Below are 57,054 nucleotides of genomic sequence, written 5' to 3'. Positions count from 1 at the left end.
TCGGTTTTATTGTGTGCGGCGCTCGTTGTATATTTTTAACCAGTCGGCAACGCATCGCCGATTATTATTTTGAATCTCTAACTTTATCCCCGAGTCGAACAGGGTGTTCGACTCTGATGACATGACAGGAAGTATTTATGAGTACTCGTTTCTTTTCGCAAGACAAAATTGAGCAACTAAAGAATACCCGGACAGACTTCGCGGTGTATGTGCTGTTGATCGAGCGCCTTCAGAAGTTTGGAGTCAATCCGCATGTAACCTTCCTGAATTCGATTGACGTGGGCGCCGATCTGGTGACCGACGCGATTTCGCTCTACGATGAGACCCTCGGTTGGGTTGAAAAGGAAGCATTGCCTGAGTATGCGGAAAACGCGGCAGTGATATCCCGTCAGCGTTATTCCAGGGAGCCCAAGGACCTGATTGAGGGTCTGACGGTCGTCGACTTCAAGAGCATCCTTGTTGATATCGTCAAGGCGTTGACCGCAGAACCTTCGATCAATCTGTTAAAACGCACTATCAAATCGGTTACGGTCGAAGACGTTCGCGTTGCGCTGCGCGATGCAACCGACGTTAATATTGATGAAGTGTTTTTGACGACGGCGGGGATGTCCGCTGGTGAACTGATCGTTGTTGATTCGAAAAATATCGTTGACGATATTCACAGCAGTTTCCAGCATAACGAGATCCCTTACTATTACGGCGAGGGCGGTGTTTACACCGTGCGCGGTACGCTTGAGGAACAATATCGCCATCCTCAACTAACCAAAAGTGACATCAGTCAAATGGTGATCGCGATCCTTCCTCTATTCCTGGTCTGATCTCGATGGGATCCTGATATCCCATCCGCCAACTAACGGCCCGCGTCGCCGCGAGTAATCGCTGCGCCGCCGGGCCGTTTTCGTCGGCATGGAACAATGAGGTCGGTCCCACGATGGTCATGACCGCCGCCACGTTCCCGACGGCATTGAACACCGGGGCCGATAACGCATCCACGCCCGGCATCAGCAGGCCATGGACATGGTGCAGACCACGGTGGCGGATCTGCTCGCACAACAACGCGTACGTCTGATCGTCCGCCAGCGCATGCGTCTTCACGCTGTGCAGCTCTTGCTCGCGCAGATCGATGGTTTCGCGTTTGGGCAGGAAGGCGCCGAACACCAGCCCGGTTGATGAGCTGAGCAACGGCAGCACCGAGCCCAATTGGGTCACCACGGTCACCGCACGCACTGCCGGCTCGATGTGCACCACCGTCGCGCCCTGATTACCCCACACCGCCAGGAAACAGGTTTCGTTCAGTTCATCGCGCAATTCGGCCAGGGGCAGGGCCCCCACTTTCAACACGTCCATACTGTTGAGTGCGGCCAGGCCAATCCTCAACGCTTCACGACCCAGGCCATAGTGGTTGGTGGCGGGGTCCTGCTCGGCGAAGCCGCTGGCGATCAATGCCTGCAGATAACGATGAACCTTGCTTGCCGGCATCTGCACATGCTCGGCCAGGCGCGACAGCGAAGTCGAAGGCGACAGCTCGGCCAGTGCCTTGAGGATGTCGGTGCCGACCTCGGCCGAGCGGACTTTCTGCTTATCGTTGTTGCGCGGCGTTTCCATGGTGGCGATCTGATCCGTAACGAGTGGGCGTCTTTATAGCTTGACGGTCAATCTCGATCAAATTACGTTAAGCGTAATTGAATTACGATAAAAATAACCCAGGCGTGCCGTGACCTCCGAAGCAGAGCGCACGGCCACTGCCTATTCCCCGTTCAGGAGGCTCCATGGACCTCGATTCAACGGCCTCCGGGCTGACCTATCAGTCGGGCTTTGGCAATGAGTTCAGCAGCGAAGCCTTGCCCGGCGCGCTGCCTGTCGGCCAGAACTCCCCGCAAAAGGCGCCCTACGGCTTGTACACCGAGCTGCTCTCAGGCACTGCATTCACCATGCCCCGCAGTGAAGCACGACGGACCTGGATGTACCGCATCCAGCCTTCCGCGAATCACCCGGCATTCGTCAAACTGGAGCGACAACTGCAAGGCGGTTCGTTGGCTGAAGTGACGCCCAATCGTCTGCGCTGGAATGCTTTGGACATACCCACCGAGCCGACGGATTTCATCGATGGTCTCATCAGCATGGCGGCGAACGCCTGCGGCGATAAACCGGACGGGATCAGCATCCATCAATACTGCGCCAATCGATCGATGCAACGGGTGTTCTTCAACGCCGATGGCGAAATGTTGCTGGTGCCGCAACTGGGTCGACTGCGCATCGTCACCGAACTGGGCGTGCTGGAAGTCGAGCCCCTGGAAATCGTCGTGTTGCCCCGTGGCATGAAATTTCGCGTCGAACTGCTCGACCCGCAGGCGCGTGGCTACGTCGCCGAAAACCACGGCGCGCCGCTGCGTCTGCCGGACCTTGGGCCCATCGGCAGCAACGGCCTGGCCAATGCGCGAGACTTTTTGGCCCCGGTCGCGCATTACGAACACCTCACACAACCGACAGCGCTGGTACAGAAATTCCTCGGTCAGTTGTGGGGTTGCGAGCTTGATCACTCACCACTCAACGTGGTCGCCTGGCACGGCAATAATGTGCCGTATAAATACGATCTGCGCCGCTTCAACACCATTGGCACGGTCAGCTTCGATCACCCGGATCCGTCGATTTTTACCGTGCTCACGTCGCCAACCAGCGTTCATGGTCTGGCCAACCTGGATTTCGTGATCTTCCCGCCACGCTGGATGGTCGCCGAGAAAACCTTCCGACCGCCCTGGTTTCACCGCAACCTGATGAACGAATTCATGGGCCTGATCAAGGGCGAGTACGACGCCAAAGCCGAGGGTTTCGTGCCCGGTGGCGCGTCGCTGCACAGCTGCATGAGCGCCCATGGCCCCGACGGCGAGACCTGCACTCGAGCGATCAACGCCGAGCTGGCCCCGGCGAAAATCGACAACACCATGGCCTTCATGTTCGAGACCAGCCAGGTGCTGCGTCCGAGCCGTTTCGCCCTCGATTGCCCGCAATTGCAAACCCGCTACGACGCTTGCTGGGCCACGCTGCCCGCCACTTTCGACCCGACTCGGAGATAACCCATGACTCAGACTTCCATCCCGCGCAGCTGGGTTGATTCCGCCAACGGCCATACGGATTTCCCACTGCAAAACCTGCCGTTGGGTGTGTTCAGTGTGCAAGGTTGTGCGCCCCGCAGTGGCGTGGCCATTGGCGAGCATATTTTCGATCTTGAAGGGGCGCTTGAAGCCGGTCTGTTCGAGGGGCCGGCAAAAGCCGCCGTCGAAGCCACCCGGGGTGGGCAGCTCAATGCCTTCTTCGAACTGGGGCGCGCGGCCCGTGTTGCATTGCGTGAACGGTTGATCGAGTTGCTCCAGGAAGGCAGCACCCTGCGTGGCAAGATCGAAGCTCAGGGCGCGAAACTCCTGCCACTGGCGGCCGACTGTGCGATGCACCTGCCAGCGAAAATCGGCGACTACACCGACTTCTACGTGGGCATCGAACACGCGCTGAACGTTGGCAAGCTGTTCCGTCCCGACAACCCTTTGTTGCCGAACTACAAACACGTGCCGATTGGTTACCACGGCCGTGCCTCGACCGTTCGTGCATCCGGCACCGATGTGCGTCGACCAAAGGGCCAGACCCTGCCCGCCGGTCAGACCGAGCCCACCTTCGGCCCTTGCGCGCGCCTGGATTACGAGCTCGAGCTGGGCATCTGGATCGGCCAGGGCAATGAAATGGGAGAGTCGATCGCCATCGCCGACGCGGGCGAGCACATCGCCGGATTCTGCCTGCTCAATGACTGGTCGGCGCGGGACATCCAGGCCTGGGAATACCAGCCACTGGGCCCGTTCCTGTCCAAAAGCTTCATCACCAGCGTCTCTCCGTGGGTGGTGACCGCCGAAGCGCTGGAGCCGTTTCGGCGTGCTCAGCCGGCTCGACCGGAAGGAGACCCACAGCCGCTGCCGTACTTGCTGGACAGTCGCGACCAGGCTGCTGGCGCACTGGACATCGAATTGGAAGTGCTGCTGCTCACTGAAAACATGCGTAAACAGAAATTGCCGGCTCATCGCCTGACGTTGAGCAACAGCCAGTACATGTACTGGACCGTGGCGCAAATGGTTGCGCACCACAGCGTCAACGGTTGCCAGTTGCAGGCCGGTGACCTGTTCGGTTCGGGCACGTTGTCGGGTCCTGAATGTGGTCAGTTCGGCAGCCTGCTGGAAATGACCGAGGGGGGTAAGAAACCGATCGAACTCGCCTCTGGCGAAATGCGTAAATTCCTTGAGGACGGCGATGAAATCATCCTGCGCGCTCGTTGCCGCCGGGACGGTTTTGCCTCCATCGGCTTTGGTGAATGCCGCGGCAAAGTGCTGCCGGCGAACTAAGAGGAGCGGGGCATGGAACTCTACACCTACTACCGTTCGACCTCGTCCTACCGGGTGCGGATTGCGCTGGCGCTGAAGGGGCTGGATTACCAGGCATTGCCGATCAACCTCATTGCACCGCCCGGCGGCGAACATCGTCAGTCGGCGTACCTGGGCATCAACCCGCAAGGGCGGGTGCCCGCCCTGCGTACCGATGACGGTGAGCTGCTGATTCAGTCACCGGCCATCATCGAGTACCTGGAGGAGCGTTATCCACAGCCGTCGCTGCTGTCGCAATCCCTCGTCGCCCGTGCCCATGCGCGTGGCGTGGCGGCGGTGATCGGTTGCGACGTGCATCCGTTGCACAACGTCAGCGTGCTCAATCGCCTGCGCCAGTCGGGGCACGATGAAACCCAGGTGACCGAGTGGGTCGGACACTGGATCGAACAGGGCCTGGCGACGGTTGAGCAGTTGATCGGCGATCAAGGGTTCTGCTTTGGCGATGAGCCTGGCCTGGCGGACGTCTACCTGATACCCCAGTTGTACGCGGCGCAACGCTTCAATGTGTCATTGGAGGACTACCCGCGGATTCAACGGGTGGCGGGGTTGGCGGAACATCATCCAGCGTTCATCAAGGCGCATCCGGCGAATCAGCCAGACACCCCCTGACGGACTCTGTTGATTCCCCCTGTGGGAATGGGGGATGCATGCCCAGGGGGATGTGCTCAATGCACGACGGTATTGGGCGGCAAATGCCCCAGCCGTTCCGTCAGGCGAATTCGCTGGATGGGGTCATCGGTCAGCAACAGCGCACGCTCCAGGTCGAAGCGCTCTGCGTTGGGACAGTCCAGCCGCTGGTAAAGACTGGCGCGGGCGAGGTAGTCGGCAGTCGTGCCATTGCCCAGTTCCAGCACACGTTCGGCATCTATCAGCGCAGCGATGTAGTCATCGTGGGACAGGTGCAACTGGCGCAGGTTGCGTGACAATCGCTGCAGCATCTGCACCGGTTCGGCGGTGACCAGGTGCTCGGCGCTGAGTTTCATGTTCGGCCCATACTGGCGTTGCAGCAACTCGCGGCAATCGTTGGGATACAATCGCCGACCACCGCAAGGGTCGATCAAATGGTCGGCCCCGGGAACCCGCAGCAGAAAATGCCCGGGGAAGTTGACCCCGACCAATGGGATTTCCAACCCCCTGGCCAACTCCAGTGCGATCAGCCCCAAGGCCAGCGGCTGACCGCGCCGGCGTTCAAGTACCTTGTCGAGCAATGCCGCCTGTGGGCGCAAGGGCGAAAAATCGTCCTGGGCGAAACCCAGATCGTTCATCCGTCGCAACAGCGGTTGCGCCAACTCACTGACCGGCAGCATCGGTAACCCGTAACTGACGCGCTGTTGCAGGTCACGGAAATTATTCATCACCGTCGTCGGATTCACCTCCCTGTCGTGTTCGACAGCGATCCACAGCGCCGCTTCGAACAGCGCGGGCGGTGATCGTTGCAGACAGTCGAAGAAGTGTTGGCGAGGCGTCATCGAAATCTCCGGGTAATGCCTCGTTTTAGCCTCGTCTGCGGCATACGTCCAGTGGCACGCCGAGTTATGACTGAAACCCTGAACATCGGTCCTGCTTATTCCGGTGCACTCCAGCAATTTTTGCGCGCGAGCCTATACTGGCGACTACAAGAAGTGATTCGGGAGCCGTTACGATGTTCGCTCTCATGCAAAGCACTCGCCTTGAATCGCTGCATCTGAGCGTCGACCCGGCCACCGGGTTGAAGGCGGTCATTGCCATCCATAACAGCCGTCTCGGGCCTGCCCTTGGGGGTTGTCGTTACCTTGCCTATCCCAATGACGAGTCTGCGGTCGAGGATGCCATTCGCCTTGCCCAAGGCATGAGTTACAAGGCCGCGTTGGCCGGGCTGGACCAGGGTGGCGGCGTGGCGGTGATTGTCCGTCCGGCGCATGTGGAAAACCGCGCTGCGCTGTTCGAAGCGTTCGGGCGCTGCATCAACCAGCTCGACGGTCGCTACATCACGGCCATCGACAGCGGAACCTCCGTGGCGGACATGGACTGCATCGCCCAACAAACCCAGCACGTCACCAGCACAACTTCTGCGGGCGACCCTGCGCCTCACGCCGCGATGGGCGTGTTCACCGGCATTCGTGCCACTGCGATGGCGCGTCTGGGCAGCGACAATCTTGAAGGCCTGCGCGTGGCCATCCAGGGCCTGGGCAACGTCGGCTATGCCCTTGCCGAACAACTGCATGCTGCGGGCGCCGAACTGTTGGTCAGCGACATTGACCACGGCAAGGTGCAACTGGCGATGGAGCAGCTCAATGCCCATCCCATTGCCAACGATGCGTTGCTCAGTACCCCGTGCGACATACTTGCGCCGTGCGGCCTGGGCGGCGTGCTCAACAGTCACAGCGTCTCGCAATTGCGTTGTTCGGCGGTGGCCGGCTCGGCGAACAATCAACTGACTCACCTGGAGGTCGCCGATCAACTGGAGCGGCGTGGCATCCTCTACGCGCCGGATTATGTGATCAACTCGGGCGGGTTGATCTACGTGTCGCTCAAGCACCGAGGTGAGCAACTGGCGACCATCACTGCGCATCTGTCGAAGATCAGCTCCAGGCTGACCGAAGTCTTCGCCCACGCCCAGGCGGAAAAACGCTCCCCGGCGCGGGTGGCTGACGAACTGGCGGAAAAAGTCCTTTACCGCCCAGCATGAAAAAGGCCCTGAGCCGGTGGACTCAGGGCCTGTTCAATTCACGTGTTGCTTACTTCGGTGCTTTTGCGGCTTTGGCTGGCTTGGCTGGCGCGGGGGCTTCAGCTTCTTCCACGACGGCTGCCGGTTCTTCGGTGGCTTCGACCGGCGCATGGATCAGCTCGGACAACGCATCCGGTTGGCTCTTGAACGCCTTGGCAAACACCTCGCGGTTCTTCGCCATGTAGATCCCGACTTCATCCACTTGCTGCTCGTTCAGGGATGGAACGGCTTTTTGCAACACTTCAGCCAGCAATTCGGCCAGTTCGAGCATTTTGTCATGACGGTCAGCTTCGGCTTTATCCATGAACAAGCGCTCCAGATCTCGGCTGCTGCGGTATACCACTTCGACGGCCATTCACCACCTCACATGCCTTCACGATAGTTGTCTGTTTCGACCACTGTATTTATATACAGCTAAAAGGATATGCGAATCCCTGCGCTTTGGATAGTGGCTTTTTAACGTAGTGGCCTTTTAATGTAGACCCAAAACACGATTTGTCAGTAGCAGGGCGGGGTGCGACCAAACGCCACGGCGCGCGTTTGAGGGGCGCTCGCCATCATGTGCCGGGCTCTCCTGGCCTTTTTTCTGCATGCAGAACAACCGTCACGTCCAACCCGCATCATCCGCTCCCATCGAGCTAAGGAAAGAAACATCGTGAAAATCAACTGGGCCGAAAACCTGCGGCAGAACGTGCATGGACTGGCCGAGTCCCTGGGCAACCTGTTCGTCGAGAGCTTCCACTATCTGGCGCTGTTTGCCATTGGGGCGGTGACCGCGTGGGCTGCGGTGATGGAGTTTCTGGGGATGCTCGAGAACGGGCACATCAAGATCGACGACATCCTGCTGCTGTTCATCTACCTGGAACTGGGGGCCATGGTCGGGATTTACTTCAAGACCAACCACATGCCCGTGCGATTCCTGATCTACGTGGCGATCACCGCACTGACGCGACTGCTGATCTCCAACGTCTCGCACCACAACCCGCCCGACCTGGGCATCATTTACCTGTGTGGTGGCATTCTGTTGCTCGCCTTCGCGATCCTGGTGGTGCGTTATGCGTCGTCACAATTTCCTTCAATGAAGATCGAGCACCCGCAACGCAAGGTTGGTGCGGGTTCTGCTGAGCACCCGGAAGTGGAAAAAGGCGAACTCTAAAGGCGCATGGCCGGCCGTTGCTGCCCTTGCGTGGGCGGTGGCGGCAGGTTGCGACTGTCACTGTCGGTCATGGCTTCAAGGATGGTCAGGGCGCTGTGGCCCTGTTCGATGGCAATGCCAAACTGAATGCTTTGCACCAGGCGCTTGAGGCGCTTGGGGTCATTGCGCTGTTCGCTGCTGATCATTCGCTTGGCCACGATCCGCCCGTTGTTGGACAGCGTCAGCATGATGCTGCCATCCAATCCCTGGATGCTCAGGTTGATCTGGTAGTCCGGCGCGAATGCATCGGTAATCAATTGAAATGGGTTGTCCATGATGCGTCACCGCCTGATTGAACGTGCAGTTGTTGACCGACCATGCGCGAGTTGGTTCGCACCTACGGACCACCGGACATTCTGCAAGCCCCATGCCTGACACAATCCCTGTAGGAGCGAGCTTGCTCGCGATGGACGCCCTAACCCCGCCGGCTCAAGGGAGAAACGCAAGTATCGACCACTCATCGCCACCCCTTTTCATAGGCATTCATGCGCGCAATGAGCGCCCGATTCAGGGCAGGAAGTGAATTCGGTGAGCGCTTGCGGGGCGGCAGATGTGAGCAATTATGACAGGTGAGTGACTCGACCCAACTCCCGACCTTACCAGCGCTTTTGCCCGTTGTCCGGCTTTTTTTGCGAATGAAAATTTATCTTTTTTTAGGGCTTGAAATGTTTTGCGCGCAGACCGATTGTGTAAGCAAGAGGTCACGGTGACGACGCCCAAGGGCCAGCCGAGGGGCCTCTCGCGAGCTAGCTGAAATAAGGGATGAACTATGCAAATCCAAGTCAACAGCGATAACCATATTCAAAGCAGCATCCGACTGGAGGAGTGGGTACGTACTACCATTGAGAGCACGCTCGAACGTTATGAAGAAGACCTGACACGCGTCGAGGTCCACCTGCGGGACGAGAATGGCGACAAGCCAGGTCCCCACGATATGCGCTGCCAACTGGAAGCGCGGCCAAAAGGCCATCAGCCGGTTTCCGTCACTCACAAAGCCGACACCCTGGAGCAAGCGATCGATGGTGCGGCGGAGAAACTCGAACACGCGCTGGAACACTTGTTCGGCAAGTTGCGCGGTAAGCCACGCGCCGCCGTCGCCCCCCTCGACAACAGGGCCGATGCGCTGCTTGAAGACGAATTTCTCGAGAACGAACAGGCCGCGCTAAACGGCTGATTCAAAGCTCCTTACCTTATCGCCACTCTAAAAAGGGCCTGCATCTGCAGGCCCTTTTTCATGCGCCCACGAATCTCCATTTTGCGTATGAGAATATTTATCATTAATATTGCGCAACACACCCTTTGCAGGAGCGGGCTAGCCCGCTCCTGCAATGAATTCAGCTTTTGAGCACACCACATGAAAGGCAAGGCCCGTTCGCTCCCCATGTCCTATCGCTTGGCCGTCACCTCGCGGGTGCTGGCCGCCGTGCTGGGGGGGTATATCGTCGCCGCGCTCGCCAGCGTCAGCCTCAGTTCATGGGTGCCCATGGCCCGTGCCGACGCGGTGGTCACTGGCATGTTGACCTCGTTCCTGGCCTACCTTGGGGCGGTGATCTGGTGTTTTGCCTGCCGCACGGCGCTGCGAGCCTGGCTCGGGCTGGCGTTGCCATGCGTGATTCTGGCGGTGGTGTCGGGGCTGGCGTATTGGATGGATCGCACATGAAAGAGGGCTTTCGTCAGGCGATGGCCTGGTTGCACACCTGGGCCGGCCTCATCTTCGGCTGGTTGCTGTTCGCGATTTTCCTGACCGGTACGCTGGCTTATTTCAAGGATGAAACCAGCCACTGGATGAAGCCGGAAATTCCCGCACGTTCGGTGAGTTCCGACGTCAGCCTGAACGTGGCGCAGAACTATCTGGAGCAACACGCTGGCGGTGCCTCGCGCTGGCTGATCGAGTTGCCCACTGCCCGCGAGCCCGGCCTTTCGGTGCGCTGGCAGCAGACGCCGACCCAACGCGGCGAGCGCGGCCAGTTCACCGAAAAACACCTTGACCCGCAAACCGGCGCCGAAGTGCAGGGCCGGGAAAGCACCGGCGGCGAGTTTTTCTACCGCTTCCACTTCCAGTTGCAAATGCCTTACCCGTGGGGGCGCTGGCTGTCGACCTTCGCGGCGATGGTGATGTTCGTTGCACTGATCAGTGGAATCATCACCCACAAGAAAATCTTCAAGGATTTCTTCACTTTTCGTCCACGCAAGGGCCAACGAACCTGGCTCGACGGGCACAACGCGGTGGGCGTGCTGGTGCTGCCGTTTCATTTGATGATCACCTACAGCAGCCTGGTGATTTTCATGGTCATGGTCATGCCGGCGAGCATCCTGGTCTCGTACAAAGGTGATGTGCGCGGGTTCTATGACGAATTGTTCCCGGCCTCCACGACCCCCCAGCTGTCTGGTCAGCCTGCTGCACTGACGCCGTTGGCACCGCTGCTGGAAAAGGCTCGCGAGCAGTGGGGCGACGGCCGGGTGGCTCGCCTCACGGTGAACAACCCGGGGGACGCGAGTGCCTCGGTTGTTCTCGTCCGAGACGGTTCGGATCGGGTGGTTCATGACTTTGGCAGCGCGGTGACTTTCCAGGGCGTGAGCGGGCAATTGCTTGGCGCGACGCCGCAAGCCTCGTTGCCCAGAGCGATTGCGGGCAGTTTCTTTGGTTTGCACATGGGCCACTTCGCCGGTCCGCTGATGCGCTGGCTGTACTTCATTTTCGGTCTGTCGGGCACGGCCATGATTGGCACCGGGTTGGTGATCTGGCTCGGCAAACGCCAGCTCAAGCATGCGAAAGCAGCGGCGTTGCCGTTCGAATTGCGCCTGGTACAAATACTGAACATCGCCAGCATGGCCGGCCTGATGCTCGCGGTGGCCGCGTTCTTCTGGGCCAATCGTCTGCTGCCGCTGGGCCTGACTGGACGCGCGGATTGGGAAGTGAATGCGTTTTTCATCGTCTGGGGTTTGAGCGTGCTGCATGCGGTGGTTCGTCCCGGCAGGCAAGCGTGGTTCGAACAATTGGCGCTGGCGGCGGTGCTGTTTGGCGGCGTGCCGTTACTTAATGCGCTGACCACGTCCTATCACCTGGCCGCCACCCTGGCGCAGGGCGATTGGGCCATGGCCGGGTTTGATCTGACCTGTCTGGCCACAGGGGTATTTTTCGCCTGGGCTGCCTGGAAAATGCGACGTGCCGGGCAAGTGGAAGGCGTGAGCCGGCCCCGTGCACAACCGATGGCCCTTGAGCAGGAGGCACACTGATGCTGCTGGCCCTGTTGCTCTGTTATGCCGGTTTCACGGCGCTGTGCCTGGCGATGGATCGGCATCACGTCGAACTGCTGGGGCGCAAGGCATCGTTGCGTCGCCGGCAGGGCCTGCGGCTCGCCGGCTGGCTGTTGCTGGCGCTTTCGTTATGGGCGGCGGTGGCGACCGCTGGATGGGAGTCGGGGCTGGTCGAATGGTGTGCGGTGTTGATGCTCAGCGCGGTGCTGCTGGTGATGTTGATGCCCTATCGTCCGCGTCTGGTGTTGTCATTGGCCGGCCTGAGTCTACTGGCCTGTCCCGTTGCGCTGTTGGCGCAGTGATGAATCGATGATCAGCATTCCTCCAGACTCCCGCGACGACGAACCCGTGGCTGCCCGTGCGCATTTCCTCAAGGTGTTTTTGTCCCAACGCTCGCAGATGGAAGCGTTGGTGAACCGTCGTGTGGGTTGTCGCGCGACGTCGGCGGACCTGGTGCAGGACTTGTTCCTGCGGTTCTGGCGTCGCCCGCTGGTGCAGGTCGAAGAGCTGAGCACCTACCTGTTGCGCTGCGCCGGCAACATCGCCATCGATCATCTGCGCAGCGAAGGCACGCGGGTGCGTGTCAATGAGGGCTGGCAACCGGACGAGCCGCACAGTCATGGCAGTGAACCGCAGGCTGCGCTGGAGGCCGGCAATGATTTACGCCACGTCGAAGCGGCGCTGCGCGCATTGCCCGAGCGTACGCGGCAGATCTTTTTGCTCAATCGCATCCATGGGCGCAAGTACGCTGAAATCGCCAAGGCCATGGGGTTGTCCCAAAGTGCCGTGGAAAAACATATGATGCGCGCCCTCGACGCCTGCAAGGCCAGCCTGCGGGACGATGAACCGCGCATGCCAAGGAAAGCACCGTGAACCAGCTCGACCGCGCCACCCCGACGCCCGCCCAGGAGCAGGCCGCTCTGGCTTGGCTGAGCCTGTTGCACGACCAGCCCACCCGCGGCGATCAGTCGACGTTCAGTCACTGGCTGCAAGCCGATCCAGCCCATGCCGAGGCTTATGCCCAGGCGCAGGTGGTGTGGGAGTTGAGCGAGGAACCGGCGAGGACCTTGGCCGATGAAGAGGCGTTGGCGTTGCAGGGTTACCTCAATGCGATGAATCAGCCGCGCCGCCGCAGCGCTCGACGCTGGTCCGGGGCGCTGGCGATGGCCGCCTGCCTGATGCTGATGATCAGCCTCGGTGCCGGCTGGCAGCCACTGCGTTGGGTCGATGACCTGGGCGCCGATTATGTGTCGGCGCCAGGTGAAGTCCGCACCGTGATCCTGGCGGATCAATCGCAGGTCACGTTGGACGCGGACAGCGCCATCGCCGTGAATTTCAGTGGCGGCGAGCGTCATGTGCAAGTCCGTCGTGGCGCCGGGTTTTTCAGCGTGACCCACACGGGCGAGCCGTTTGTGGTCGATGCTGAAAAAGGCCAGGCGCGGGTGTTGGGTACACAGTTCGAAGTCCGCCTGCATAAGCACGCAACCCAGGTAACGGTGTTGTCCGGACGCGTGGGCGTGACGGCGGCCCCGCACGCCGAACAGCAAATCCTCACGGCGGGCCAACAAGTGGCTTACGGCAAGGGTGTTGCGCAAAAGCTGCAGGCCGTGGACAGCGAAACCCAGTTGGCGTGGCGCCAGGGTTGGCTCAACTATTACAAGGCGACCCTGGCGGAGGTGGTGGGGGATCTGCAGCGCTATTACCCCGGCAGGATTGTGTTGCTCAACGATGAGCTGGCGGCGCGGCGTATCAGTGGCAGCTTCCCGAGCAAGGACCCGCAGGCGGTGTTGGCGTCGTTGCAGGGGGTGATGGGGTTTGGGCAGACGCGGGTGGGCAGCCTGATTATTGTGCGCTGACCCCTGTAGGAGCGAATTTATTCGCGATGGTCGCAAGCGCGCCGCGGGGCGTCAGGGACCCAGCGTCATCATGAACGACCATCGCGAATAAATTCGCACCTACAGGGATGGCGTCCTGACAGGCACCACTGCACTCAAAATATTTTCAAAAAGAGGTGAGGTAAACCCGAGCCCCATCCGTGTAGTGACTGAAACTGCGAGTCATTCGCATCCGTTGCGGTTCTACACAGGTCATTGAGCAATGAAGTCCAGGGCAAAATCGGGTTCGGTCAAACAATGGTTGGGTGCTTCGGCCCTGAGTATTTCGGCGTTGGCATCGCTGCCCCTGAGCGTGGCACTGGCCGCCCAAGCTGGCTCGGCGCAACAGCAGGCGCAATTCAGCTTCGCCATGGTCGCCAAACCGCTGCCCCAGGCCCTTAGCGACTTCAGTCGCGTCACCGGCATCAGCGTGGTCTACACCGATGAAGCGCCTTACGGGCTGAATGCCCCCGCCGTCAGCGGGCGAATGAGTGCCGAGCAGGCGCTGCAGCAATTGCTGGTCGGCTCGAATTTCACCTTCCGCCGCACGGATGCTCATACTTTGGCGCTGGAGCCGCTGCCCACTGCGGGCGCCTTGAATCTGGGCGCCACCACCATCACCTCGACAATGGATCAATCCACAAGCTACCAGCCGCCACCCACCAGCTCGGTGATGCGTTCGTCGGCTTCGCTTCAGGAAATTCCCCAGACCGTCAATGTGATCCCGGCCCAGGTCATTCGTGACCAGGTCCCGCGCAATCTCGACGATGCGCTGGCCAACGTCAGCGGCATCACTCAGGGCAACACGCTGGCCAGCACCCAGGACTCGGTGATGACCCGCGGGTTTGGCGACAACCGCAACGGTTCGATCATGCGCGACGGCATGCCGATCGTGCAGGGCCGTGGCCTCAACGCGACCGTCGACCGGGTCGAAGTGCTCAAGGGCCCGGCCTCCTTGCTCTATGGCATCCAGGACCCAGGCGGCGTGGTCAACATGGTCAGCAAGAAGCCCGAACTTGAGCAGTACAACGCCCTGACCCTGCGCGGCTCGACCTACGGCGACGGCAAAAACGGCAGCGGTGGCAGCCTCGACAGTACCGGTGCCCTGGGAGACACCGGGCTGGCGTATCGGATGGTGCTGGACCATGAAGACGAAGATTACTGGCGCAACTTCGGCACCCATCGTGAGACGCTGATAGCCCCTTCGCTCGCATGGTTCGGCGAAAGCACCAAGCTGCTGTTCGCCTACGAGCACCGCGAGTTCCTCACCCCGTTCGACCGTGGCACGGTGATTGATCCGCGTGACAACCATCCGCTGGACATCTCCCGCGATCGGCGTCTCGACGAGCCGTTCAACAACATGGAAGGGCGCTCGGACTTGTATCACTTCGAGGCCGACCACGAGCTCAACGATAACTGGAAAGCGCATTTCGGCTACAGCTGGAACCGTGAAACCTACGATGCCAGCCAGGTGCGTGTTTCCGCTATCAATGTCAACAATGGAACGCTGACCCGCAGCATGGACGGCACCCAGAACGCGATCAGCACCGACCGTTTCACCACCGCCAGTCTCGAAGGCAAGGTCAATGTGCTGGGCATGCAACATGATCTGGTGTTCGGCGTCGACGACGAATACCGCAAGATCTACCGTGAGGACCTGATCCGCCAGAAAAGCCTGACCACCTTCAGCTACCTCAATCCGGTCTACGGTCGCGAAGTGGCCGGCACCACCGTCAGCCCCGCCGACAGCGCGCAGACGGATGAACTGCGCAGCGATTCGGTGTTCCTGCAGGACTCGATCCACCTGACCGACCAATGGATCCTGGTGGCCGGCGGTCGTTTCCAGGAGTACGACCAGTACGCAGGCAAAGGCGTGCCGTTCAAGGCCAACACCGACAGCAACGGCCAGAAGTGGGTGCCGCGTGCCGGCCTGGTGTATCGCTACACCGACGAGTTGTCGTTCTACGGCAGCTACACCGAGTCGTTCAAGCCCAACTCGACCATCGCGCCCTTGAGCGGCAGCAGTACCGTGCTCGACGGCAGCGTTGCGCCGGAAGAAGCCAAGTCCTGGGAAATCGGTGCCAGACTCGACATGCCCGGGCGCGTGACAGGTAACGTCGCGCTGTTCGACATCAAGAAGCGCAACGTACTGGTGGCCAACTCCGAAGGCCCGGTGACGCTCTACAGCGCGGCGGGCGAAGTGCGTTCACGCGGTCTGGAAGTGGACCTGTCCGGCCAGCTCAGTGATCGCTGGAGCCTGATCGGCAGCTATGCCTACACCGATGCCGAAGTGACCGAAGACCCGACCTACAAAGGCAAGCAGTTGCAGAACGTGGCGAAGAATTCCGGTTCGCTGTCGGCGGTCTACGACTTTGGCACCATCATCGGCGGCGATCAGTTGCGGGTGGGCGCAGGCGCGCGGTATGTCGGCGAGCGCGCAGGTAACGCGGTGAATGATTTCGACCTGCCGAGCTACACCGTGGCTGACGCATTCGCCACCTACGACACGCGGGTAGAGGGGCAGAAGGTCAAGTTTCAGCTCAACGTGAAGAACCTGTTCGATCGCACCTACTACACCTCGGCAGCGAGCCGGTTCTTCGTGTCGATGGGCGATTCGCGGCAGGTGTCGTTGTCCAGTACCCTGGAGTTCTGATCCGGGACCGCACGGCTAACGCAAAAACGCCTGCCGATACTCCCCAGGCGTGCCGCCCAATACCTGGCGAAACCGGTTGGTGAAGTGACTGGCACTGGCAAACCCACACGCCAGGGCAATCTCCCCCAACGGCTGGGAAGTGCTGCGCAGCAACTCCTGCGCACGGCTCATTCGCCGCGCCAGCACATACTGGTGCGGCGGCAGGCCGAAGCTCTCGCGGAACATGCGTGCGAAGTGATACTCCGACAGCGCACACAACCCCGCCAATTGTCCCAGGCTGATGGGCTCGGCCAACCGACTGTCGATGAATTCCACCAGTTGCCGGCGCTGATGTGCCGCCAATCCGCCCTTGAGCCGCAGACCCTCGCGCAGGCCGACCTGGCCCAGCAGTGCGTGGCTGAGCATTTCGTGGGCCAGGCTGCTGGTGAGCAGGCGTTCGCCAGGTTCATCCCAGTTGAGCGTCAGCATCTGGCGAAAACGCAGGGCCTGCTGCGGGTCGTCGAGAAAAGTGCGTTCGCGCAATTGCACTTCCCGCGGCTCTCGATCCAGCATCGTGACGCAGCCGAGGGCGAACTGTTCCTTGCTGAAATAGAGATGAGCCAGGCGAATGTCGCCGTTGATCACCCAGCCGGACTGGTGGTCGGCGGGCAGGATGCACAGCTTGTCCGGGCCGCCCTTGGTGCCTGGCTGGTCACGGCGAAAGGTGCCGGTTCCACCCGCGATGTAGCAAGACAAGGTGTGGTGGGTCGGCGCTTCGTAGTCCTGGGCGTCGTGATGGTTGCTCCACAAGGCTGCAGCCATGCCGTCACCGAACTCGGCGCTGTGCTCCAGGCGAGCATTGGGCGAGCGGTTGAGGGCTTGAAAGACTTGCAGTGATTCCAGTGCGGGCATGATCTGTTCTCCAACGACTTGCATCCTACTCCGTACAGGACAGCCTGCCAGCCCGCCGACCGACAAAAGCGCAAGTTTATGCAAGTGCGAAAACCATGGGCGCAGGACACTGAGCACCTACCTGGGAGTGAGTGTCATGAACCTTTCGCTGTATCTGCTGACCGTGCTGATCTGGGGCACCACCTGGATCGCCCTGAAATGGCAACTGGGCGTGGTGGCTATTCCGGTGTCGATCGTCTATCGCTTCGGCCTGGCGGCGCTGGTGCTTTTCGTCCTGCTGTTGCTCAGTCGCAAGTTGCAAGTGATGAACCGTCGCGGACATCTGATCTGTCTCGCGCAGGGGCTGTGCCTGTTCTGTCTGAACTTCATGTGTTTCCTGACGGCGAGCCAGTGGATCCCCAGCGGACTGGTGGCGGTGGTGTTTTCCACGGCCACGTTGTGGAACGCGTTGAACGCGCGGGTGTTCTTCAAGCAGAACATCGCCCGCAACGTCCTGTTGGGCGGTGTCCTGGGTTTGCTCGGGCTGGGCCTGCTGTTCTGGCCTGAGCTGGTGGGCCACACCGCCAGCCCACAAACGTTGCTAGGCCTGGGGCTCGCGCTGCTTGGGACGCTTTGTTTCTCGGCGGGCAATATGTTGTCGAGCCTGCAACAGAAGGCCGGCCTGAAACCCTTGACCACCAACGCCTGGGGCATGGCCTACGGCGCGACGATGCTGGCGGTGTGGTGTCTGGTCAAGGGCATTCCCTTCGACATGGAATGGAATACGCGCTACATCGGCTCGTTGCTGTATCTGGTGATCCCGGGGTCGGTGATCGGCTTCACCGCCTACCTGACACTGGTCGGGCGCATGGGCCCTGAACGCGCCGCTTATTGCACGGTGCTGTTTCCGGTGGTGGCGCTCAACGTGTCGGCGGTGGTCGAGGGCTACCAATGGACCGCGCCGGCGCTGTCCGGGCTGGCGCTGGTGATGCTGGGCAACGTGCTGGTGTTCCGCAAGCCCCGGGCGCCGATGCCGCAGGGCAATGGCACATTGGCGTGAGCCGCTGCGGATCGAATCCTCGATCCGCAGGAGGACGCAGTATCAGCCTTTCCAGACTTGCGGGTTGACCAGGTCCTGCGGGCGTTCACCCAGCAGGGCGCTGCGCAGGTTGTCCAGCGCGCGATTGGCCATGGCTTCGCGCGTTTCGTGAGTGGCCGAGCCGATGTGCGGCAAGGTCACGGCGTTTTTCAACTGGAACAGTGGAGATTCGGCGAGCGGTTCCTTTTCGTACACATCCAGCCCTGCACCGCGAATCCGGTTGTTTTGCAGCGCTTCGATCAGCGCCGGCTCGTCCACTACAGGGCCTCGTGCGATGTTGATCAGGATGGCGCTGGATTTCATCAGCGCCAGTTCGCGATGGCTGATCAAATGTTTGGTCTTCTCGCTGAGTGGCACCACCAGGCAGACGAAATCGGCTTCGGCCAGCAATTCATCCAGGCTTCGGAACTGCGCGCCGAGTTCCTGCTCCAGCGCGGTCTTGCGACTGTTGCCGCTGTAGAGGATTGGCATGTTGAAGCCCAATCGACCACGACGAGCAACGGCTGCGCCAATGTTGCCCATGCCGACGATGCCCAGGGTCTTGCCGTGTACGTCGGTGCCGAACAGCGGCGCGCCGACCGACGCTTGCCATTGGCCCGCCTTCGTCCAGGCGTCCAGCTCGGCCACCCGACGCGCGCTGCTCATCAGCAGCGCGAAGGCCAGGTCGGCGGTGCTTTCGGTCAGCACGTCGGGGGTGTTGGTCAGCATGATTCCGCGTTCGTTGAAGTAGTCGACGTCATAGTTGTCGTAGCCCACCGACACGCTGGACACCACCTCCAGCTTGCCCGCGTTCTCCAGTTGCGCCCGGCCCAGCTTGCGGCCTACGCCAATCAGGCCATGAGCGTGGGGCAGGGCTTCGTTGAACTGGGCATTGATATCGCCCGTCTTGGGGTTGGGCACAATGACATCGAAATCCTGCTTGAGGTGTTCGATCATTTCAGGGGAGATGCGACTGAAGGCGAGGACGGTCTTTTTCATTGGAAGTGGAGCTCGTCAGACGGTGAGATTGCCAAGCAAGCTAACATTCTTCGACGGGTTTGTGCATGGCTGACATTCACAAACCTCTGTAGGAGCGAGCATGCTCGCGATGGACTCCACAAACACCGCTGGGTGTCAGGACGCCAGCGTTATCGTTGACGACCATCGCGAGCGTGCTCGCTCCTACAGGGGGCGGTGCTCAGTTGGCCAACCGCGCCCCGCTCAGGCTACCGCTCAATTCATACGCGGCCAGCTCGGCCTGGTGCGCGGCGAGGATTTCCGGCAACGAGCCGCGCAGGTATTCGACCCAGGTCTTGATCTTCGCATCCAGGTACTGGCGGGACGGGTAGATGGCGTACAGGTTCAGTTCCTGCGAGCGGTAATTGGGCATCATCCGTACCAGCGAGCCATTGCGCAGGCCTTCGATGGCCGCGTACACCGGCAACACGCCAACGCCCATGCCGCTGATGATCGCGGTTTTCATCGCATCGGCCGAGTTCACCAAAAACGGAGAGCTGTTGATGGTCACCATCTCCTGGCCTTCCGGCCCGTCGAAGGTCCATTTTTCCAGCGGAATCACCGGGCTGACCAGACGCAAACAGGCGTGATTGAGCAGGTCGCCGGGTTTTTGCGCGCAGCCGTTGGCTTTCACATAGGCGGGCGAGGCACAGACGATGCTGTAGGTGATGCCCAGGCGTTGGGAGACAAAACCCGAGTCTGGCAACTCACTGGCCAGGACGATGGACACGTCATAACCCTCGTCCAGCAGGTCCGGTACGCGGTTGGCCAGGGTCAGGTCGAAGGTCACGTCGGGGTGGGTCTTGCGGTAGCGGGCGATGGCATCGATCACGAAATGCTGACCGATACCGGTCATGGTGTGCACCTTGAGCTGGCCGGCCGGGCGCGAATGGGCATCGCTGGCCTCGGCTTCGGCCTCTTCGACATACGCCAGAATCTGTTCGCAGCGCAGCAGGTAGCGTTTGCCGGCCTCGGTCAGGGCGATGCGCCGTGTGGTGCGATTGAGCAGGCGGGTTTGCAGGTGGGCTTCCAGATTGGAAACCGCGCGCGAGACGTTGGCCGTCGTCGTGTCGAGTTGTACGGCAGCGGCGGTGAAACTGCCGGCTTCGGCCACGTAGCTGAAGGCGCGCATGTTTTGCAGGGTGTCCATGGAGTGCTCTCGGATGCGATGGCAAATTGTGACACGAAGTTTCAGGGTCTGAGACCCCCGACTTAGGGATTATCGCGCGAACGGTAACAAAGATTCACAAGAATCCCGGCTTATCGCCGTTCGGGCCCACCCATAGAATTGCCCCGGTCTTTGTGCCTCTCCCTATTTCAGGAATTTGCAGCAGTGCCGCGTCGCATCAAAGGAGCGTTTCAAGCGCTCAATGTTCTGGCTTTAACCCTGGCAATCAGCGGCTGCATCGGAACCGGAGGTATAGCCCCGCAGGGCAAGGCATTGGAGGCCAATACGCTGGCCACCGACGATGCCATCCAGAGCGCTGCGCAAGACGCCAACTGGCCCAAGGCGCAGTGGTGGCAAGTCTACGGCGACCCACAACTCAATCACTGGATCGAGCTGGCACTGCAAGGCAGCCCGACCATGGCCATGGCGGCGGCGAGGGTGCGTCAGGCCAAGGCCATGGCGGGCATCGCCGAGTCGGCCGAATCGTTGCAGGTCAACGGTGTATCCACCCTCAAGCGCCACAATTGGCCCACTGATCAGTTCTACGGGCCCGGCGAGCTGGCCAATTCCACGACCTGGGACAACAACGCCGCCTTGGGCTTCAGCTACGCGCTCGACCTCTGGGGGCGCGAAAGCAACAGCACCGAGCGTGCCGTCGACCTGGCACACATGAGCGCCGCCGAAGCCCGCCTGGCGCAGCTCGAATTGCAGAACAACATCGTGCGTGCCTACATCGAGCTGTCGCTGCACTACGCGCAAAGGGACATCGTCGACGCGACCCTCAAACAGCAGCAGCAGATTCTCGACCTGGCACAAAAACGCCTCGACGGCGGTATCGGTACGCATTTTGAAGTCAGCCAGGCCGAGACACCTTTGCCGGAAACCCATCGCCAACTCGATGCGCTGGACGAAGAAATCGCCCTGAGTCGCAACCAACTGGCGGCCCTGGCCGGCAAAGGCCCGGGCGAGGGCGCGCAACTGCAACGGCCGACACTGGTATTGGGGGCACCACTGAAACTGCCATCGACACTGCCTGCTCAGTTGCTTGGGCAGCGCCCCGATGTCGTCGCCAGTCGCTGGCAAGTGGCGGCGCAGGCCCGGGGCATCGATGTTGCACACGCCGGCTTCTACCCCAACGTCGATCTGGTGGGCAGCCTGGGCTACATGGCCACCGGCGGTGGGGCGCTGGAGTTTTTGACCGGCAAGAAACTCAACTACAGCGTGGGCCCGGCGATCTCGCTGCCGATCTTCGACGGTGGCCGCCTGCGTGCCGAGCTGGGTGAAGCCTCGGCCGGCTACGACATCGCTGTCGCCCGCTACAACCAGACCCTGATCAATGCGCTCAAGAACATCTCTGACCAACTGATTCGTCGCGAGTCGATGGACAAGCAGCAGACCTTCGCCGCCGAATCCGTGGCGACCGCGCAGAAGACTTACGACATCGCCATGATCGCCTACCAGCGCGGGCTTACCGACTACCTCAATGTGCTCAACGCCCAGACCCTGCTGTTCAAGCAGCAGCAAGTGCAGCAGCAGGTGCAGGCTGCTCGACTCGGTGCTCATGCCGAGTTGGTGACGGCGCTGGGGGGCGGGTTGGGGGCCGGTGAGGATGTGCCGGCGCCGGGCAGGACCGCAGCGCCGAAGACGCCGGTGCTGCTGCCCAATTGAACAAGAACCCCTGTGGAACTGGCCCTTTATGGGACTGCCCCCCTGTGGGAGCGGGCTTGCCCGCGATGAGGTCATAGCATTCAACACCCATGTCGACTGTTAAACCGTCATCGCGGGCAAGCCCGCTCCCACATGTGAAGCTCCACAGGTGCAGGTTTATTTAAATTTCCTTGAGCAAAATATCCATGACTCCCTTGCCCGCACCGCTGCGCTGGCTCTACTCCCTCGACTGGCGTCGCGGTTTCTTCGACTGGGCACGCAGCGATGGCGTGACCTGGGTCTACATCTTCAAGGTGCTGCTTGCCGCATTCCTGACCCTGTGGCTGGCGATGCGTCTGGAACTGCCGCAGCCGCGCACGGCGATGATCACCGTATTCATTGTCATGCAGCCGCAGAGCGGCCAGGTGTTCGCCAAAAGCTTCTACCGATTCCTCGGCACCCTGACCGGCTCGGCAGTGATGGTGGCGCTGATCGCGTTGTTCGCGCAGAACACCGAGCTGTTTTTGGGTTCGCTGGCGATCTGGGTGGGTATCTGTTCGGCGGGTGCCGCACGCTACCGTAACTTCCGCGCCTATGGTTTCGTGCTGGCCGGCTATACCGCCGCGATGGTCGGCTTGCCGGCGCTGGCCCATCCGGACGGTGCGTTCATGGCCGCCGTTTGGCGCGTGCTGGAAATTTCCCTGGGCATTCTTTGCGCCACCGTGGTGAGCGCCGCGATCCTGCCGCAGACCGCCAGCGCGGCGATGCGTAACGCCTTGTACCAGCGCTTTGGTGTGTTCGCCCTGTTCGTCACCGACGGGTTGCGCGGTCGTAGCCCGCGCGAGGCGTTCGAGGCAGGCAACGTGCGCTTCAGCGCCGAGGCGGTAGGCCTGGAAGGGCTGCGAAGCGTCACCGTGTTCGAAGACCCGCACATGCGCCGACGAAACGGTCGATTGAGCCGGCTGAACAGCGAATTCATGGGCCTGACCACGCGCTTCAACGCCTTGCACCAGTTGCTCGAACGCTTGCGCGCCAGCGCGGCGGATCATGTGGTGGCCGCGATCAAACCCGGCTTGCAGGACCTTGCCGAAGTGCTCGACGGCTTCAGTGGTCGCGCCCTGACCAGCCCGGATTCGGCGCGTCTGGTCCAGGCCATGGCCGCCTACAAGGAAGCGTTGCCAGCGCGGGTGCGCAGCCTGAGGGCCACATTCCAGGAGACCGGGCCAAGCGACGACGAGCAACTGGACTTCCACACCGCCTATGAACTGCTGTATCGCTTCGTCGATGACCTGCACGGTTACGCACAGACCCACGCGTCCCTGGCCGATCACCACCACGAACGCGAGCAGTGGGACGAACCCTTTACCCCGCAAACCAATTGGATGGCCTCGGCGGCGTCGGGCATTCGGGCGGCATTCATCCTGGTGGTGCTGGGCAGTTACTGGGTGGCGACGGCCTGGCCGAGTGGGGCGACCATGACGCTGATCGCGGCAGCCACAGTGGGTTTGTCCGCCGCCACACCCAATCCCAAGCGCATGGCGTTCCAGATGGCCTGCGGGACCTTCCTCGGGGCATTGATCGGCTTCGTCGAAATGTTTTTCATTTTTCCGTGGATCGATGGTTTTCCCTTGTTGTGCGTGATGCTGGCGCCGGTGATCGTGCTGGGTTCGTTCCTGACCTCTCGGCCGCAGTACGTCGGTGTCGGCCTGGGCCTGCTGATTTTCTTCAGCACCGGCTCGGTGCCGGACAACCTGACGATCTACAACCCGTACACCTTCATCAACGATTACATCGCCATGGTGCTTGGCATGCTGGTGTGTGCCGCCGCCGGGGCGATCATCATGCCGCCCAACAGCCGCTGGCTGTGGCGTCGCCTGGAGCAGGACCTGCGCGGGCAGGTGGTGTTTGCGATCAGCGGCAAGCTCAAGGGCCTGGCCTCGAGCTTCGAAAGTCGCACCCGCGACCTGCTGCACCAGGCCTACGGTTTCGCCGCCGGCCAACCCCAGGTGCAGCGCGAATTGCTGCGCTGGATGTTCGTGGTGCTGGAAGTCGGTCACGCGATCATCGAGTTGCGCAAGGAACAGGCGATCCTGCCGGTGCATCCGGCCTACGCCGAATCCCAGCCGTGGCGCCAGGCAATCCGCGTGATGGGGCGCTCGCTGGTGCGGCTGTTCCTGCAACCTAGCGCGAGCAACCTGGAGCGCGGCCTGATCGCTGTGGACCACGCCATCAGCCGTGTGCAGGCCACCGACGAGCCGTTCGCGCCGCACTTTGACACCTCGGCCCTGCGCCGGGTCAAAAGCTACCTGCACTTCATCCGCAGTTCCTTGCTCGACCCGCAATCACCGCTGGCCGCCTACGCCAAAACCTCGCCCGAAGGATCTGCCCATGCCTCGTGAAATCGCCTTCCACGGCGTGTACATGCCGACCATGACGCTGATGTTCCTGATTGCCGCCGTGCTGGCCTGGGCGCTGGACCGATTCCTGTCCGGGTTCGACCTGTACCGCTTCTTCTGGCACCCGGCGCTGCTGCGCCTGAGCCTGTTTACCTGTCTGTTCGGCGCGTTGGCGCTGACTGTTTACCGTTGACTCTCTACCTTGAGAAGGCCCCGATGAAAAAGCTTTTCAGCCTGCTTGCCACCCTGTTGGTCCTGGCGCTCGCGCTCTGGGTCGGCCGGACCCTGTGGGTGCACTACATGAACACGCCCTGGACCCGCGACGGTCGGGTGCGTGCCGACATCATCAACGTGGCCGCCGACGTCACCGGCGAAGTGGTGGATGTGCCGGTGCGCGACAACCAACTGGTGAAGAAGGGCGATCTGCTGATGCGCATCGACCCCGAACACTACCGCCTCGCGGTCAAACAGGCGCAATCGCTGGTGGCGTCACGCAAGGCCACCTGGGAGATGCGCAAGGTCAACGCCCATCGCCGCGCCGACCTGGACAACCTGGTGATCTCCCGGGAAAACCGCGACGACGCCAGCAACATCGCCGACTCGGCCCTGGCGGACTACCAGCATGCGCAGGCACAACTGGAAGCGGCGGAACTGAACCTCAAGCGCACCGAAGTGCGGGCGGCGGTGGACGGCTACGTCACCAACCTCAACGTCCATCGCGGCGACTATGCGCGCATCGGTGAAGCGAAAATGGCCGTGGTCGACATGAACTCGTTCTGGGTCTACGGCTTCTTCGAAGAAACCAAGCTGCCCCACGTACGCGTCGGCGACAAAGCCGACATGCAGTTGATGAGCGGCGAAGTGTTGAAAGGGCATGTAGAGAGCATTTCCCGTGGCATCTACGACCGCGACAACCCCGAGAGCCGCGAGCTGATCGCGGATGTGAACCCGACTTTCAACTGGGTGCGCCTGGCACAACGGGTGCCGGTGCGCATTCACATCGATGAAGTGCCGGAGGGTGTACTGCTGGCGGCGGGGATTACCTGCACGGTCATCGTTAACGAATAAGCCTCAGCAAAACGTCTCGTGCAGGTGCCGCCAGAGAATCCGGCCTTCCACTCGCTCGAACACCACCGTCGAGCGGCGATCGGAATGCAGGCCGGTGGCATCGGTCTGCTGCTCGCGGTAGCTGACGGTGGCGCCGCCGTCGTGCAGGGCAATGCCACGCAACTCGCTCAGCTCGATGCGAAAACCGAGCTTCTTGCCACCGGCCAGCAGGAACAACTCGTTGAGCGCGGCGAAGTCCAACTGCCGGCCCAGGGGCGAGATCATGGAAAACTGGGGTGAGAAACGGGTGAGCAAGCGGTCGAGTTCGGAGGCGTCGCGTTCTTCGGCCAGCCATTGCTCGATGAGCACGTGGGCCTGGATCACTTCTTCGAAGTACTCGGTGTAGTCGGTCATGTTTTTTTACCTGGAATTTATCGGGTGGCTGTTCGGGCCTCATCGCGGGCAAGCCCGCTCCTACAGGGATTTGTGAACACCGCTCCCCTGTAGGAGCGAGCTTGCTCGCGATGGGGTCAACTTGGTCTAGAGCTGCCCCCGCAACCCAAACCGCTTCATCAACGCCGACTCCAGCAACCCCTTGGGCAGCAACCCCGCCATCAGCGGCAACGCACGGCTGCCATTGCCCAGGCGTACCAGCCGCGGCGGCTTGCCCTGTTGCACCGCCTTGAGCACTCCGGCGGCGAACTCGCTGGCGGGGGTCGGTTTGTCCTGGGACGCCTTGGCCCGCGCGCGGATGCCTTCGCGCAAGGCGAACCACGGTGATTGCTCGCTGATCAACTGCTCGGCCTGCTCCCCGGCATTCTTGGCGAAGCTTGACGCGATCGCTCCCGGCTGCACTTCCATCACCCGCACGCCGAAGGGCGCCAGTTCCATGCGCAAGGCATCGCTCAAGGCATGCACTGCGGCCTTGGAGGCGCAATAGGCGCCGGCGAACGGTGTGACCAGCACGCCCGAGACGCTGCCGATGTTCACTACCAAGCCCTTGGCACGGCGTAACACCGGAAAAAACGCGCGAGTCACACCGACGATGGCAAACACATTGGTTTCGAACTGGCGCTGCATGGCCACCACGCCGCCGTCCAGCAGCGGCCCCATGGCGCCGTACCCCGCGTTGTTGATCAGTACGTCGAGGCCGCCATGCTGCTGGTTGATCTGCTCGGCCAGTTGCTCGAGCGCCGGGCCGTCGTTGACGTCCAATTGCACGGCGTTAAAACCCGCCGCTGCCAGCGCGGCAACATCTTCAGCCTTGCGTGCGGTGGCCCAGACCTTGAAGCCTGCGGCCTTGAACACATCGGCCAGGGCGCGGCCAATGCCGCTGGAACAACCGGTAATCAACGCAATAGGCATGGCGCGGTCCTTGTGCAAGAAGAAGGAAAAGTCAGTCGGAGAAACTACCCTGCAAATGCTCGGCGCGAAACTCCAGGGTTTGCGGGCGATAGCCGGGGCGCAGCGGTGGCATGGGCAGGCAGTCTTCCCAGTTCGCTCCGGCCTGCAACTCGCCGGGTCCCCGGTAACGGGGTGCGGTGTATTGGTTATCGGCCAGGTTGACCGTATCGCCCGGGGCGTAGGCGGCAACGCGCCAACGCAATTCGGTCAGGGGCACGTCGTTGCCATTGTTCATCGTCAGTTGCAGCGGACGATCCGCCGGGCACTGATCCGGCGCGTAGCTGATGCGCAACTCGAGCCGCGCCAGTTGCTTGACCTCGCGATTGTCCAGCCAGATGACCCAGGTCGCCACCAGGCCCAGGCCAATCACCGCTGCCACCGAAACGGGCAGAGCCTTGGCCGGGTAACGCACCAATAGAATCAACCAGGTGATGACCAGCAGGACGCCAATGAACATGTCGTGCAACCTCGGGAGCAGAGGGGAGCATCGTACCTAAGCGTGGGGGAGGTTGGCGATGGGGTTGGATTTTGCGGGGCCTGTGTTGGCCTCTTCGCGGGCAAGCCCGCTCCCACAGGGTTCGGTGTGCACGGTCAAAAAATGTGGGAGCGGGCTTGCCCGCGAAGAGGCCAGTACAGTCAACAAAGATCCAAAAGAAAAAAGCCCCCACCCAACCCACTGCGGATAGGGGACGCAGTGGGCTGGATAGGGGCTTCTCGTTCTGCTTGACGCTTACTGCGCGATGGTTTTCACCGAAACGCCGCGCTCGATCGGGGTCGACCGGCCGTAGATGTCTTCAAACCGCTCGATATCGTCTTCGCCCAGGTAGCTGCCCGATTGCACCTCGATGATTTCCAGCGGGATCTTGCCCGGGTTGCGCAGGCGGTGGACCGAGGCAATCGGGATGTAGGTGGACTGGTTTTCGGTGAGCAGGAACACGTTTTCATCGCACGTCACTTCGGCGGTGCCGCTGACGACGATCCAGTGTTCGGCGCGGTGGTGGTGCATCTGCAGCGACAGGCAGGCGCCTGGCTTGACCGAGATGTGCTTGACCTGGAAGCGGCCGCCCATGTCCACCGAGTCGTAGGAGCCCCACGGACGGTAGACTTCGCAGTGGTTCTGGGTTTCGCTGCGGCCCTGTTCGTTGAGGGTGTTGACCATCTGTTTCACGCCCTGGACCTTGTCCTTGTGCGCAATCATCATGGCGTCCTTGGTTTCAACGACCACGATGTTTTCCAGGCCGATCACCGACACCAGTTTGCCGTTGCCGTGGATCATGCAGTTCCTGCTGTCCTGGACCACCACGTCGCCCTTGGTAACGTTGCCGTCGGCGTCCTTCTCGTTCACTTCCCACAACGACGACCAGCAACCGACATCGCTCCAGCCGGCGGTCAGCGGCACGACGCAGGCGCGCTGGGTTTTTTCCATCACCGAGTAGTCGATGGAGTTGTCCGGGCAGCAGGCGAAGGTGGCTTCGTCGATCATCACGGTATCGACGTCCTGCTCGCTGCGCTCAAGGGTCAGCATGCAGTTGTCGTAGATGTCAGGATCATGCTTTTTCAGCTCTTCGAGGAAGCGGCTGGCGCGGAACAGGAACATGCCGCTGTTCCAGAAGTAGCCGCCGGACTGCACGTACTCGGTGGCACGTTTGACGTCCGGTTTTTCAACGAAGTGCGACACGCGGCTGACACCTTCGGGCAGCAACGAATCATTGGCCGACTTGATGTAGCCATAGCCGGTTTCCGGTTTGGTCGCCGGCACGCCGAACAGCACCATTTCGCCGTTCTCGGCGGCGACCGTGGCCAGGGCCAGGGCGCGTTGCAGCGCTTTTTGGTCTTCCAGCACGTGGTCGGCCGGCAGCACCAGCATCAGATCATCACGGCCTTCGTTGACCAGCATCATCGCGGTCAGGGCGACCGCTGGCGCGGTATTGCGCCCGAACGGTTCCATCAGGATGCGCTGGGTATCCAGTTTACGAGCAGCGAGTTGCTCGTTGACGATGAATCGGTGGTCCTTGTTGCAGACCACGATCGGGGTATCCATGCCTTCGAACACCAGGCGTTCCAGGGTTTGCTGGAACAGAGTGTGCTCGCCGGTCAGGGCCAGGAACTGTTTAGGGAACTGCTTACGGGAAAGCGGCCAAAGACGTGAGCCGCTACCACCTGACAAGATCACCGGAATCATGTTGTTACTCCTTAAAAATCAGTAGGGAGCCACGAGCTGCAAGCGGCAAGTTAAAGCGCTTTGCTTGCAGCTACAGGCTTGTAGCTATTAGCTCGCGCTTTAGCGCGTAGACACCGGGCGCTTGACCCAGACTGGCGACAGGCTGCTGCCATTGCCGGTGACGTACAGGACGGCGGCTTCACCGCGCTCCAGTGCCACTGGCTTCACATCGCCGACTTTCGTTGCGCCATCGTACAGCGCCAGGCTGACTTTGACCGGGTTGATTTCACGCTCGCCACGGCCCTTGGCAGCCACGGCCGGCACGACTTCGGTCTTGCCGTCGGCGGTTTTCAGGGTCAGGGCCTTGTCGCTGAGGTTTTGCACGCGAACCAGGGACTTCTGCTTGTTCTTGAACGGCGGTTCTTCGATCAGTTGTGGTGCGCCGCCGGCGTTGTTGACCAGGGTGTAATAGTGATCGCCCGCCAGTTTCACCGGCAGGGATTGGCTGCCGACCTTGGCGCTGTAGTCACCACCCGGCATGAAGCTGAAGTCGGTGCTGGCCAGCGGTGCGACATCGCTCAGGCTGGTGCTGCCGACGGTGGCGCTGACTTCGGTGTTGGCGGCGTTATAGACGCGTACGAAGGTCGAGCCTTTGGGTGCGGTCGGGCCGTAGAGCGCCGAATCGCCAGCGGCGAAGGCGTTCATTGACAGCACGCTGAAGGTCGCGGCCAAAGCGAAGGTCTTGGCGAGACGACGAGGAGTAGTAGTGAAAGTCATAGTGAACCTCTCTTTCAGTTTTGCGCCCGATCGGGCGTCTCGGATTTAGTGTTTACAGCTACGTTTTGTTGGCGAGCGCCGGCTTCTTTGAGCGCTGCTACCCACTGCGGGTCGGCGTCGCCGATTTCGTTGTTGACGGGCAGATAACGTTCCGGAAACTCCCAGATCAGCACTTGTGGCGGGCTGTTCTTGAAAGCATCGCTTTTGAGATAGCTGAGCATCGGCAGGATCGGGCCATGGCCGTCCTCGGCGTAATTGACCACGTCGCTGTTCAATGCCTGTTTCAGCGCGCCGACGAAGTTCCAGTTCGGGTTGGCGCTGTAGCTGGTACCGATCAGCGCCACCGGCACCTCGGTGTTGGCGAACAGGGCGTCATCGCCGCTGGCCTGGTCACCCACGGCCACGGTGTTGCGTTTTTGCAGGGGCTCGGTCGCCGGCATCATGTTTTCGAACAGCGGGTCCAGCGGCAGGAACAGGCGCAGGTCACCCTTGTGGGTCACGGTTTGCGCAGGCTCGGTTACGAAACGCTGCGGCTCGCCGCTGAGCGGGGTTTTTTCCGCGATGGTTTTGGCCAGGGTCTCGGCGGCGATCTGCGCGCCTTCAGGCGTCCAGTGGGTGTCGGTGCGCAGGAACACCTGCTGGCCGTTGAGCTTGCCCTTTTGCAGCGGGATCAGCAGGTCGGGGGCCAGGATCTTGTTGGCGGCGACACGGGCGTGGAAGTCTTCATACAGGTTGGCGTGAATGCTCGAAGGCTTCACTTCACCCAGATGTTCCGGATACAGGCGAGTCTTGGCCGGCACAATGGCCATCACCAGTTTCACGCCCTTTGCCTTGAGTTCCTGGCGCACGCCTTCGACCAGCGCGTAGTTGCTTTGCAGGTTCAATTCTTCATTGACGATCGGATTGAACTCCTCATCGCTGTACAACCACTGGTCTTGGCCGAGCACCACGCCCGGGCGACCTTCGTTGAACAGTTTGAAATCCAGTGCTGCCCAGAGGTTGGTCCCCAGGCGCTTGATCGGGAATTCGTCGTCATAGTGGGTTTCGACGGCCTTGGCCCAACGGCCATTGAGCACTGTCGCGTCGGCGTTGGTGCTGAAGCCGAAGAAGCTGCGCACCGACCACAGGCCCAGGACCAGCAGGGTCACCATGAACAGAGCGATGTAGAAGATACGTAATGAGCGGGTCATGGTCAGATCCCTCAGAACTGGAAGTAAAGGAACGGCGAGAAGCTTTGCGCCGAGAGTTTGAGAATCGAGGCGATGAACAGCAGCAGCACCAATGCACGCATCACGTAGCGCGACCAGTCAGCGGTCCAGTAGGCCGGTTGAACGGTGGCTTCAGTGCCAACGGTGTAGCCCGGTTCATGGATGCTGGCCGGGTTGTCACCCGGTACGGCCTTGATCATTCCCGGAGTTGCGGTAGCCGGGCCATTGGCCTCGACGTTGACGGCGGGTTTGGTCTTGGCGGGCGGCTGGTTGCTGTAGAGGTCGCGCAGGCCGAAGAACGCCAGGGTGATGTAGGCCACCACCAGGGTTGCCACTTGCAGGCCGGTGAGGTTGGCGCGGTTGAGTTCCGACAGCGACCATTCACCAAAGCTGAACATGGCGCCGTACATGCGACCGGCCACGTGCAGGTTTTCGGCGCGGAAGATGACCCAGCCCATTACCACCAGCAAGAAGGTCAGCGCCCAGCGGATCGGGTTGAGGCTGCGCGGCGACGTGTTCAGGCCCAGGGCCTTTTCAATCGCCAGCCACATGCCGTGCCAGGCACCCCAAACGATGTAGGTGATGTTCGCGCCGTGCCACAGACCACCGAGCAGCATGGTCAGGAACAGGTTGCGATAGGTCATCAGTGTGCCTTTGCGATTGCCGCCCAGCGTGATGTACAGGTAGTCGCGCAGCCAGGTGGACAGGCTGATGTGCCAGCGCCGCCAGAACTCGGTGATCGACTGGCTGATGTAGGGCTGCTTGAAGTTTTCCATGAAGCGGAAACCCATCATCAAGCCCAGGCCGATGGCCATGTCGCTGTAGCCGGAGAAGTCGAAATACAACTGCGCGGTATAGGCCAGTGCGCCGAGCCAGGCGTCGCCCGTGGTCGGGTTTTGCAAGGCAAAGCAATGGTCGGTAACCACCGCGAGGGTGTCGGCGATGAAGACTTTCTTGATGAAACCCTGCATGAACCGCGTGCAACCCTCAGAGAATTTGTCGAGGGTGTGCGTGCGGTTGTTGAACTGGTCGGCGAGGTCGCGAAAACGCAGGACCGGGCCGGCAATCAGGTGCGGGAAGATCGCCACGAACGCCGCGAAGTCGATCAGGTTGCGCGTGGCCGGGGTGTCGCCACGGTAAACGTCGATGATGTAGCTGATGGACTCGAAGATGTAGAACGAGATACCGATCGGCAGCAGCACATGGGTGAGGATGAACGGCGACAGCCCCACAGAGGTCATCAGCGCATTGATGCTGTCGACGCCGAAGTTGGCGTACTTGAAGTAACCCAGGATGCACAGGTCGACGGCCACGCCGAGCAGCAGCCAACGCTGGGCCGGTTTGGTGCGCACACCGGCGGCGCCGACTTTCAGGCCAATCCAGTAGTTCCACAGGGTGACGGCGGCGAACAACGCGAGGAAGTCTACGCGCCACCAGGCATAGAACACATAGCTGGCGATCAGCAGCAGCAGGTTGCGATAGCGTATTCCGCTCAAGTAGTACATGCCGAGAAAGATCGGCAGGAACAAAAACAGGAACACGTTGGATGAAAATACCATCCCGGTCTCTCCGTGTTTAACCAACAGTCAAGGGCCAACGGCCCCCCCAAACCCCCCATGGAAAACCGGGGGGTAACTCACAAAACCAAAACCCGACACTGACCCCCTGTAGGAGCCAGCTTGCTGGCGATCGCGGTGTATCAGTCGACACTCAGGGTGAATGTCAGATCGCAATCGCGAGCAAGCCCGCTCCTACAGGAGACGAATCAAGATCCCTTGCCCTTGTCATTCGCCGGGTCATAAACCTTGGTCAGGTCACCCCCCAGGCGGAAGGTCTTGAACGGTTGCATCTCGTGTTTCTTTTCCAGCACGTCCGGGGTGCAGGTGTAGAGGGAGCAGAACGGTTCGAGCCAGGCGAATTTCATGTCCTTCTTCAGGTCGGTCATGTCCTGTTCCTTGCCGTTTTTCTCTTCGAACTGCTCAGGATCCTTCACCCCGGCCAGTACGCGATCACCCAGGCGTTTGAGCGCGCCGTTGTTTTCCTGGCGCAGGTCCACACCGTTGACCTGGGCGAAACTGGCGATCATCGCCAGCGGCGGCAGGGCGTAGTTGTGGTAGGCGAGGGCGCGTTGATTGCGCTTGAGTTCGTTGGGCAAAAAGCCCTGGGCGTCCACCTGATTGACGCCGACCTTGTATTCCTTGACGGCCCAGTCGAACAGGTCTCGGCGGTTGGTGGCGACGGAGGTCGCCATCACCGACCAGGCGGCCCAGTACGAGTGGTTGTTGGTTTTTTCCAGCGGCAGGTTGTCCCAGTCGCTGACGACTTGGTCGGCCATCTTGTTGAACCAGGCTTCGATCAGCTGCGATTCCTGCTGGTGGTTGGCCAGCGGATGCGAATCGGAGAACTTCAGGCGCAGATACGCGGACGCCATACTGCCCAGCGCCCATTTGCGCATGGACTTGCCAGTGTGGTTGAAGTCCTTGGACATCAAGGCGTCGGCCTTGGCCCAGGCGGTCAACCAATTCAGCGTGCATTCCAGCTGTTCGGGACGACCGTCGCGCATGAACTGCATGACGCGCTTGCTGGTGCCGCGCTCGATCTTGGTAATGTCGGCGGTGCTGTCACGAAAGGCTTTTTCCGATGTGACGTTCAAGGTCGAACGGGCCTTGTCCGACCCCTCGTACTTGCTGCGAAATTGCAGCGAGCCGGTGTAAGGCGTCGGCATCGCGTCGCAGCCTTCGCTGCTGTCGCCGGTTTTGACTTTCTCGATCGGCGCGAAGTATCCCTGGGGCGGACGCAGTGGTGCGGCGGCCTGAGTGGCGCCGGCGAACATCGCCAGCGTCAGCAGGGATGGGGCGAGTAACTGTTTCAACGTTCGGTTGTGCATGGCAGACCTCATTGCCCGATTTGAGCGGTGCGTTGCTCGGCGCTCGGGAATACGTTGCGTTTGCAGATTTTCGCTTCGACCTTCTGGGGTGCGGCACCGGCTTCGGGGCCCTGGACTTCGACTGCCAGCAGATTCTGCGAGGCCCAGTCTTCGTCCGTGCGCAACTCGAAGGCGAAACGACCGTCGGTGTCGGACGTTTCCGGTTTTTCGATCTTGATGTCCTCGTGGCGCCCGTTCATGTACCAGAGGGTGGCTTGCAGGGTTTTCACCGAGGTGTCGGCGAAGCGGATGTCGACCTGGTGGCTGCTGTTTTGCAGGTTCAGGTTTTTGCTGTTGACCATCAGTTCATTCTTGCCTGGTTTGAGCGTGGTGCTGCCGGACATCTGTGCATCTTTGCCTTCGCAACCGTTATCCAGCAGCGCCATCATCTGGCGGTAGATGGTTTCCTGGTCCAGGCGATAGAGCGGCGAGAATTCCCAGATGAGAATCTTCGGCGGGTTCTTCTGGAATTCTTCGCTGCCCAGGTACTGCAGCATCGAACCTTCCAGGCCGCCGCCGGGGAACGCCACGTTGAGAATGTCAGCGCCGATGGACTCTTCGAGGAACCCGGCGAAGTTGTAGTTCTTGCCGCTGTGGGACGTACCGACCAGGGTGATCTGCGGATTGCCAGAGTCGCCGAACAGATCGCCGTCGCCCGCTTCGCCCTTGGGCTCGGTGGTGAATTGATCCATGTACTGGATCGCGTAGCTGGTGCCACAGAGTTGACCGGCCATGTTGTGCAATGTTCCGGTCTTGCCCATGCGACCCGACTTGTGGGTCTCGAATTCGCGCTTGGGAATGTCGGCGAAGGCCGGGATCTGCTTGACCTTCTCGGCGACGATCTTCGCTGTGCGCTGCGCGCCGTATGGGGTCCAGTGCTGGTCGCCACGGAAGTAGAAATCGTGGGCGGGCAGGGTCTCGGGCAGCGATTCGTTGGTCAGCGGCGACAGGTCCGGCACCACATAGCCCATGGCGGCAAAGCGGCCGAGCATGGTCTTGTAATTGCGCAGGGCCTTGTCGAAATCGTAGCTGGCCTTCTCCTGCGGGTTGAGCTTGTTGCGGTTCACCAGGCCACGGGTCGGCTGATAAACCACCACCAGTTCCACACCTTTGCTCTTGAACGCATCGTGCAGTTGCTGCATGCGTTTGTAGCCGGCGGGGGTGGTGTCGAATTCGGTGCGCAAGTCTTCCTGGGTACGGAACAGCCAGTCGCCCTGGGCCTGTACCAGCGTGGTGAAGTTCTGCTGGTAGCGTGTGGTGTAGTTCTTCGCGTCGTGGGCTTGCGGGCACAGGTTGCAGCACGGCTCGGCTTCAAAGGTGGGAGCCTGGACTTCGTCCGCGCGCGCCCCGGCGCTGGCCGCGAGAATACCGGCGGTCAGGGCCGACAGGCTGAGTAATTTGATCAAGTGTGGGTGCATAAAATTATCCTCAGTCCTGCAATTCGGTCTGGCGTTCGACCGGGTCGATCAGCACGGCTTTCTGCTGGCGCACCATCAGGTCGAGAATTTCATCCTGGCGTTCGCCCAGGATGCCGTTGAAGCTGATGCCGCTGGATTTGGTCGGGGCGAGCATCGACACGCGATACAGCTCGACGCTCAAGGGCGAGTCGATGGACAGCGGCCCGCTGCCGTTGCCGGCCAGTTCGCCACCAACAATGATCAGCGACACTTGGGCGTCGAACGGGTCGAGCTTGATGTCACGGTCGGTATCGGTCAGGTCCTTGATGTGGCCGTAGACGCCGGTGAGGCCGTTGGCCATGGCCAGGTTTTCGTAGAGGCGAATGTTCACGCTGTTACGAATGCGAATGCCGTGGCGCTTGTTGCTGATGACCTTGTTGCCGTAGATCAGGTTGTCCCCACTCTCGTACAGCGTGATGCCGTCGGTGTGGTTCTTGTAGATCTCGTTGTAGGCGATCAGGTTGTTGACGCTGTTACGGTCGATCACCAGCCCCGACAACTTGTTGTCGTAGCTGCGGTTGTTGAAGATGAAGCTGTCGTTGACCTCACGGGAAATAATGATCCCGTGCTTTTTCTTGGTCCCGTACACCGTGTTGTCGGCGATGATCAACCCGTGCGAGCGGTCATGCGGGTCGATGCCGTAGATGATGTTGTCTTTGTAGGTGTTGCCCTTGACGACGAAGTCGCGGGTTTCGTAGCAGTAGAAGCCGTAGTACATGTCCGAGAACTCGGACCCAACGATCCAGCCGGTCGGTTCAGGGCGCTTGAGCACCTTGGCCATGTTTGGCGTGTACTGGGAAATACTCACGCCGTAGGACTTACTGTTGGCGTAGCCGAAACTGGCCATCTTGCTGTTGGCGATGTAGGTCTCGGTGCCACCCCAGGCCAGCAGGAACGGACGGAATTCCTTGGCCGACTTGAACATCGCCGGACCGTTACTTTTTTCGCTCCAACCGGTGACCTTGGTATCACGCACAAACAGTTGGCCGTCGTTGACCAGGAACGAACCGGCTTCCTGGGACAGGCGCAACTCCTGGGTCTGCTTGTCGATATCGAGGATGCCATGCCTACCCACCACAATCGGCAACTTCGCCAGGAACACACCCGGCGAGGTTTCGTTGAGGTACTGCTTGGGCAGCTTCTTCGCCAGGTCCTGAAGGTTCATGTAGCCGTCGTCGACGAAGATCGCCTGTGGGATGCCGTGCTGACGCACCACCCATTCGGCCATCTTGTTATCGCCGCCGATGAAGTCCTTCAGCGCGTCTTCCTGCATCATGCGGCGCACGCTGACCTTGCCGGCCTTGCTGCGCACGATTTTTTTCGCGATGGCTTCGGCGGTGTAGCCGCTGATGTCCGGTGGTACCGGTTTTTCCAGCTCCAGCGGCGCGGTGGGCGCACTGGCGACGGTGTAGGTTTTTGCCTGCTGCAATTCCTTGGCCGTAGTCGTGGGCTTGGGCGCAGGCTCGGCATTGGCGAAGGCGGCTGCACTGGCCAGCAGCATCGCACCGGCCAGCAAGGTCAAGGCGCCTCTGTTCGGACTGTGCATGTCGGGAACTCCTTTAGCGGTTTGCATCAGAAGCGCCAGATCACGTCGATGAACGCGCGGTGCATGTACGAATCGACCTGTTTGCCGTAGGCATCGCCCGGTTTGAATACACCGCCACGAAAGCGCACCAGGGCCGACGGCTCGTCGATCGACTGGCTCAGCGCCGCCGGCAGCAGGCCTTGTTTGAAGTACTTGGTGACGACGAGGTCCATTTCCTGGCCGAGGTCTTTGTTGCCATCTTCCAGCGGCAGTGACGTGCTGGAGAGGATCGCGCCGGTGGCGTCGTCGGTGTTGTTCTCGACGGCGTTGATGCCGTTGCTGCCGACCGGCTTGTTGCCGTCGACACGCCAGAATTTGTGATAGATCAGGCTCGCGTCGTATTCGTCGTTGAGCATCCATGAGCCGAACAGGGTCGCGGTCTGCATGTTGTTCATTTCACCGCGATAGGCTTCGCCGAAACGGTGAACACGCGAGCGCGTACCGGTGTAGTTCGAGCGGTTGCTTTCCAGGCCGTTCTGTTGGTAATCGGCGCTGGCGCGGGCGTAGGCGGCACCCACCTGCCACTGCGGGTCGAGGCGCAGGCGTACACCCAGGTCGGTGGCCCAGCCGTTGACGTCTTCACCACGCTTGGCTTGTGCGGGGCGCGTGCCGTCGGCATTGAGCGGGTTGACCGTGTCGGTGTCGCCGCTCATGCCGGTGACGCTGCCCCAGTAATTGAGGGTGTTGGTGTTGCGATAGTTGTACGCGTCGCTGTCGGCGGTGAGGCCGAGCCAGCTGATGTCGCCATTTTGTTTCTTGTCCAGCGAGTCGCCGGCCACGCCCGGTTCCGGGTAGTCGAGCTTGCCGTCGTCATGGGTGTGATGCCCGCGAATGCCGACCCAATTGCCCGGTGTCCACTGGTACGCCGCATCGGCGTAGACGTGCAGGCGATCCTTGTCCTGGGGCGACAGCTCTTTCAAATCGGTGCGGTATTCGCTGAAACGTTCGGCGACGCCCGCGTTGGCCCGCAGCAGGGTGGTGTCAAAGGTCCAGTTCAGGGCTTCGATGTTGGTGTCGCGCCATTGGCCGTCGTCGTTGCGCAGGCGTTGGCGACCGAGCTTGAGGATCTCGCCGGGGTAGGGGGTCAGGCCGCTGTAGCCAACCCAGAACTCACGCATCGCCAGGTAGTTTTTCTTGGTCTTGCGATCACCGTTGTCGGTGGTCTGGGTGCCTTCGTCGTCGGACTGCTGCAAGGTGTCGGTTTCGATGATGTCGGTGGACGTCACCGCCTGGCCCATGGCGTAGGCGCTCCATGCGCCACTCTCGCCGTAGACCCAAGGTCGCAGGTCAAGGCCGACACCGTTGACGTCGCCGCCGCTGGCAGTGCCCAGGTCACGGTCGTCCTCGGACTGGCCGGTGATCTTCACTTCGAGGCCGAAGTTCTTGGCTTCGGTCAATGCCGCGAGCGTTGGGCAAGACCACAGCAGTGCGCAAGTCAGGCCAATGCCGGCCTTCACGAAAGGATTCAACTTCATAATTTTTCCTCGCCGTCTTCTTCTTGCAGGGCGTGCAGTTCCAGCGTGTTCTGGCTCAAGGCACCTCTTACGGCCTGTTCTTGTTTCAACAGGCGTTGGGCTTCGGCGAGCTGGGCAGGCGGCAGTTGGGCTTCGAGTGTTTGCGCAAGCTCGGTGGCTTGCGGGGTGTTTTGGGCCTTGGCCAATTGACTGAAGACATAGGCATTGAGCGGGTTAGGCTTGGTGCCCTTGCCTTGGGAAAACAGCTGGGCGATGGCGAAGTCGGCGCTGTTCTGGCCGTTGCGCGCAGCGGTCAACAAGTGATCCAGGGCTTTTTGCGAATAGACCTGGCCCAGGTAACCGCGACGGTAGATCTGACCCAGGTAGTAATCGGCGGCCACTTCCTTGCCAACGGCTTTCTGGAAGTGCGCTTCGGCGACCTTGGCATCGGCCGGCACCCATTTGCCCTCGTAGTAGAGCTTGCCGAGCAACAGTTCGGCGCGGGGCTGGTCGGCGGCGCGGCCGTTTTCCAGGTACTTCATCATCGTGTCGACGTCGCCCAGTTCCGGGAAGTCGTACAGCAACTGCGCCAGGCTGACCCAGGAAGCGGGGTAGCCGGGAGCGATGTCTTCGAGCAGCGATTGGGCGGTTTTCTCGTCGGTCTTGCCCAGCGTCGAGTCGCCAAGGACACGCGCTACGCTGTCCACGCGTTGCGCGGACACGGTGCCACGGGTATGCGCGGCCTGCATCTGCTTGATCAGGGCGGCTTGCTCTTCGGTCTTGCCCTGTTTCTGGTAGACCGTGGCCAACTCGACGTAGCAGATGTCGGTGGTGTTCAACGCGGCCTTGCAGATGGTCGCCACTTCGTCCAGATGCTGATCGTACGTGCCTTGGGTGCGGTAGAGCAGCACTTGAGCCAGGCCCGCCTCCGGCTTGCCTTCGGCGCGCCATTGGCTGATCTGCTGTTGGGCGTTGATGTTGGGGAAACTGTGCGGGTATTGCAGGTACAGCATCGCCAGCGGGATGAGCGTGTTGCCTTCGCCATTGGCCGCTGCTTTTTTCAGCAGCGTCTCGGCTTCGTGCTGTTCGGCTTCGGTGGAACCCGGCTTGGCCACTAGGAGGCGACCCAAGCGTGCCTGGGCACGGGGCGACACATCGGCAGCGGCGCGGTAAGTCGCCTCTGCCTGTTTGATCTGCGCCGGGTCGCGGCTGTCGACCTGGATGTCGGCCAGCCCGACTTGCGCCTCGCTGTAACCCAGGTCGGCCAGGGCCTTGTAGTTCTGCTGGGCAAGCGCAGTGTCACCGCGCTTGAGGGCTTCGTTGGCCAGGCGCTGATCGGGCAGGCCGGCGCAGCCGGTGAGGCTGATGGCGAGCGCGACAGCACACAGAGACCCCATGTGGGAGCGCGATGTACTGAATAGTTTGGGCGTCATCACGGTCACGTCCTCCGCTTACAGGCCAGCGGCCATGGCTTTGTTGATCAGCCAGTTCAGGTTCGGGCCGCGGTCGCTGTTCACTTCCACCGGACGACCGGCGAACTTGCTGTCCAGCGGCTCGTCAGGCTGGATCAGGACGCGAATGTCGGAGGACAGGTCGGCGCTTTTCAAGCTGCTGCTGCTCACGATCTTGCCGGTGCGGTTTTGGTCTTCACCGGCGATCTGGAAGCTGACGGTGGTGCCTGGGCGTACGTCGTTGAACTGGCGATAGGAGAAGCGCGCTTCGACGTTGGCTTCGCTGTTGCGCGGCACCAGTTGGAAGATCACGTCACCCTTGCTGGCGTATTGACCGTCGGCAACCAGTTGCTGGGCCACGGTGCAGTCGCATGGCGAAGTCAGGGTGCCGGTCATTTGCTTGCCGAACAGTTCTTCAACCTTGGCCGGTTGCAACTGGTCTTCGTCCAGATGGCCCTTGAGTACGTCGAGCATGCTGGTGCTGAAGGTCGCCAGCGGCGCGCCTTTGGCGGCCACGCCGTCAGCCTTGATCAGGCTTTGCACGGTGCCGTCGCGCGGCATGGTGATGTTCATGCCCGGCACGCTGACCAGACCGGCCTGGGCGTGGCTGACGAAGTACATGCCGTACACCGATTTGAAAATGAAACCGAACGCCGCCAGGCCGACGATGAACACGCCCAGGCTGAAGGTCACTGCGCGCAGGCGACCCAAGGCGCTCATGCCCTGGCTGCCGTCCTTCTGTTTGCGCGCCTTGGTGAAGTTGTCGCGCTGCAGGGTGGCCAGCACTTCACCGATGCTGACAATGTCGCCCGCCAGGTGCGAAGTGATCAGGTGGCGCAGGGTCGAAATGTCCTGCGGTTCCAGGTTCTGGAACTGGCAACCGACGCGCCCGGTCTGGCGATCGAAGGAGCGCACTTGCAGTTCAACGTCCATGGCCAGGCCGAGGTTGTCGATGACGAACTGCAGGCGTGCCTTGTGGGCGTCACCGATCTTCAGCGGCAGTTGACCGGCGTTGAATGCCAGGCCGCCAGCGGAAAGGTCGAGGACCCGGGCTTCAACCGGGGTCCGGTCCGGACCGAAGAAACGCAGTTTGGCCGGGATTTTCACACGGGCGTGCTGGCGCTGGGCTTCGGATTCATGCACTACGTTGGCGTTGACGGCGGTATTCATATGGGCGATTTCCTAGTTAATTCAGGCGAGTTCGGTCAGACCATCATCAGCAGCACGGCGACAAAAATGCTGCCGGCAGAGAAGGTCATGGTCCGAGACGACCAGGTGTTGAACCAACGTTGAAAGCTGGCGAGATCACGGGTCAGGGAAGTGGGCTGGCGAGTCCAGGATTGTTGGTCGAGGCGGAAGAACACGTAGATCTTCACCAGCGCGCCAACAATCTGGTTGTAATACAGAATCGCCGGGTAAGCCGGACCGATCCGGTGGCCGGAGCAGGACAGCAACAGGGTCAGGATCAGGCGGGTAATGCCGATCCACAGCAGGTAAACCAGGATGAACGCGGTGCCGTACTTGAAGCTGGCGAGGATCGCCACGGTCAGGCCCAGCAGCGAAGTCCACATCGACACGCGCTGGTCGAACAGCACCACCGTGGTAAACGCACCGAGGCGCTTGATCCCCAGGCCCAAGGCACGGGAGTTCTGGCGCAGGTTGTTGCCGTACCAGCGGAACATCAGCTTGCGGCTGGCCTTGATGAAGCTCTTTTCTGGCGGATGCTCAACGGTGTGGATGGCGGCATCCGGGACATAGAAGGTGTCGTAGCCCAGACGCATCAGGCTGAACCAGCTCGACTTGTCGTCACCGGTCAGGAACTTGAAGCGGCCCAGGCGCCAGTGCTGCAGCGAATCGCTTTCCACGTCGGCGATGAATTCCGGGTTGGTCACCACGGAGGCGCGGAACACCGACATGCGGCCGGTCATGGTCAGCACGCGTTTGGACAGAGCCATCGAACACATGTTGATGTGACGCTGGGCGAATCGCAGTTTGTGCCACTCGCTCATGATGTAGCCGCCGCGCACTTCGCAGAATTCGTTGGTGGTCAGGCCGCCGACATTGCCGAACATCTGGAACCACGGCACGGTCTTGAGCACCACGCCTTCGGCGAGCACGGTATCGCCATCAATCACGGCCACCACGGCACGGTCGTCCGGCAGGTGACGGGAGATGGCACGGAAACCGTAGGCCAGGCCATCGCGCTTGCCGGTGCCGGGAATACGCACGAAGTCGAGCTTGACCCGCTCTGGCGGGTTCATCCGGTTCCACAGGCTTTTGACCAGCAGCTCATCGGACATTTCCACGATTGAGCAGACCACGGTGGTCGGCAGGCCGCAGTCGATGGCTTCGCGAATCACCGAGCTGTAGACCTGGGCAGTGGTCAGCGCGTCAATACGGAAACTGGTGACCATCAGGAAAACGTGGGACGGGTCAGCCGCTTTGCCCAGCTTGCGCACTTTGCGCCGCAGGTGCGGGTAGACCACGTACAGGAACAGCATGCCGCGCACAAAGTGCGTGGCGCCCATCGAGTAGCGCCAGATACCGACGATACCGATCAGGAAAATGAAGTCCTTCGACTCGGAGTCGAACGTGGACGTTGGCAACGCCGTGGCGATCCCCATCAGGAGAGTCAAGTAAAACAGCCAACCGGCGGCCTGGAGTAGGCCATTCTTTAGCCTGTGCATAATGTGTATCCGTCTCGATCCGTGGAACCTGTAGGAGCGAGCATGCTCGCGATGAACCCGGGAACACCGCTGGGTGTCAGGCAGCCAGCGTCATCGTTGGCGACCATCGCGAGCGTGCTCGCTCCTACAGGGAAGGCAGCCTTACCAGCAGATGCCTTCGGCGCGGCCGTTGGCGCTGGTGGCTTGAGACATGAAGCCCACCAGGTCGATCACTTGTTTGCCGTGCGGGACTTCCTGCACCAGGGTGCGGAACTTCTCGTCACGGTTGCCGAGGATGATCACGTCGGAGTTGTTGATGACTGCGTCGAAGTCGGAGTTGAGCAAGGACGAGACGTGAGGGATCTTCGACTCGATGTAGTCCTTGTTCGCGCCGTGGACACGGGCGTATTCGACGTTGCTGTCGTAGATCTCCAGATCGAAACCCTTGCCGATCAGCATTTCAGCCAACTCGACCAGTGGGCTTTCACGCAGGTCGTCGGTACCGGCCTTGAAGCTCAGGCCCAGCAGGGCAACTTTGCGTTTGTCGTGGCTGGAGACGATGTCGAAGGCGTTCTGCACCTGGGCTTCGTTACTGCGCATCAGCGAGTTGAGCAGTGGTGCTTCCACGTCCAGGGAGCCGGCGCGATAGGTCAGGGCGCGCACGTCCTTGGGCAGGCAGGAACCGCCGAAGGCAAAGCCTGGGCGCATGTAGTACTGGGACAGGTTCAGCGTCTTGTCCTGGCAGACTACGTCCATCACTTCACGACCATCGACACCGACGGCCTTGGCGATGTTGCCTATCTCGTTGGCGAAGGTCACCTTGGCGGCGTGCCACACGTTGCAGGTGTACTTGATCATCTCGGCGACAGCGATGTCCTTGCGGATGATCGGTGCGTCGAGCTCTTCGTACAGCGATTGCAAGACATCGCCGGAAGCCTTGTCGAACTCGCCGATGACAGTCATCGGTGGCAGGTCGTAGTCAGCGATCGCGGTGCTCTCACGCAGGAATTCAGGGTTGACGGCCACGCCGAAATCGACGCCGGCTTTCTTGCCCGAGCAATCCTCGAGAATCGGGATGACAACGTTTGCGACGGTGCCCGGCAGCACGGTGCTGCGCACCACGATGGTGTGGCGGGTGGATTTTTCACGCAGGACAAAACCGATCTCGCGGCACACCGCCTCGATGTAGTTCAGTTCCAGGTCGCCGTTCTTCTTGCTCGGCGTACCGACGCAAATCATCGACAGGTCGGTATCGCGAATCGCCTCGGCGAAGTTGGTCGTACCACGCAGACGGCCGGTTTCGATGCCCTTGGCCAGCAGTTCGCCCAGACCCGGTTCAACGATCGGTGATTTGCCGGCGTTGATCATGTCGATCTTGTCCTTGGCGACATCGACGCCAACAACGTCATGGCCCCGTGCAGACAGGCAACCGGCACACACTGCACCGACGTAACCCAAACCAAATATGCTGATGCGCATCGCATTTTCCTCTGTGTTTAATCAAGCCATTACATGGCCGGAGTTAATGGTATTCAGCGGTACTAGTGCACTCGGAAGTGCGGCTGACAGGCGTCGCAGTGCCGTGTGCAGGCATATAAGTTCCGAGTGTCTAAATAAGTGCACTCAAGATGTGCGCAACTAGGCCTTATTGTTATGACTTGCCCCGTTATGCAGCCGAGTCCTCGGGTTCGAGGTTGTTCGGGCAACACTCGTTCACACTCGATGCCGGGCGTAAGGCCCGTGGATCAAGGGTTTTGGTGCTCGGGAGAGCACGTTTACTGGGGCGCAGTCTTGGCCGTATAGGTGATAGCAGTCATGCCTTATCTCCTTTGCTGCAGGTCTTGCGCAGATCCGTTATTACTGTGGCGAAGTTGGTGTGACAGTTTCACCATTCACGTCGCGTCTCTACGTAAGTTATCTCGTACATATCCAGAGATAATCGCTACCGGTGGTATGAGCTATGCAAATTGACATAGTTCCGACCCACCCATCGCGAATGTTGAAATTTTTTGAAATATTGAAAAGGATGGCACTGCTTTCAAATTGATGGCACTTGCTGTCTCGCCCTTGTTACACAGGGGGTTAAACAGGTGAGATATTTTTGTGCCAGCACCAAGAATTATTTTCAGTGCCACTACTGAAAAAAATCGATTCAGTCGAGTGAAACTAAAGTCATGATGGCGGTGGACGGTTTTTTGTCGTCAAAATGCTGACGAGTGGCGAGGTAATTGTAGGACGATCAAAGGAGGGCGCACGACGGGGGCATTTTGTCGCGCGCCAGGGCGGTGCATTATTCGGGTGCGTGATCGCGCAGGAACACCAGGCTGTCGGGTTTCGACTGTTCAGCACTGTAGCGGTAGCCCTGAACGTCAAATTGCTTGAGGTGGGCCGGATCGTTGATTCGCTCCTCGATGACGAAGCGGCTCATCATGCCCCGGGCTTTTTTCGCGTAGAAGCTGATGATCTTGTACTGGCCGTTTTTCAGGTCCTTGAACTCGGTATTGATGATGCGTGCGTTCAAGGCATTGCGCTTGACCGCCGAGAAGTACTCGTTGGATGCCAGGTTCAGCAGCACATCATCGCCTTGATCGGCCAGGGCTTCGTTCAGCCATTCGCTGATCCGTGTGCCCCAGAAGGCATACAGGTCCTTGCCCCGGGCGTTGGCCAGTTTAGTGCCCATTTCCAGGCGATACGGTTGCATCAGGTCCAGCGGGCGCAGCAGGCCATACAGGCCGGACAGCATCCGCAAGTGCTGCTGGGCGTAATCGAAATCGGCTTCGCTGAAGGTCTGGGCGTTGAGACCGGTGTACACGTCACCCTTGAAGGCCAGCAGTGCCTGCTTGGCGTTGTCAGGGGTAAAGGCTGGGGTCCAGCTGCCGAAACGTGCGGCGTTGAGACCACCGATCTTGTCGGAAACGTGCATCAGCTCGCTGATCTGCGCGGGCGTCATGTCGCGCAATTGCAGGATCAATTCCTGGGAATGGTCGAGGTACTGCGGCTGGGTAAAGCGCTGGGTCGCCGGCGGTGTTTCGTAATCGAGGGTCTTGGCGGGGGAAATCACCATCAGCATGAAATCGTCTCCTTTAATGTGGGGGCGATTCTACGGGGGTTGGGGGGGATGACTCCAGCTATCGAGGTGATAGGTGATGATTGGCCACAATCCCTCAATCAATCAGATCCCTGTAGGAGCGAGCATGCTCGCGATGGACGTCAACGATGACGCTGGCTGTCTGGATGCCCGCGGAGCCTGGGCCACCATCGCGAGCAAGCTCGCTCCTACAGGGGAGTTCGTCTGTGCTGCGGGAATAAGGGCACTATCAGCTATAGTGCCGCGCGGGTTTTGTTATGGAGACATCCCATTGCGTATCGGTTTTCTGCTTTTTACCTGGCTGTTGAGTTTTGGTGCGGTGGCGGCGCCGGGCGATGTCGCGACCCTCGATCGCGGCACCTGGCCGGAACAGCTCAAAAATCCAACCTTGTTCGACGTGGCTTCCCGGGCGGAAATTCTTATGTTCGCGCGCGTGCTGTGGGCCAGCGAATCCCTGGACGAGGCCAGCCTGGCCCAGCGCCTGGGGCTGCGTACCATCAACATGGAGTCGGTCAATCGCCTGCGTGAACGTTACTGGCAACGCTTGCTGGACAACTATAACCATGCCCAGAAAAGCTGCGACCAGGACGCTTCCTTCTGTTTTCTGGTCGAAGACATGGCCACCCTGCGCGAGCAGGCGCAGAAGTTCCAGATCAGCGAAGACAGCTACTACATCAAGTGGGCCGAGCCGAGCCGGCTGTTCCACGCACAATACCTCGATGAGCAACTGCGCAAGGCCGCGCTGTTCCCGCAGACCAGCAGTGAAATCGATCGTTTTGGCGAGTACGAACGCAATGGCGAGTCGATGCACGACCGGCTGTTCCTGCTGACCTTCGACAGCGGCGCCAATGCCGCGCCGGACAACACCGCGTGGGTCGCCGAGTACCTGCGCAAGGCCAACCTGACCGGCACTTTTTTTGTGCTTGGCAAGGATATCCAGGCGCGCCTGGGTGACCGTTCGGTGAGCAGCCTGCAAGCCACGTATTCCACGCAATGCATTGGCGTGCAGGGCTGGGAATTTCGTTCCCACAGTCATTGGCAGGACTGGCAGGACTCGGTGCGGCGCAGTGCCGAGCTGGTGAAAAGCAAGCTACCGGAGAACTACGTACCGCTGTTCCGTCCGCCCGATGGCCAGCGCCGTTCGGACGCTGAAGGCTTCTTCAACGCCCAGGGCCTGCAAGTGGCGTTGTGGGACATCGACGCCCAGGATGGCGCCGGCAAGCTCAAGCCCAATCAAAGCGCCCAGCGGGTGCTGACCTTGATGCTGCTGTGGCGGCACGGGGTGATCAACTTCAACGTCAAGCAGGATGGGGTGAAAACGGCGCTGCCTTGGTTGATCACGCAAACGGCGCCCAGCGGGATCGGCTGGGAAGATTGCCAGGATGCGTTTCGCTGAAGGCTGGATTGCCCGTAAACATTGGGTTTGGGGCGATTTTGCGGGGAAATTCGATGCAGGCGGACTTCCGACTTTAACGGCACATTGCCTGCACGCCAAGGGCTATTCGTCACTCTGAAAAATAAACTTCAAAAAAACGTCAAAGTGCTTTTTTCTGTCATGGGTTTTGGAGTATTACGAAGACAGACCGCCGAAACCTGCGACACAGGTGGCGTCTTCCAAGACCCTACTTGTGTGCAGTTCACTTGATCCCTTGCAGGTGAGTTCGGCAGTCCCTTCGAGGCGCAGCGCCGTCAAGGCATTGCGTCGAATGGCTCCCACATAAGGTGACCGAGTATGGATGACCACGGACGTAGTTCTTCCTCCAACCAGCCAATCCTCTATGTACTCGATACCAACGTACTGATTCACGACCCCAATGCCCTGCTGAACTTCGAAGAACACCACGTCGCAATCCCGATGACCGTGCTTGAGGAACTGGACAAGCTCAAGAGCGGGCATCACAGCGTGGCGGCCGAGTGTCGCCAGGCGATCCGCCTGATCGACAAGACCCTGGGCGAAGCCAGCCCCGAAGACGTTGAACTGGGTGTCCCTATCCAGCGCGGCAAGAGTGGGCCCAAGGGTTTGCTGTCAATTCTGATGAGCAAGCGTGCCGAGCCGAACCTGATTCTGCCCGAGCACCTGAACGACAACATCATCATCAATCAGTTGATCGATCTGCACGCGCGTCAGCCCGAGCTGCCTGTCGTGCTGGTCACCAAAGACATCAACATGCGCCTCAAGGCCCGCGCCTGTGGAATCGCGGCCGAGGACTACAGCACCGACCAATTGGTAGACGACGTCTCGCTGCTGCCCAACGGCTACCACGAGATGAAAGGTTCGTTCTGGGACCTGGTGAGCAAGGTCGAAACCCGTCAGGGCCATGGCCGCACCTGGCACCAGGTGAAGCTGATCGACAACCTGCCAGCGGTCCATATCAACGAGTTCATCATCGACGAGCAAGGCTTTGTCGGCTGGATCAAGGAGATCGAGAACGACCAGTTGCTGATCCTCGACCTGCACCAGGAGCCGCTGCTGCACCAGGAAGCCTGGGGCCTCAAGCCGCGTGACATCTACCAGAGCCTCGCGCTGTTCGCCTTGCTCGACCCGGACATTCACCTGGTCAACCTGTCGGGCGCCGCCGGTTCCGGTAAAACCATCCTGGCCCTGGCTGCCGCGATTGAACAGACCATGGTCAGCAAACGCTATCGCCGCATCATTGCTACCCGCAGCGTGCAGGGCCTGGACCAGGAAATCGGTTTCCTGCCCGGCACCGAAGCGGAGAAGATGGAGCCGTGGCTCGGCGCCATTACCGACAACCTCGAAGCTTTGCACATGGATGACGAAAGCACCCATGGCAGCGTCGACTACATCCTCAGCAAAGTGCCGTTGCAGTTCAAATCCCTTAACTACATCCGGGGCCGAAGCTTCCAGCAAAGCCTGATCCTGATCGATGAATGCCAGAACCTCACGCCGCACCAGATGAAAACCATCATCACCCGTGCCGGCGCCGGTTCCAAAGTGGTGTGCCTGGGCAACCTGGCACAGATCGACACCCCTTACCTGTCCGCGACCAGTTCCGGGCTGACCTACCTGACTGAACGCTTCAAGGACTTCCCGAACGGCGTCCACATCACCCTGCAAGGGGTCCCACGTTCGATCCTGGCCGAATACGCCGAATCGCATCTGTAAACCACTAGCTGCAAGCTGCAAGCTGCAAGCCTCAAGCGGACCGAGTGATCTTCACTTACCGCTTGTAGCTTGCGGCTTTCGGCTGCTTAAATACCGCTTTCATATCCACGGCTGGACTGCGTTTTTACTTGCCGCTTGTAGCTCGCCGCTTGCCGCTGCCTCAAGGAGGCCCCGTGCTGACTCATCTCGATTCCCAAGGTCGCGCCCACATGGTCGACGTCACCGAAAAATCCGTCACGTTCCGTGAGGCCACGGCCGAGGCGCGGGTGCGCATGCTGCCGACGACCCTGCAGATGATCGTCAACGGTGGCCATCCCAAGGGCGACGTGTTTGCCGTGGCGCGTATCGCCGGCATTCAGGCAGCGAAGAAAACCAGCGATCTGATTCCCCTGTGCCATCCGTTGATGCTGACCGGCGTCAAGGTCGAGCTGAGCGCTGAAGGTGAGGACGCCGTGCATATCCGCGCGACCTGCAAGTTGTCGGGGCAGACTGGCGTGGAGATGGAAGCACTCACTGCCGCCAGTGTTGCCGCCCTGACCATCTACGACATGTGCAAGGCCGTGGATCGCGGCATGACCATCGAAACCGTGCGCTTGCTGGAAAAACTCGGCGGCAAGAGCGGCCATTACCAGGCGGATCAGCCATGAAAGTCACTGTGAAGTTTTTTGCGCGATACCGGGAAGCCTTGGGTGTCGATTCGGTGAAAGTCGAAGGCAACTTTTCCACGGTCGATGATGTGCGTGCATTGCTGGCACAGCGCGACGGTGCCGACGTGCTCAGCGAACAGAACCTGATGTGCGCGCGCAACGAAGACCTGTGCCAACTCGACGAGCCGGTGAGCGACGGCGATGAAGTGGCATTCTTTCCGACTGTGACCGGGGGCTGAACATGGCGATTCGCGTGCAGTCCACGGCGTTCGATCCGGGCGCCGAAGTCAACGCCATGCACGCCGCCAATGTCGGGGTCGGCGCGGTGGTGAGTTTTGTCGGCTACGTGCGTGACTTCAATGACGGCCTGGATGTGGCGGGCATGTTTCTCGAGCATTATCCCGGCATGACCGAAAAGGCCCTGGGCAAGATCGCGGTCGAGGCCGAGCAGCGCTGGCCGTTGCTCAAGCTGGAAGTGCTGCACCGCATCGGCGCCCTGGAGCCGGGCGAACCCATCGTCTTCGTCGGCGCCGCCAGCGCCCACCGCCAGGCCGCGTTCGATGCCTGCAACTTTGTCATGGACTACCTGAAAACCCGCGCACCGTTCTGGAAGAAAGAAACCACCCGAGACGGACCGCGCTGGGTGGAAGGGCGAGACAGCGACCATTCGGCGGCGGATCGCTGGAAGCAGTAGGTCCTGCGGTGCCCATTCGTCAGCAATCGCGGGCAAGCCCGCTCCCACAGGTTTAGCGAGATCTCTGTGGGAGCGGGCTTGCCCGCGATTGGGCCTTGGTCACACCTCGCCTTTCCCGCTTAACAGCCGACCACCGGCCGCCCCATCCCCCTGCACCCAATTGACGTCATGTACATAAAAGTCCAGTATGGATTTATAAGTACAAATCGTGACGTTTGTAGCTTCAAGCTTGCAACTGCTTCTTTTCGTCTTGCCAAACCAACAACAACCCGCGAGAGAACGAACATGAAGAAATTCCCCCTCATCACCGGTCTGGCCCTGAGCCTGTTGGCGTGCAGCAGCGTGTTTGCCGCCGAGAAAACCCTGCGCATTGGCATCGAAGCGGCTTACCCGCCGTTCGCCTCGAAAACCGACAAGGGCGAAATCGTCGGGTTCGACTACGACATCGGCAATGCGCTGTGCGCGCAGATGCAGGTCAAGTGCGTTTGGGTCGAAGGTGAGTTCGACGGTCTGATTCCTTCCCTCAAAGTGAAGAAAATCGACATGGCGCTGTCGTCCATGACCATCAACGAAGATCGCAAGAAGTCGGTGGACTTCACGCACAAGTACTACTTCACCTCCTCGCGCCTGGTCATGAAGGAAGGTGCGGTGGTCGATGACCAATACGCCAGCCTCAAGGGCAAGACTGTCGGCGTTCAGCGTGCGACGACGACCGACCGTTATGCCACGGAGGTGTTCGAGCCCAAGGGCATTACCGTCAAGCGCTACGGTAACAATGAAGAGATCTACATGGACCTGGCGGCCGGGCGGCTGGATGCGATCTTTGCCGACACCATCCCGCTCAATGACTTCCTGCAAATGCCGCGCGGCAAGGGTTATGCCTTTGTCGGTCCTGAACTCAAGGACCCCAAGTACGTGGGCGAGGGCGCGGGGATTGCCGTGCGCAAGGGCAACAGCGAACTGGTCAGCCAATTGAACAGCGCCATCGACGGGATCCGCGCCAGTGGCGAGTACCAGAAGATTTCGGACAAGTATTTCAAGTCCGATATCTACGGGGACTGATTAATCCTCTCACCCCGTCCCCTGTGGGAGCGGGCTTGCCCGCGATGGACTCCCAGGCACCGCAGGGTGTCAGACAGCCCGCGTTATCGTGAAGACCATCGCGAGCAAGCTCGCTCCTACAGAGGAGGTAAGGTGTCTGGAGTTAATGCTTCCTTAACAGACTTATCGTTTATTCCCGACATCCATTGCACGCACCCCGGGCTCTTCAAGGTCCGGGCCAGCGTGTAGACTTGCGATCAATCGATATCTGGAAGGGAAACGCAATGACCGAGGAAACGATGCGGTTGGGCCGTGAGCGGCGCTATCTGGTTTTGCTGGGCATCATTTGCCTGGCGTTGATCGGCGGCGCGCTGTACATGCAGATCGTGCTGGGCGAGGCGCCGTGTCCGCTGTGCATCCTGCAACGTTACGCCTTGCTGCTGATCGCGATTTTCGCCTTTATCGGCGCGGCAATGCGCACGCGACGCAGCATCACGGTGTTCGAAACCCTGGTGGTGATCTGCGCCCTGGCCGGCGTCGCGGTCGCTGGGCATCACGTCTATACCCAGTTCTATCCGGCGGTGAGCTGCGGCATCGATGTGCTGCAGCCGATTGTCGATGACCTGCCACTGGCGAAGATCTTCCCGCTGGGTTTCCAGGTCGACGGTTTCTGCTCGACGCCGTACCCGCCGATCCTCGGTCTGTCCCTGGCGCAGTGGGCGCTGTTGGCGTTTGTGCTGGTGGTGGTGCTGGTGCCTCTGCTCACTTCCCGTAATCGCAAGGCGTTACGCTGACAGCATCGTCACGCTCATCCAAAACGCCCTGGCCCTCATCGAGAGCCGGGGCGTTTTGCATTTCAGGGGATGCCCGCAAAGTCCTTGATGAACGTCAAGAATGCGGGGTGCGCATGTGCGACATGTTGTCGCGGCGCAGGTGTCGCAGGGCATTTTTGCGTGCTCGATTGACCCTGTTCCAAACAAGAAAAAAGCGCGGGTCCGGTGCTGTCGAGTTAACGCTGCATCTTCCGGGAGCAGGCAGTTTTAACAGGTTATGGCAAATGGCCTTGGCCCCCGTCACACAGGGGTTAAGGCAGGGTGATGGGCAATCCTGAGACCTCGGACACTGTCTGAATTGCGCACCATAGACCTACATTTTTTGGTGTTTTTGTTGCGAATCAATTTCGATAACATGGCGCACTTTTGCAGAATTGGTCAAGAATTGTTGCCGGTTTGGATATTAATTATTTCGGGATGAGACATGGTTTATGGATCGTCATATATCTACAATCGCCCGCACTGAATTCCCGGCACTCTCCCATTTCACCCAGGTGAATGAGCAGAGTAGGGCGTCGAGAGGCTGATGGCCTCATGCGAAGCCCCTGGTGTCGGTGCCTTCCAACTATCCGCACCAAATGGAATTGGTCTGTAACAAGGCCTTTGACCACGAATTCGAATAAGAACTCACCGCTAGCCCAGGATTTGTCGAACAGCGTCTGACGCGCGACGGGCCAGCCCTTATTCAATCCAAGAAAAAATGCCAACCCTTGGCAGGGTGAAGTGTTGGCGATCAAAACCCAACTGCATTGCGCTTTAGAGGTCGTGAGATGAGTAAAAACAGGTACCCCAGATTACTAGGCCTCGTGCCGCTGCTCGGCACATTGTTGCTGGGAGGCTGCAACATGACCTTGCTCAATCCAACGGGCCAGGTTGGCCTGGAACAGCGAAACCTGATCATCACCGCGACGCTGCTGATGCTGTTGGTGGTGATTCCGGTCATCGTCATGACCTTCCTGTTCGCCTGGAAGTACCGCGCGTCCAACACTAACGCGACCTACACGCCGAAGTGGAACCACTCCACCAAGATCGAAATCGCGGTGTGGACTGTTCCGATCCTCATCATCATTGCCCTGGGTTACATCACCTACAAGTCGACCCACGAGCTGGACCCTTATCGTCCGCTGGATTCCGACGTGAAGCCGGTGACCATCGAAGTGGTCGCGCTGGACTGGAAGTGGCTGTTCATCTACCCGGAACAAGGCATCGCGACCGTCAACAAGATCGTGTTCCCGGCGCACACGCCGATCAACTTCAAAGTGACCTCCGACGCCGTGATGAACTCGTTCTTCATCCCTGGCCTGGGTGGCCAGATCTACGCAATGGCGGGCATGCAGACCAAGCTGCACCTGATCGCCGACCGTAATGCTGAAATGGAAGGCATCTCTGCCAACTACAGCGGCGCTGGCTTCACCGGCATGAAATTCAAGGCTACCGCCACTACCCAGGAAGAGTTCGATGCCTGGGTCAGCGAAGTCAAAAAGGCACCTAAAAAGCTTGAACAAGCTGAATACGCAGCCTTGGCCAAGCAGAGCCAGAACAACCCGGTCGAGCTCTACTCCTCGGTCACTCCGAACCTGTTCCAGATCATCGTCGACAAGTACGAAGGCATGAAACCAGGTCCGAAACTGAACCACGAGAAGAAAGAGAAAGAAGTGGCCGCCATGGACAACTCGCATCCAGCTGCCGGGGCAGAGGAGTAAACGATGTTTGGTAAATTAAGTTGGGAAGCGGTCCCGTTCCACGAGCCGATCGTGATGGTGACCATCGCCATGATCGCCCTCGGTGGTCTGGCGCTGTTCGCTGCAATCACCTACTTCAAGAAGTGGACCTACCTGTGGACCGAGTGGCTGACGTCGGTCGACCACAAGAAAATCGGCGTGATGTACATCATCGTCGCCATGGTCATGCTGCTGCGCGGCTTTGCCGACGCCATCATGATGCGTACCCAGTTGGCCATGGCCACCGAAGGTTCGCCTGGCTACCTGCCGCCTGAACACTATGACCAGATCTTCACCGCTCACGGTGTGATCATGATCATCTTCATGGCGATGCCATTTTTTACCGGCCTGATGAACCTTGCTGTGCCGCTGCAGATCGGCGCACGTGACGTTGCCTACCCGTTCCTGAACTCCCTGAGCTTCTGGCTGCTGGTTTCCGGCGTGGTGCTGATCAACCTGTCCCTGGGCGTCGGCGAATTCGCCAAGACCGGTTGGGTTGCCTATCCGCCGCTGTCGGGCCTGCAATACAGTCCGGGCGTGGGGATGGATTACTACATCTGGGCGCTACAGCTATCGGGCCTCGGGACAACGCTGACGGGGGTCAACTTCCTGGCCACCGTGCTGAAAATGCGCACCCCTGGCATGAAACTGATGGACATGCCGATCTTCACCTGGACCTGCACCTGGGCCAACGTCCTGATTGTGGCTTCGTTCCCGATCCTGACCGCTACCCTGGCGCTGCTGACGCTTGACCGTTACATGGATTTCCACATTTTCACCAACGAACTTGGTGGCAATCCGATGATGTACGTCAACCTGTTCTGGGCGTGGGGTCACCCTGAGGTGTACATCCTGATCCTGCCGGCGTTCGGTATCTTCTCCGAAGTGATCTCGACCTTCACCGGCAAGAAACTGTTCGGCCACCACTCGATGATCTACGCCTCGGGCGCGATCTCGATCCTGGGCTTCATGGTCTGGCTGCACCACTTCTTCACCATGGGTTCGGGTGCCAGCGTCAACGCCTTCTTCGGCCTGGCGACGATGCTGATTTCCATCCCGACGGGTGTGAAGCTATTCAACTGGCTGTTCACCATCTACCAGGGCCGTCTGCGCTTCACCAGCCAGGTGATGTGGACCCTGGGCTTCATGGTGACCTTCGCCATCGGCGGCATGACCGGCGTACTGCTGGCCATTCCGGGTGCTGACTTCGTGCTGCACAACAGCCTGTTCGTGATCGCTCACTTCCACAACGTGATCATCGGCGGCGCGGTATTCGGCTACATCGCCGGTTTCGCCTTCTACTTCCCTAAAGCGTTCGGCTTCAAGCTGCACGAAGGTTGGGGCAAGGCAGCATTCTGGTTCTGGATCACCGGCTTCTTCGTTGCATTCATGCCGTTGTATGTCCTGGGCTTCATGGGCATGACCCGTCGCCTGAACGCCACCACCAACCCTGAGTGGGTGCCGTACCTGTACGTCGCCATGTTCGGTGCGGTGATGATCGCCGTGGGCATCGCTTGCCAGTTGATTCAGCTCTACGTGAGTGTGCGTGACCGCAACAAGCCAGAGAACATGTGCGAACACGGTGACCCGTGGAATGGCCATACCCTGGAATGGTCGACTTCGTCGCCACCACCGTTCTACAACTTCGCCGTGCTGCCAAAAGCGGACGTGGTCGATCCGTTCACCGAAGCCAAGGAAAACGGCACTGCGTACCAGGCTCCGGCCAAGTACTCGCCGATCCACATGCCAAACAACACCGCTACCGGTGTGGTCATGGGCGCTCTGCTGACCGTGTTCGGTTTCGCGATGATCTGGCACATCTGGTGGTTGGCCATCGCCAGCCTCGCCGGCACCGTTATCTACTTCGCGATTCACGCGGCCCGTGATGATCAAGGCTATATGGTGCCGGTCGACGTGATCGAGCGCATCGAAGCCGAGCAGCACAAGCGTCTGGTAGCAGCAGGGAAAATCCCGGCCACTGCCACCCGTGTTGAAACCTCGTTGGAACAGGCTTAAACCATGTCGAACTTAGTGACCAATGCTGGACACACCCATGTCGATGAACATGGGCACGATGACCATCACCACGACTCGGGCGAGATGACCGTATTCGGTTTCTGGCTCTACCTGATGACCGACTGCATTCTGTTTGCGTCGATCTTCGCGGTATACGCGGTACTGGTTAACAACGTAGCGGGTGGCCCGTCGGGCCACGACATCTTCGAACTGCCATATGTACTGGGCGAAACCGCTCTGCTGCTGTTCAGTTCGATCACCTACGGCTTCGCCATGCTGGCGTTCTTCCGTGGCAACAAGAAGCAGGTGCTGGGCTGGTTGGGCATGACCTTCCTGTTCGGCCTGGGCTTTATCGGCATGGAGATCAACGAGTTCCACCTGCTGATCTCCGAAGGCTACGGCCCAAGCCGTTCCGGCTTCCTGTCCGGCTTCTTCACCCTGGTCGGTACCCACGGTCTGCACGTGACCAGCGGTCTGATCTGGATGGCGATCATGATGTACCAGGTCCAGAAGAAAGGCCTGACGGCGACCAACAAGACCCGTCTGAGCTGCCTGAGCCTGTTCTGGCACTTCCTGGACGTGGTCTGGATCTGCGTATTCACCGTTGTTTACCTGATGGGGACTATGTAAATGGCTAACCCAGCTCACTCCCACAATGGCCACGACGAAGCCGGCCACGGCAGCGTCAAGTCCTACGCCATTGGCTTCATCCTGTCGGTGATCCTGACCCTGATCCCGTTCGGTCTGGTGATGTACCCGACACTGCCGAAGTCGATCACGCTGATGATCGTCCTGGCGTTCGCCGTGATCCAGGTGCTGGTGCACCTGGTGTACTTCCTGCACCTGGACCGTTCGCAGGCGCAGCGTAACAACGTGATTGCCTTTGTGTTTGCCGCGATCGTGATTGTCCTGCTGGTTGGCCTGTCGCTGTGGATCATGTTCAGCATCCACACGTTCATGATGGCGAAGTGAGGTAAGTCCGCATGTCCTTGAAGCACTTTATCCAAATCACCAAGCCGGGGATCATTTTCGGTAACGTGCTTTCAGTGGCAGGCGGATTTTTCCTGGCCTCTAAGGGCCATGTCGATCTGGCGGTGTTCCTGGCGGCCATGATCGGTACTTCGTTGGTGGTGGCTTCCGGTTGCGTGTTCAACAACTGCATCGACCGCGACATCGACGTCAAGATGGAACGCACCAAGAACCGGGCGCTGGTCCAGGGTCTCATTTCCCTGAAACTGGCGCTGGTTTACGCGACCATCCTGGGTGTTGCCGGCGTAGCGTTGCTCTACACCGTGGCCAATCCACTGGCAGCATTGTTTGCCGTGATCGGCTTCATCATCTACGTCGGCTTCTACAGCCTGTACCTCAAGCGCAAGTCGGTTCACGGCACGCTGGTGGGCAGTCTGTCGGGGGCGATGCCGCCGGTGATCGGCTACGTCGCGGTGAGCAACACCTTCGACATGGCCG

General features: G+C 60.2%; 52 protein-coding genes and 2 pseudogenes (1 of these 54 cut by a window edge). 30 read left to right on the top strand and 24 right to left on the bottom strand.

The genetic code is table 11. The annotated features are described in order from the left end of the window. The first annotated feature begins 137 nt into the window (after positions 1-137). Complete coding sequence (locus AB4N64_RS20675; protein WP_460117965.1) at positions 138-818, top strand: hypothetical protein; 681 nt, start codon at positions 138-140, stop codon at positions 816-818. Here AB4N64_RS20675 and AB4N64_RS20670 read toward each other — a convergent pair. Next, positions 775-1,605 carry an IclR family transcriptional regulator gene (locus AB4N64_RS20670; RefSeq protein ID WP_460117962.1) on the bottom strand — a complete coding sequence of 277 codons (831 nt, stop codon included), beginning with the start codon at positions 1,603-1,605 and terminating at the stop codon, positions 775-777. The two genes, AB4N64_RS20675 and AB4N64_RS20670, sit on opposite strands and share 44 nt — an antisense overlap. A gap of 164 nt (positions 1,606-1,769) precedes the next feature. Here AB4N64_RS20670 and hmgA point away from each other — a divergent pair, with 164 nt between their 5' ends. From hmgA to maiA, 3 genes are read left to right on the top strand one after another with little or no spacing between them, the layout of a single operon-like run. Continuing rightward, on the top strand, positions 1,770-3,074 hold the full coding sequence (hmgA, locus tag AB4N64_RS20665; protein ID WP_460117959.1) for a homogentisate 1,2-dioxygenase: 1,305 nt from the start codon (positions 1,770-1,772) through the stop codon (positions 3,072-3,074). A 3-nt stretch (positions 3,075-3,077) separates the two neighbouring features. Then, positions 3,078-4,382, top strand: a complete 1,305-nt coding sequence (fahA, locus tag AB4N64_RS20660) for a fumarylacetoacetase (RefSeq protein WP_460117956.1) — start codon at positions 3,078-3,080, stop codon at positions 4,380-4,382. Between the two features lie 12 nt (positions 4,383-4,394). Next, a complete protein-coding gene (maiA, locus tag AB4N64_RS20655; RefSeq protein ID WP_460117954.1) occupies positions 4,395-5,030 on the top strand; it encodes a maleylacetoacetate isomerase in 636 nt (211 codons plus the stop codon). Between the two features lie 56 nt (positions 5,031-5,086). On the opposite strand, the gene AB4N64_RS20650 is transcribed toward maiA, so the two are convergent. After that, entirely contained in the window at positions 5,087-5,890 is an 804-nt protein-coding gene (locus AB4N64_RS20650; RefSeq protein ID WP_460117951.1) for a SirB1 family protein, read from the bottom strand. Positions 5,891-6,063: 173 nt separating this feature from the next. On the opposite strand from AB4N64_RS20650, the gene AB4N64_RS20645 reads away from it, so the two are divergent. Further along, positions 6,064-7,089 (top strand): Glu/Leu/Phe/Val dehydrogenase family protein, encoded by a 1,026-nt coding sequence (locus AB4N64_RS20645; RefSeq protein WP_460117949.1) that lies wholly within the window; start codon positions 6,064-6,066, stop codon positions 7,087-7,089. A 154-nt stretch (positions 7,090-7,243) separates the two neighbouring features. Here AB4N64_RS20645 and AB4N64_RS20640 read toward each other — a convergent pair. Continuing rightward, positions 7,244-7,483, bottom strand: a pseudogene (locus tag AB4N64_RS20640) (YebG family protein); the annotation flags it as partial. 300 nt (positions 7,484-7,783) lie between these two features. On the opposite strand from AB4N64_RS20640, the gene AB4N64_RS20635 reads away from it, so the two are divergent. Continuing rightward, complete coding sequence (locus AB4N64_RS20635; protein ID WP_460117947.1) at positions 7,784-8,284, top strand: phosphate-starvation-inducible protein PsiE; 501 nt, start codon at positions 7,784-7,786, stop codon at positions 8,282-8,284. Here AB4N64_RS20635 and AB4N64_RS20630 read toward each other — a convergent pair. Then, positions 8,281-8,598, bottom strand: a complete 318-nt coding sequence (locus AB4N64_RS20630; protein ID WP_460117945.1) for a DUF3509 domain-containing protein — start codon at positions 8,596-8,598, stop codon at positions 8,281-8,283. The two genes, AB4N64_RS20635 and AB4N64_RS20630, sit on opposite strands and share 4 nt — an antisense overlap. 494 nt (positions 8,599-9,092) lie before the next feature. Between AB4N64_RS20630 and AB4N64_RS20625 the strand changes: the two genes are divergently transcribed. The 7 genes from AB4N64_RS20625 to AB4N64_RS20595 all read left to right on the top strand — a co-directional run bounded on the left by AB4N64_RS20625 (position 9,093) and on the right by AB4N64_RS20595 (position 16,108). Next, a complete protein-coding gene (locus AB4N64_RS20625) occupies positions 9,093-9,497 on the top strand; it encodes an HPF/RaiA family ribosome-associated protein (protein WP_460117943.1) in 405 nt (134 codons plus the stop codon). Positions 9,498-9,677: 180 nt separating this feature from the next. Next, positions 9,678-9,983: a DUF3649 domain-containing protein gene (locus AB4N64_RS20620; protein WP_460117941.1), complete on the top strand. Its 306-nt coding sequence runs from the start codon at positions 9,678-9,680 to the stop codon at positions 9,981-9,983. Then, on the top strand, positions 9,980-11,560 hold the full coding sequence (locus AB4N64_RS20615; protein ID WP_460117939.1) for a PepSY-associated TM helix domain-containing protein: 1,581 nt from the start codon (positions 9,980-9,982) through the stop codon (positions 11,558-11,560). The genes AB4N64_RS20620 and AB4N64_RS20615 overlap by 4 nt, the downstream gene beginning before the upstream one ends. Further along, positions 11,560-11,883, top strand: coding sequence for a DUF3325 domain-containing protein (locus tag AB4N64_RS20610; protein ID WP_460117938.1), 324 nt, complete (start codon positions 11,560-11,562; stop codon positions 11,881-11,883). The genes AB4N64_RS20615 and AB4N64_RS20610 overlap by 1 nt, the downstream gene beginning before the upstream one ends. Positions 11,884-11,890: 7 nt before the next feature. Then, positions 11,891-12,454 (top strand): RNA polymerase sigma factor, encoded by a 564-nt coding sequence (locus tag AB4N64_RS20605; RefSeq protein ID WP_460117936.1) that lies wholly within the window; start codon positions 11,891-11,893, stop codon positions 12,452-12,454. Beyond that, positions 12,451-13,437: a FecR family protein gene (locus tag AB4N64_RS20600; RefSeq protein WP_460117934.1), complete on the top strand. Its 987-nt coding sequence runs from the start codon at positions 12,451-12,453 to the stop codon at positions 13,435-13,437. The genes AB4N64_RS20605 and AB4N64_RS20600 overlap by 4 nt, the downstream gene beginning before the upstream one ends. A 241-nt stretch (positions 13,438-13,678) precedes the next feature. Then, a complete protein-coding gene (locus tag AB4N64_RS20595) occupies positions 13,679-16,108 on the top strand; it encodes a TonB-dependent siderophore receptor (protein ID WP_460117932.1) in 2,430 nt (809 codons plus the stop codon). 15 nt (positions 16,109-16,123) lie between these two features. Here the strand turns inward: AB4N64_RS20595 and AB4N64_RS20590 are convergent, their stop codons facing one another. Beyond that, positions 16,124-16,999 carry a helix-turn-helix domain-containing protein gene (locus tag AB4N64_RS20590; RefSeq protein ID WP_460126815.1) on the bottom strand — a complete coding sequence of 292 codons (876 nt, stop codon included), beginning with the start codon at positions 16,997-16,999 and terminating at the stop codon, positions 16,124-16,126. Positions 17,000-17,135: 136 nt separating this feature from the next. Here AB4N64_RS20590 and AB4N64_RS20585 point away from each other — a divergent pair, with 136 nt between their 5' ends. Next, positions 17,136-18,038, top strand: coding sequence for a DMT family transporter (locus AB4N64_RS20585; protein WP_460117931.1), 903 nt, complete (start codon positions 17,136-17,138; stop codon positions 18,036-18,038). 42 nt (positions 18,039-18,080) lie between these two features. Here the strand turns inward: AB4N64_RS20585 and AB4N64_RS20580 are convergent, their stop codons facing one another. Both AB4N64_RS20580 and AB4N64_RS20575 read right to left on the bottom strand, forming a co-directional pair. Continuing rightward, positions 18,081-19,055 (bottom strand): 2-hydroxyacid dehydrogenase, encoded by a 975-nt coding sequence (locus AB4N64_RS20580; RefSeq protein WP_460117929.1) that lies wholly within the window; start codon positions 19,053-19,055, stop codon positions 18,081-18,083. Positions 19,056-19,254: 199 nt separating this feature from the next. After that, the gene (locus AB4N64_RS20575; protein WP_460117928.1) at positions 19,255-20,223 is read right to left on the bottom strand and encodes a LysR family transcriptional regulator; all 969 of its coding nucleotides are present in this window, start codon (positions 20,221-20,223) and stop codon (positions 19,255-19,257) included. Positions 20,224-20,406: 183 nt separating this feature from the next. Between AB4N64_RS20575 and AB4N64_RS20570 the strand changes: the two genes are divergently transcribed. From AB4N64_RS20570 to AB4N64_RS20555, 4 genes are all read left to right on the top strand, one after another. After that, a complete protein-coding gene (locus AB4N64_RS20570) occupies positions 20,407-21,909 on the top strand; it encodes an efflux transporter outer membrane subunit (protein ID WP_460117927.1) in 1,503 nt (500 codons plus the stop codon). 185 nt (positions 21,910-22,094) lie between these two features. After that, positions 22,095-24,287, top strand: coding sequence for an FUSC family protein (locus AB4N64_RS20565; protein ID WP_460117925.1), 2,193 nt, complete (start codon positions 22,095-22,097; stop codon positions 24,285-24,287). Then, positions 24,277-24,477 (top strand): DUF1656 domain-containing protein, encoded by a 201-nt coding sequence (locus AB4N64_RS20560; protein WP_460117923.1) that lies wholly within the window; start codon positions 24,277-24,279, stop codon positions 24,475-24,477. Before AB4N64_RS20565 ends, AB4N64_RS20560 begins: the two co-directional genes overlap by 11 nt. A 23-nt stretch (positions 24,478-24,500) precedes the next feature. Then, the gene (locus AB4N64_RS20555) at positions 24,501-25,352 is read left to right on the top strand and encodes an efflux RND transporter periplasmic adaptor subunit (protein ID WP_460117921.1); all 852 of its coding nucleotides are present in this window, start codon (positions 24,501-24,503) and stop codon (positions 25,350-25,352) included. Positions 25,353-25,355: 3 nt separating this feature from the next. On the opposite strand, the gene AB4N64_RS20550 is transcribed toward AB4N64_RS20555, so the two are convergent. From AB4N64_RS20550 to yaaA, 16 genes are all read right to left on the bottom strand, one after another. Next, the gene (locus AB4N64_RS20550) at positions 25,356-25,745 is read right to left on the bottom strand and encodes a DUF4440 domain-containing protein (protein WP_460117920.1); all 390 of its coding nucleotides are present in this window, start codon (positions 25,743-25,745) and stop codon (positions 25,356-25,358) included. A 126-nt stretch (positions 25,746-25,871) separates the two neighbouring features. Continuing rightward, positions 25,872-26,696, bottom strand: a complete 825-nt coding sequence (locus AB4N64_RS20545; protein WP_460117918.1) for an SDR family oxidoreductase — start codon at positions 26,694-26,696, stop codon at positions 25,872-25,874. Positions 26,697-26,727: 31 nt separating this feature from the next. Then, the gene (locus AB4N64_RS20540) at positions 26,728-27,192 is read right to left on the bottom strand and encodes a multidrug transporter (RefSeq protein ID WP_460117916.1); all 465 of its coding nucleotides are present in this window, start codon (positions 27,190-27,192) and stop codon (positions 26,728-26,730) included. A gap of 273 nt (positions 27,193-27,465) precedes the next feature. Further along, positions 27,466-28,917 (bottom strand): mannose-1-phosphate guanylyltransferase/mannose-6-phosphate isomerase, encoded by a 1,452-nt coding sequence (locus AB4N64_RS20535; RefSeq protein WP_460117914.1) that lies wholly within the window; start codon positions 28,915-28,917, stop codon positions 27,466-27,468. A gap of 99 nt (positions 28,918-29,016) precedes the next feature. After that, on the bottom strand, positions 29,017-29,673 hold the full coding sequence (locus AB4N64_RS20530) for an alginate O-acetyltransferase AlgF (RefSeq protein ID WP_460117912.1): 657 nt from the start codon (positions 29,671-29,673) through the stop codon (positions 29,017-29,019). A gap of 14 nt (positions 29,674-29,687) precedes the next feature. Then, positions 29,688-30,863, bottom strand: coding sequence for an alginate O-acetyltransferase (locus AB4N64_RS20525; RefSeq protein WP_460117910.1), 1,176 nt, complete (start codon positions 30,861-30,863; stop codon positions 29,688-29,690). A gap of 11 nt (positions 30,864-30,874) precedes the next feature. Further along, positions 30,875-32,440 (bottom strand): MBOAT family O-acyltransferase, encoded by a 1,566-nt coding sequence (locus AB4N64_RS20520; RefSeq protein ID WP_460117908.1) that lies wholly within the window; start codon positions 32,438-32,440, stop codon positions 30,875-30,877. Positions 32,441-32,646: 206 nt separating this feature from the next. After that, entirely contained in the window at positions 32,647-33,768 is a 1,122-nt protein-coding gene (locus AB4N64_RS20515) for a mannuronate-specific alginate lyase (protein ID WP_460117906.1), read from the bottom strand. 8 nt (positions 33,769-33,776) lie between these two features. Beyond that, entirely contained in the window at positions 33,777-35,225 is a 1,449-nt protein-coding gene (locus AB4N64_RS20510; protein ID WP_460117904.1) for an alginate O-acetyltransferase, read from the bottom strand. 10 nt (positions 35,226-35,235) lie between these two features. Next, positions 35,236-36,810, bottom strand: a complete 1,575-nt coding sequence (gene algG, locus AB4N64_RS20505) for a mannuronan 5-epimerase AlgG (protein ID WP_460117902.1) — start codon at positions 36,808-36,810, stop codon at positions 35,236-35,238. Between the two features lie 26 nt (positions 36,811-36,836). Beyond that, positions 36,837-38,324, bottom strand: coding sequence for an alginate export family protein (locus tag AB4N64_RS20500; protein WP_460117900.1), 1,488 nt, complete (start codon positions 38,322-38,324; stop codon positions 36,837-36,839). After that, positions 38,321-39,736, bottom strand: a complete 1,416-nt coding sequence (algK, locus tag AB4N64_RS20495) for an alginate biosynthesis TPR repeat lipoprotein AlgK (protein ID WP_460117898.1) — start codon at positions 39,734-39,736, stop codon at positions 38,321-38,323. The genes AB4N64_RS20500 and algK overlap by 4 nt, the downstream gene beginning before the upstream one ends. Positions 39,737-39,754: 18 nt before the next feature. Beyond that, entirely contained in the window at positions 39,755-40,924 is a 1,170-nt protein-coding gene (locus tag AB4N64_RS20490; protein ID WP_460117896.1) for a PilZ domain-containing protein, read from the bottom strand. 35 nt (positions 40,925-40,959) lie between these two features. Then, positions 40,960-42,441 carry a mannuronan synthase gene (alg8, locus tag AB4N64_RS20485; protein WP_460117893.1) on the bottom strand — a complete coding sequence of 494 codons (1,482 nt, stop codon included), beginning with the start codon at positions 42,439-42,441 and terminating at the stop codon, positions 40,960-40,962. Positions 42,442-42,582: 141 nt separating this feature from the next. After that, entirely contained in the window at positions 42,583-43,899 is a 1,317-nt protein-coding gene (locus tag AB4N64_RS20480; protein ID WP_460117891.1) for a nucleotide sugar dehydrogenase, read from the bottom strand. An 811-nt stretch (positions 43,900-44,710) separates the two neighbouring features. Beyond that, entirely contained in the window at positions 44,711-45,490 is a 780-nt protein-coding gene (gene yaaA / locus AB4N64_RS20475) for a peroxide stress protein YaaA (RefSeq protein WP_460117890.1), read from the bottom strand. 289 nt (positions 45,491-45,779) lie between these two features. Here yaaA and AB4N64_RS20470 point away from each other — a divergent pair, with 289 nt between their 5' ends. The 7 genes from AB4N64_RS20470 to AB4N64_RS20440 all read left to right on the top strand — a co-directional run bounded on the left by AB4N64_RS20470 (position 45,780) and on the right by AB4N64_RS20440 (position 51,811). Further along, a complete protein-coding gene (locus tag AB4N64_RS20470) occupies positions 45,780-46,904 on the top strand; it encodes a polysaccharide deacetylase family protein (RefSeq protein ID WP_460117888.1) in 1,125 nt (374 codons plus the stop codon). Positions 46,905-47,240: 336 nt separating this feature from the next. Then, positions 47,241-48,635, top strand: coding sequence for a PhoH family protein (locus tag AB4N64_RS20465; protein WP_460117886.1), 1,395 nt, complete (start codon positions 47,241-47,243; stop codon positions 48,633-48,635). Positions 48,636-48,808: 173 nt separating this feature from the next. Beyond that, a complete protein-coding gene (gene moaC, locus AB4N64_RS20460; protein WP_460117884.1) occupies positions 48,809-49,282 on the top strand; it encodes a cyclic pyranopterin monophosphate synthase MoaC in 474 nt (157 codons plus the stop codon). After that, positions 49,279-49,521: a molybdopterin converting factor subunit 1 gene (gene moaD / locus AB4N64_RS20455; RefSeq protein ID WP_460117882.1), complete on the top strand. Its 243-nt coding sequence runs from the start codon at positions 49,279-49,281 to the stop codon at positions 49,519-49,521. Before moaC ends, moaD begins: the two co-directional genes overlap by 4 nt. 2 nt (positions 49,522-49,523) lie before the next feature. Further along, the gene (gene moaE / locus AB4N64_RS20450; RefSeq protein WP_460117880.1) at positions 49,524-49,976 is read left to right on the top strand and encodes a molybdopterin synthase catalytic subunit MoaE; all 453 of its coding nucleotides are present in this window, start codon (positions 49,524-49,526) and stop codon (positions 49,974-49,976) included. A gap of 285 nt (positions 49,977-50,261) precedes the next feature. Further along, positions 50,262-51,038, top strand: coding sequence for an ABC transporter substrate-binding protein (locus AB4N64_RS20445; protein WP_460117878.1), 777 nt, complete (start codon positions 50,262-50,264; stop codon positions 51,036-51,038). A gap of 263 nt (positions 51,039-51,301) precedes the next feature. Continuing rightward, positions 51,302-51,811: a disulfide bond formation protein B gene (locus AB4N64_RS20440; protein ID WP_460117876.1), complete on the top strand. Its 510-nt coding sequence runs from the start codon at positions 51,302-51,304 to the stop codon at positions 51,809-51,811. Between the two features lie 578 nt (positions 51,812-52,389). Here the strand turns inward: AB4N64_RS20440 and AB4N64_RS20435 are convergent. Further along, positions 52,390-52,600: pseudogene (locus AB4N64_RS20435) on the bottom strand (hypothetical protein); the annotation flags it as partial. Positions 52,601-52,620: 20 nt separating this feature from the next. Between AB4N64_RS20435 and cyoA the strand changes: the two are divergent. The 5 genes in view from cyoA to cyoE are tightly spaced (at most 11 nt apart) and all read left to right on the top strand, a layout consistent with a single transcriptional unit that may run on beyond the window. Continuing rightward, on the top strand, positions 52,621-53,553 hold the full coding sequence (gene cyoA, locus AB4N64_RS20430; protein WP_460117874.1) for a ubiquinol oxidase subunit II: 933 nt from the start codon (positions 52,621-52,623) through the stop codon (positions 53,551-53,553). Positions 53,554-53,556: 3 nt separating this feature from the next. Continuing rightward, positions 53,557-55,587, top strand: coding sequence for a cytochrome o ubiquinol oxidase subunit I (gene cyoB, locus AB4N64_RS20425; protein WP_460117872.1), 2,031 nt, complete (start codon positions 53,557-53,559; stop codon positions 55,585-55,587). 3 nt (positions 55,588-55,590) lie between these two features. Continuing rightward, positions 55,591-56,217 carry a cytochrome o ubiquinol oxidase subunit III gene (locus AB4N64_RS20420; RefSeq protein ID WP_460117870.1) on the top strand — a complete coding sequence of 209 codons (627 nt, stop codon included), beginning with the start codon at positions 55,591-55,593 and terminating at the stop codon, positions 56,215-56,217. Next, a complete protein-coding gene (cyoD, locus tag AB4N64_RS20415; RefSeq protein ID WP_368557154.1) occupies positions 56,218-56,559 on the top strand; it encodes a cytochrome o ubiquinol oxidase subunit IV in 342 nt (113 codons plus the stop codon). A gap of 11 nt (positions 56,560-56,570) precedes the next feature. Next, positions 56,571-57,054: the 5' portion of a heme o synthase gene (gene cyoE / locus AB4N64_RS20410; RefSeq protein ID WP_460117868.1), read on the top strand. The gene runs 404 nt beyond the window's last position; 484 of the gene's 888 nt are visible here — the first part of the coding sequence; its start codon is at positions 56,571-56,573; its stop codon lies beyond the right edge, outside the window.

The organism is Pseudomonas sp. S2_C03 (assembly GCF_054668405.1).
This window is presented reverse-complemented; position numbering and strand designations above follow the sequence as displayed.

Excerpts from the sequence above, each read along its gene's own strand:
- AB4N64_RS20465 (WP_460117886.1), top strand. The coding sequence starts at position 47,241 with ATGGATGACCACGGACGTAGTTCTTCCTCCAACCAGCCAATCCTCTAT.
- AB4N64_RS20625 (WP_460117943.1), top strand. The coding sequence starts at position 9,093 with ATGCAAATCCAAGTCAACAGCGATAACCATATTCAAAGCAGCATCCGA.
- AB4N64_RS20610 (WP_460117938.1), top strand. The coding sequence starts at position 11,560 with ATGCTGCTGGCCCTGTTGCTCTGTTATGCCGGTTTCACGGCGCTGTGC.
- AB4N64_RS20530 (WP_460117912.1), bottom strand. The coding sequence starts at position 29,673 with ATGACTTTCACTACTACTCCTCGTCGTCTCGCCAAGACCTTCGCTTTG.
- AB4N64_RS20605 (WP_460117936.1), top strand. The coding sequence starts at position 11,891 with ATGATCAGCATTCCTCCAGACTCCCGCGACGACGAACCCGTGGCTGCC.
- moaD (WP_460117882.1), top strand. The coding sequence starts at position 49,279 with ATGAAAGTCACTGTGAAGTTTTTTGCGCGATACCGGGAAGCCTTGGGT.
- AB4N64_RS20595 (WP_460117932.1), top strand. The coding sequence starts at position 13,679 with ATGAAGTCCAGGGCAAAATCGGGTTCGGTCAAACAATGGTTGGGTGCT.
- AB4N64_RS20525 (WP_460117910.1), bottom strand. The coding sequence starts at position 30,863 with ATGACCCGCTCATTACGTATCTTCTACATCGCTCTGTTCATGGTGACC.
- AB4N64_RS20585 (WP_460117931.1), top strand. The coding sequence starts at position 17,136 with ATGAACCTTTCGCTGTATCTGCTGACCGTGCTGATCTGGGGCACCACC.
- AB4N64_RS20515 (WP_460117906.1), bottom strand. The coding sequence starts at position 33,768 with ATGCACAACCGAACGTTGAAACAGTTACTCGCCCCATCCCTGCTGACG.
- AB4N64_RS20650 (WP_460117951.1), bottom strand. The coding sequence starts at position 5,890 with ATGACGCCTCGCCAACACTTCTTCGACTGTCTGCAACGATCACCGCCC.
- AB4N64_RS20560 (WP_460117923.1), top strand. The coding sequence starts at position 24,277 with ATGCCTCGTGAAATCGCCTTCCACGGCGTGTACATGCCGACCATGACG.
- yaaA (WP_460117890.1), bottom strand. The coding sequence starts at position 45,490 with ATGCTGATGGTGATTTCCCCCGCCAAGACCCTCGATTACGAAACACCG.
- moaE (WP_460117880.1), top strand. The coding sequence starts at position 49,524 with ATGGCGATTCGCGTGCAGTCCACGGCGTTCGATCCGGGCGCCGAAGTC.
- cyoB (WP_460117872.1), top strand. The coding sequence starts at position 53,557 with ATGTTTGGTAAATTAAGTTGGGAAGCGGTCCCGTTCCACGAGCCGATC.
- AB4N64_RS20630 (WP_460117945.1), bottom strand. The coding sequence starts at position 8,598 with ATGGACAACCCATTTCAATTGATTACCGATGCATTCGCGCCGGACTAC.
- AB4N64_RS20590 (WP_460126815.1), bottom strand. The coding sequence starts at position 16,999 with ATGCCCGCACTGGAATCACTGCAAGTCTTTCAAGCCCTCAACCGCTCG.
- AB4N64_RS20420 (WP_460117870.1), top strand. The coding sequence starts at position 55,591 with ATGTCGAACTTAGTGACCAATGCTGGACACACCCATGTCGATGAACAT.
- algG (WP_460117902.1), bottom strand. The coding sequence starts at position 36,810 with ATGCACAGTCCGAACAGAGGCGCCTTGACCTTGCTGGCCGGTGCGATG.
- AB4N64_RS20440 (WP_460117876.1), top strand. The coding sequence starts at position 51,302 with ATGACCGAGGAAACGATGCGGTTGGGCCGTGAGCGGCGCTATCTGGTT.
- cyoD (WP_368557154.1), top strand. The coding sequence starts at position 56,218 with ATGGCTAACCCAGCTCACTCCCACAATGGCCACGACGAAGCCGGCCAC.
- AB4N64_RS20545 (WP_460117918.1), bottom strand. The coding sequence starts at position 26,696 with ATGCCTATTGCGTTGATTACCGGTTGTTCCAGCGGCATTGGCCGCGCC.
- AB4N64_RS20490 (WP_460117896.1), bottom strand. The coding sequence starts at position 40,924 with ATGAATACCGCCGTCAACGCCAACGTAGTGCATGAATCCGAAGCCCAG.
- AB4N64_RS20675 (WP_460117965.1), top strand. The coding sequence starts at position 138 with ATGAGTACTCGTTTCTTTTCGCAAGACAAAATTGAGCAACTAAAGAAT.
- AB4N64_RS20670 (WP_460117962.1), bottom strand. The coding sequence starts at position 1,605 with ATGGAAACGCCGCGCAACAACGATAAGCAGAAAGTCCGCTCGGCCGAG.
- AB4N64_RS20620 (WP_460117941.1), top strand. The coding sequence starts at position 9,678 with ATGAAAGGCAAGGCCCGTTCGCTCCCCATGTCCTATCGCTTGGCCGTC.
- AB4N64_RS20615 (WP_460117939.1), top strand. The coding sequence starts at position 9,980 with ATGAAAGAGGGCTTTCGTCAGGCGATGGCCTGGTTGCACACCTGGGCC.
- AB4N64_RS20565 (WP_460117925.1), top strand. The coding sequence starts at position 22,095 with ATGACTCCCTTGCCCGCACCGCTGCGCTGGCTCTACTCCCTCGACTGG.
- AB4N64_RS20645 (WP_460117949.1), top strand. The coding sequence starts at position 6,064 with ATGTTCGCTCTCATGCAAAGCACTCGCCTTGAATCGCTGCATCTGAGC.
- AB4N64_RS20445 (WP_460117878.1), top strand. The coding sequence starts at position 50,262 with ATGAAGAAATTCCCCCTCATCACCGGTCTGGCCCTGAGCCTGTTGGCG.
- AB4N64_RS20500 (WP_460117900.1), bottom strand. The coding sequence starts at position 38,324 with ATGAAGTTGAATCCTTTCGTGAAGGCCGGCATTGGCCTGACTTGCGCA.
- AB4N64_RS20580 (WP_460117929.1), bottom strand. The coding sequence starts at position 19,055 with ATGAAAAAGACCGTCCTCGCCTTCAGTCGCATCTCCCCTGAAATGATC.
- cyoA (WP_460117874.1), top strand. The coding sequence starts at position 52,621 with ATGAGTAAAAACAGGTACCCCAGATTACTAGGCCTCGTGCCGCTGCTC.
- AB4N64_RS20480 (WP_460117891.1), bottom strand. The coding sequence starts at position 43,899 with ATGCGCATCAGCATATTTGGTTTGGGTTACGTCGGTGCAGTGTGTGCC.
- hmgA (WP_460117959.1), top strand. The coding sequence starts at position 1,770 with ATGGACCTCGATTCAACGGCCTCCGGGCTGACCTATCAGTCGGGCTTT.
- AB4N64_RS20510 (WP_460117904.1), bottom strand. The coding sequence starts at position 35,225 with ATGCACCCACACTTGATCAAATTACTCAGCCTGTCGGCCCTGACCGCC.
- AB4N64_RS20535 (WP_460117914.1), bottom strand. The coding sequence starts at position 28,917 with ATGATTCCGGTGATCTTGTCAGGTGGTAGCGGCTCACGTCTTTGGCCG.
- AB4N64_RS20520 (WP_460117908.1), bottom strand. The coding sequence starts at position 32,440 with ATGGTATTTTCATCCAACGTGTTCCTGTTTTTGTTCCTGCCGATCTTT.
- maiA (WP_460117954.1), top strand. The coding sequence starts at position 4,395 with ATGGAACTCTACACCTACTACCGTTCGACCTCGTCCTACCGGGTGCGG.
- AB4N64_RS20555 (WP_460117921.1), top strand. The coding sequence starts at position 24,501 with ATGAAAAAGCTTTTCAGCCTGCTTGCCACCCTGTTGGTCCTGGCGCTC.
- alg8 (WP_460117893.1), bottom strand. The coding sequence starts at position 42,441 with ATGCACAGGCTAAAGAATGGCCTACTCCAGGCCGCCGGTTGGCTGTTT.
- AB4N64_RS20550 (WP_460117920.1), bottom strand. The coding sequence starts at position 25,745 with ATGACCGACTACACCGAGTACTTCGAAGAAGTGATCCAGGCCCACGTG.
- fahA (WP_460117956.1), top strand. The coding sequence starts at position 3,078 with ATGACTCAGACTTCCATCCCGCGCAGCTGGGTTGATTCCGCCAACGGC.
- AB4N64_RS20575 (WP_460117928.1), bottom strand. The coding sequence starts at position 20,223 with ATGGACACCCTGCAAAACATGCGCGCCTTCAGCTACGTGGCCGAAGCC.
- AB4N64_RS20540 (WP_460117916.1), bottom strand. The coding sequence starts at position 27,192 with ATGTTCATTGGCGTCCTGCTGGTCATCACCTGGTTGATTCTATTGGTG.
- algK (WP_460117898.1), bottom strand. The coding sequence starts at position 39,736 with ATGACGCCCAAACTATTCAGTACATCGCGCTCCCACATGGGGTCTCTG.